The organism is Catenulispora yoronensis (assembly GCF_039531695.1).
GTDB classification, from domain to species: Bacteria; Actinomycetota; Actinomycetes; order Streptomycetales; family Catenulisporaceae; genus Catenulispora; species Catenulispora yoronensis.
The window spans coordinates 57272-112041 of record NZ_BAAAQN010000042.1 but is presented as its reverse complement, the minus strand read 5'-3'; the positions used below and the strand labels follow the sequence as shown (position 1 = coordinate 112041).

Genomic DNA, 54770 nt, shown 5'->3' with positions numbered 1-54770 from the left:
TTTTGGTTTGTTCTCCTCGGTCACGTCGGCAGGGCTTTGCCTACAGTACCGCCGACCAGGTGTCAAGTTCATGCAAGCCCAACCGCAGCGCTAGAACAACAAGGTTCCGGCATGGACTTGATACCTGGGCGGCGGTGCTGTACCCGTAGGGCTGCCGACGTGAGCGAGGGGAACAAACCCCCACCCCACAAACCGCCAGCGCAGAGACTAACCAGACCCACCTATGGAGCAGCGCCAGTTCTCCGAGGGATCAGAGGCCCTCGCCGGAGGCGCCTGCCTTACCCAGCTCTTGACTTTGACTGGCTTTTGACTGGCTTTTGACTGGCTTTTAACCGAATTCAAACCACTCGCCCCACCCCACCCCCACCCAACTCCCCACCCCACCCAACTCCCCACCCACCCCACCAAATCAACTATCAAACCGCACAAACAACCCCCGCTGATCCGCCCCCGCCAACAACGCCAGCAGCGACAAAGACCGCAGCAGCTGCCCACACCGATAAGCGTCCCACCCACCATCCGCCGCCCCGTCGGCCGCCGCCCAGCGCTCGGCCAGTGCATCCACGTCGTGGTCGCTGAGGTGCGCCAGGCGGGAGCCCAGGGCTGGGCGGACTGGTAGCAGCACTGTTCCGCCGTTGTCGTCCGGGCCCTCGTGGGCGGGGGTCAGTACCGCTTCGCGGACCTCGGCGGGGTCGTTGCCGGTGACCAGCAGGTCCAGGTCGATGAGTTGAGCGGGATCCAGGTCGCCGGCGGCGACGGTGTCGAGCGCGGCGAGCATCGCGGTGGGGTCGGCGTGGGTGGCGGCCACCACGGCCAGCTCGTCGGGGCTCGCGGCGAAGAACACGGTCGGCACGGGCGGGCTCCAGAAGGTCACCGGTCACCGGGCGGCGCTCGGGGGAGTTGAACGGGGTGGTGCTGGTCACAATATCGGCGGTGCGGGCTCCTGGCCCGCGCATTCACCACCCCAACGGGTGATGTCGATCCGGGCGGTTCGTTAGGGTCGTGCCATGCAGCAACCCCCGCGCGCCACCGGAATCGGCTCCCTGCCCGGCACCGACATCGGCGCGGCCCACCGCCTGGTCTTCGACGAGCTCCCGGATCTGCCCTTCCTGCCCGAGCTGCCGGCCCGCGGCGTCGGGGCCGATCTGACCGGCCGCGGCACCGCGCTGCTGGTCGAGCTGTACGCGGAGGTGCAGCCCAGCGGGTGGCGCCTGGCCGACCGGCCGGGCCGGGACGCCCGCCGCGCCGCCGCGTTCCTGCGCCAGGACCTGGACGTCCTGGAGGAGAACGCCCAGGACTTCACCGGCACCCTGAAGGTCCAGGCCGTCGGCCCCTGGAGCCTGGCCGCCACCCTGGAGCTGCGCCACGGCGACCGCATGCTCTCCGACCTCGGCGCGGTGCGCGAGCTGTCCGAGTCGCTGACCGAGGGCCTGCGGCTGCACCTGGCCGACGTCCGCAAGCGGGCCCCGCGCGCCGAGGCGATCCTGCTCCAGCTCGACGAGCCGGCCCTGCCCGGCGCGCTGCGGGGCACCGTCCCCACCGCCAGCGGCTTCGGACGCCTGCGGGCCGTGGAGGAGCCGGTGGCCCGCGACGTGCTGGGCAAGCTGATCCAGGCCGTGCACGACGCCGGCGCGACCGCCGCCGTCCACTGCTGCGCCCCCGACGTCCCGGTCGAGCTGCTGCGCACAGCCGGCGCCGACCACATCTCCTTCGACGCCTCGCGCCTGGAGGTCGACTCCCGCCGCGACGAGCAGCTCGGCGAGGCGATCGAGGCCGGCGTCGGCCTGCTGCTGGGCGTGGTCCCGACCCTGGAGCCGCCGCGCGTCCCGGGCGTCAACCAGCTCCTGGACAAGGTCCTGTCCCTGACCCGGATCGGCTTCTCCCCGCGGCAGCTGGCCGAGGCGGTGACGATCACCCCGACCTGCGGCCTGGCCGGCGCCACCCCGCCCTGGGCCCGCCAGGCCCTGATCCTCGCCCACCGGACCGCCGACGCGCTGGCCGACAAAGCCGCCTGAACTGCGGGAGTGTCAGTGGCCGGCGGTAGATTCAGTGGTGTCAGCAAGGCCACGACAGTGAGGTGACGCGTTGTCCGCGACGGATGAGACCATCGCCCCGACCCCGGCCCAGCGCCACGCAGCCCTGGCCGAGGAGATCGAGGACGCCCGCTACCGGTACTACGTCCTCGACGCGCCGACGCTCAGCGACGCCGAGTTCGACGTCAAGCTCCGGCAGCTGGAGGCCATCGAGCAGGAGCACCCGGAGCTGCGGACCCCGGACTCCCCGACCCAGAAGGTGGCCGGCAACTACGAGACCGAGTTCACCTCGGTGCCGCACCTGGAGCGGATGCTCTCGCTGGACAACGCCTTCACCGCCGAGGAGCTCAAGCTCTGGGCCGACCGCGTGGAGAAGGAGCTCGGCGGCCTGCCGGACCTGCTGTGCGAGCTGAAGGTCGACGGCCTGGCGATCAACCTGCTCTACCAGAACGGCAAGCTGGTCCGGGCCCTGACCCGCGGCGACGGCCGCACCGGCGAGGACATCACCCCGAACGCCCGCACCATCGCCTCGATCCCCCAGACCCTGACCGGCACCGCCGAGTTCCCGGTACCGGAGCTGGTCGAGGTGCGCGGCGAGGTCTACTTCGCGGTCAAGGCCTTCGACGAGTGGAACGAGAAGATCCTCGCCGAGACCGGCCGCTCCTACGCCAACCCCCGCAACGCCGCCGCCGGCTCGCTGCGCCAGAAGGACCCGCGCGTCACCGCGCAGCGCCCCCTGTCGATGGTGGTGCACGGCATCGGCGCCCGCAAAGGCTTCACCCCGAAGTCCCAGTCGCACTCCTACCAGGCCCTGCGCTCCTGGGGCCTGCCCACCTCCGACCGGGTCAAGGTCGTCACCACCCTGAAGGACGTCCAGAAGTTCATCGACCACTACGGCAAGCACCGGCACGACGTCGAGCACGAGATCGACGGCGTCGTGGTGAAGGTCGACGACCTGGCCATCCAGGGCCGCCTGGGCAGCACCTCCCGGGCCCCCCGCTGGGCCATCGCCTTCAAGTACCCGCCGGAGGAGGTGACCACCAAGCTGCTGGACATCCAGGTCCAGATCGGCCGCACCGGCCGGGCCACGCCCTACGCGATCATGGAGCCGGTCACCGTCGCCGGCTCCACGGTCCGCAACGCCACCCTCCACAACCAGGAGATCGTGGTGAAGAAGGGCCTGCTGATCGGCGACACGGTGATCCTGCGCAAGGCCGGCGACGTCATCCCGGAGATCGTCGGCGCGGTCCAGGACCTGCGCGACGGCACCGAGCGCCCGTTCGTGATGCCGGAGAAGTGCCCGGACTGCGCCACCGATCTGGCCCCGCAGAAAGAGGGCGACATCGACCTGCGCTGCCCGAACTCGCAGTTCTGCCCGGGCCAGATCCGCGAGCGCATCGACTTCATGGGCAGCCGCAACGCGCTGGACATCGAAGCCCTGGGCTTCGAGTCGGCGGTGGCCCTGACCCAGCCGGCCGCCGGCACCGCTCCGGTGCACGACGAGGGCGACCTGCTGGGCCTGCGGATCGAGGACCTCGCCGAGCTGAGGATGCCGCACACCAAGCGCGGCGCCGACGCCAAGCCCGGCGAGACCGAGCTGGTCCCGTACTTCTACACCAAGGGCACGCCCAAGAAGCCCAGCGTCCCGACCGCCACCACCGAGCTGCTGATGCAGCAGCTGGAGCTGATCAAGACCGACCGGCCGCTGTGGCGCTACCTGGTCTCGCTGTCGATCCGGCACGTCGGCCCGACCGCGGCCCGGGTCCTGGCCCGCGAGTTCCCGTCCTTCGAGGCGCTGGCCGGCGCCACCGAGGACGAGCTCAAGGCGGCCGAGGGCATCGGCCCGACGATCGCCGCGGCCATCGTCGAGTGGTTCGCCGTGGACTGGCACCGGGAGATCATCCGCAAGTGGCAGGACGCCGGCGTGGTGCCTGTTGTGGAGTCCGCCCCCGAGGGTCCGAGGCCTCTTGAGGGATTGAGTGTGGTCGTAACGGGCACATTGGCCGGATTCACCCGGGACGGCGCGGCCGAGGAGCTGACCGGTCGCGGGGCCAAGGTCAGCGGCTCGGTGTCCAAGAAGACCTCGTTCGTGGTGGTCGGTGACAACCCCGGAACCAAATACGACAAGGCCTTGACGCTGGGGGTCAAGGTCCTGGATGAAGCCGGTTTCAAGGTCCTGCTGGAATCCGGTCCGGACGCGGCGGCGGCTACAGTGGTGGAAGCAGGAGCCTGACACCGCCGTCGGGTAAGGCGTCAAGTCCCAGGCGAAACCTTTACGGTCCGTCTCTGGTCGGCGACGTTCCGATACGGCAGTATTGCAGCGTCAGAGGAGCTTGTGCGCGCGTGCACCGACGAGACCGGTACGGGAGGGTCCGCTCCATGCACCGACCGTTCGAGCCGGAGTACGGCCCGAAGGCCGATCCCGGGCGCCTGTACGCATTCGTCGCCGTCGTCAGCGCGGCCGGGATCACGATCCTGGCCGCGCTGCTGGTGTTGAACTGGAAGAGTTCGGGCCCGACCGCCGAGTCGATGCCGGCCCTGCTGATGACCATGTGCCTGGTCTTCCTGGGCGAGCTGCGGCCCCTGATGCGCCTGCAGCACACCAACCGCGAGGCCGCCACCACCACCGTGTTCACCATCGCCCTGCTGATGCTGGCCGGCTGGCCGCTGGCGGCGATGGTGCAGGCCGCGGCCTCGGTGGTGGGCGGCGCCGCCGGGCGCAAGACCTGGTGGCGGACGCTCTACAACGTCTCGCAGTTCACCCTCTCGCTCGGCGCGGCCTGCCTGGTGCTCCAGCTGTTCGACATCGTCCCGACCCCCAACCGGCCCTGGGCGCCGAGCGTCACCTACCTGGCCGCGATCCTGCTGGCCGGCGTGGCCTACTTCGCGGTGAACCTGTTCCTGGTCTGGCAGGCGGTGGCGATCTGGACCGGCGTCTCGCTGCGCGCCATCGCGCTGCGGGAGTGGAAGGTCGAGCTGCAGGTGGTCGGCGCCTCGGTGGTGCTGGCCCCGCTGATCACCGTGGTGATGCGGCACGAGCCCTACCTGATCGTGCTGTTCATCCCGATCCTGCTGGTCTTCTATCGCAGCGCCCTGGCCTTCGACGAGAGCGAGTGGCAGTCGCTGCACGACCCGCTGACCGCGCTGCCCAACCGCAAGGCGCTGCGCCGCCAGGCCGAACTGCTGCTCGGCTCGCCCGGCGATCCGGACCAGGGCGGCCTGTCCTCGCTGTACGCCACCGGCCGCTCCCCGGCGGCGATGTCCTTCCCGGCCGGCCGCATCGGCCTGTTCCTGCTGGACCTGGACCGGTTCAAAGAGGTCAACGACACCCTGGGCCACGCCGCCGGCGACGAGCTGATCCGCGAGGTGGCGCACCGGCTGTCCTCGGCGGTGCGGGCCGAGGACATGGTGGCCCGGCTCGGCGGCGACGAGTTCGCGGTGCTGCTGCCCGGCCTGCCGGACGTGGAGGCGGCCCAGCAGCTGGCCCAGCGCCTGCTGGACGCGGTCGCGGTCCCGTTCCGGCTGCACGGCTTCACCCTGGACGTGGAGGCCTCGCTCGGCATCGCGCTGCACCCCGACGACGCCCGCCAGTACGACGTGCTGCTCCGGCACGCCGACGTGGCGATGTACGAGGCCAAGCGCAGCAAGGCCGGCTACGTCCGCTACGACCCGGCCCGGGACCGCAACAGCCCGGACCGGCTGGCGCTGCTGTCCGATCTGCGCCGGGCGCTGGAGACCGGCCGGATCGAGGTGCACTACCAGGCGCAGGCCTCGTTCCGGGACGAGCGGGTGGTCGGGGTGGAGGCGCTGGCCCGCTGGCGGCACCACACCCGCGGCGCGATCTCGCCGGAGACGTTCGTGAAGCTGGCCGAGTCCAGCGGCCTGATGCCCCGGCTGACCGACTACATCCTCGACGTGGCGCTGCGCCAGGCGGCGCAGTGGTGGCGGTCCGGCTACGGCGTCCCGATCGCGGTGAACGTCTCCCTGCGCGACATCGAGAACCCCGGCTTCACCGAACTGGTGGCGCGCAAGCTGGCGCAGCACCGGGTGCGGCCCGAGGCGCTGCGGCTGGAGATCGCCGAGCGGGTCCTGGTCGGCGACGCCCAGACCGCGCGCACCACGCTGCTGGGCCTGTCCAAGATGGGCGTGCGGCTGTCCCTGGACGACTTCGGGACCGGCTACGCCTCGCTGCTGACCCTGCGCCGGCTGCCCTTCGACGAGATCAAGATCGACCGGTCCTTCGTCAGCGGTCTGGGCTACGACACCGACGACGCGGCCATCGTGCGCTCGACCATAGACCTGGCGCACTCGCTGGGCCTGCGGGTGGTGGCCGAGGGGGTCGAGGACCCGGCCACCTGGTCGGCCCTGGAGGGCTACGGCTGCGACGAGGCACAGGGCTGGCTCGTCTCGAAGGCGTTGCCGGCCGGCGAGATCTGCGCGCTGCTCGCCGAGCGGGTGCCGACGTCCGCTCCGTCGGCCCCGCAGGTGCCGTCGGCGAAGGGACCGGCGGGGGCGAAGGCCGCGCCGTCGGCCTCGGCGAACCCGTCCTCGGTGCTGAAGGGATCGTCGGTGCCGAAGGGGACGGCGGCCTCGAAGCCGCCGTCCGCGAACCCGGCGCGGAACAGCCCGCCGGAGCAGTTGTCGGCGTGACCCGCACGACCGCGATGCCGGGTGCGCCGCTCGCAGTCGGCGTCCGGCGAATAGCGTGAGCGGGTGGACATCCTTCGCTACACGGCCTTCACCACTGATCCCGCCGGCGGCAACCCAGCCGGCGTCGTCCTGGACGCCCGGGGCGTGGACGACGCCGCGATGCTCGCGGCCGCCGCCGAAGTCGGCTACTCCGAGACCGCATTCCTGTTTCCGCAGGAGGGCCGGCACATGGCGCTGCGCTTCTTCAGCCCGCTGGCCGAGGTGTCGTTCTGCGGCCACGCCACCATCGCCACCGCCGTTGCCTACGCCGAGCGGCACGGCGTCGGCGACCTGACGTTCGAGACCCCCGCCGGCACCGTGCGGGTGCACACGCGGTCCGACGCCGACTCCGGTCAGGTCACCGCGACGCTGGTCAGCGTTCCGCCACGCCTGGAGCCGCTCGACGAGAACACCCTCGCCGCGCTCCTGGCCGCGCTCCGCTGGCAGCCCGAGGACCTGGATCCCGCCCTGCCGCCACGGGTGGCGTACGGCGGCGCATGGCACCCGATCATCGCCGCCGCCGACCGGTCGCGGCTGGCCCGCCTCGACTACGCCATGGACGAGCTCGGCCCGCTGATGGCCGAGCGCGACTGGACGACGGTCGATCTCGTGTGGCGCGAGTCGCCGACCGTCTTCCACGCCCGCAACCCGTTCCCGCCCGGCGGGGTCTACGAGGACCCGGCCACCGGCGCGGCGGCGGCAGCCTTCGGCGGCTACCTGCGAGAGCTGGGCCTGGTCGCCCCGCCGACCACAGTCACCGTCTATCAGGGCTTCGACCTGGGACGACCCAGCACCCTGACGGTCGGGATCCCGGAGGGCGCCGAGGGGATCTCGGTCACCGGCACGGCGGTCGCCCTGGGGTAATGCCGTAGGCGAATCCTGGGCCGCGGCGAGCTACCCTGAGTGCCAAGCCTGATTCGCTGCATCGGGGCGGGCGGGGACTCAGGGAATCCGGGCGCTGCTGGGGGGACCACGTGAGCATCGGATCGACCGGGGCTGGCCACGCGCGCCCCGAACTGCTGGTCGGCGGCCGCTACCGCTTGCTGCGCCGCCTCGGCTCCGGCGGCTACGGCCGCGTGTGGCTGGCCCACGACACCGCGCTCGCGGTCGACGTCGCGGTCAAGGAGGTGCTGCTGCCGCCCTCGCTGACCGCCGACGAACAGGCCACCCGCCTGGCGCGCGCCGAACGCGAGGCCCGCAACGCCGCCCGGCTGCGCGGCCACCCGAACGTCGTGGCCGTGTACGACGTGGTGATCGAGGACGGCGTGCCGTGGACCGTGATGCAGCTGGTCCACGGCCGCTCGCTCCAGGAGCAGGTGGAGTCCGGCGGACCGCTCACCCTCGACCAGGCCACCCGCGTCGCCGAGGCCCTGCTGCGCGCCCTCGACGCCGCGCACCGCGTGGGACTGCTGCACCGCGACGTGAAGCCGGCCAACGTGATGCTCGCCGACGACGGCTCGGTGCTGCTGACCGACTTCGGCATCGCCGTCTCCACCGGCGACCCGGGCCTGACCGCGGCCGGCGCGGTGGTCGGCTCGGCGGAGTACCTGGCCCCGGAACGCGTGCGCGGCCAGGAAGCGGGCCCGCCCTCGGACCTGTTCTCCCTCGGCGTGACACTCTACGAGGCGGTCGAGGGCCTTTCGCCCTTCCGCCGCGCCGAGACCGCCGCCAGCTTCGGCGCGGTGCTGCTCGACCAGGCGCCGATGATGAGCCACGCGCCGGGGGCGCTCGGCGACGTCGTCCGAGGCCTGATGCTCAAGGAGCCGGAGCAGCGGCTGACCGCCGAGGCCGCGCTGGCGCTGCTCGGGAGCGGGCAGACGACGGGGTCGCTGTCGAAGTTCACGGAGCCGCCGGTGCCTGCGTCGCCCCAGTACCAGCAGCAGCCGTTCCCCGCCGCCGCACCTACCGCCGCACCTACCGCCGCACCCGCCGCCGCACCCGCCGCCGCACCCGCCGCCCAGCCCGGCGGCCCCGGCCACCACCCCTGGCCCGCCGCCCCGCCGACCGTGGCCGCCGCGTACCCGAACGCCCCCTATCCGAACACTCCCTATCCGAACGCCCCCTATCCCAACACTCCCTATCCGAACACCCCCGGCTACCACCAACTCTTCCAACCCTCGGGTCCCGACCCGGCCCGCGCCCTCGTCCCTCTCCTCCTCATCGCCTACCTCGCCGTGGTCGCCTTCCTCCCCGCCGTCACCATCCCGGCCGACCTCTCCGCCACCGGCGCCGAGGCCACCACCCGCACCTGGCAGCTTTTCCGCTGGTTCCCCAACGAACCCGGCGGCCTGAAGGCCGCGACCGCCATCCAGCTCCTCGCCATCGCCGCCGTCCTCGCCCTCCTCCCGGCCCTCACCCCGCGCCCCGGCGCCGGCCCACGCGTCCTGGCCTACCTCGCGGTCGCGCTCGCCGGCGGCCTCGAACTCTTCACCGACCTGCACTACGGCGGCCCCTGGACCGCCCACCTCCCGATCGGACCCGGCTACTGGTGCTTCTGGCTCGGCCTCGGCGCGCTCGCGGTCGCGGTGCTGGCGCGCGACACGGTGACGCGGCGGCGACGGAAAGTCGGCTGACGTCCCGCTACTAGGATGGCTACGGTTGAACTAGACCCCAGTCCACACCGTAGGGATCCGTGCTTATGCCCGCTATCACCCGTGAAGAGGTCGCGCATCTGGCGCGGCTGTCACGGCTCGACCTGTCCGACGACGAGCTCGCTCACTACGCCGGGCAGCTCGACGACATCCTCGGTTCGGTGGCCCGTGTCAGCGAGGCCGTGCAGCAGCTCGGCCAGGGCCAGGACATCCCGCCGACCTCGCACGCGCTGCCGCTGGTCAACGTCACCCGGCCGGACGTGGAGCGTCCGTGCCTGGACCCGGCCGACGTGCTGAGCCAGGCCCCGGCGGCGCAGGACCAGCGGTTCCGCGTGCCGCGGATCCTGGGGGAGGACTGACATGGCTCTCGACGGTGACCTGACCAGGAACACCGCGGCCGATCTGGCCGCCGCCATCAAGACCGGCGACGTCTCGGCGACCGAGGTGGCGCAGGCCCACCTGGAGCGCATCGCCAAGGTCGACGAGAAGGTCAACGCCTTCCTGCACGTCGACACCGAGGGCGCGCTGGCCAAGGCGGCCGAGGTGGACGCCAAGCGGGCCCGCGGCGAGCAGCTCGGCCCGCTGGCCGGCGTGCCGCTGGCGCTGAAGGACGTCTTCACCATGAAGGGCGTCCCCACCACCTGCGGCTCCAAGATCCTGGAGGGCTGGCGGCCCCCGTACGACGCCACCGTGACCGGCCGGCTGCGCGCGGCCGACGTCGTCATCCTCGGCAAGACCAACATGGACGAGTTCGCGATGGGCTCCTCCACCGAGAACTCCGCCTACGGCCCGACCCGCAACCCCTGGGACCTGACCCGGATCCCCGGCGGCTCCGGCGGCGGCTCCTCGGCCAGCCTGGCCGCCTTCGAGGCGCCGCTGGCCATCGGCACCGACACCGGCGGCTCGATCCGCCAGCCGGCGGCCGTCACCGGCACCGTCGGCGTGAAGCCCACCTACGGCGGCGTCTCCCGCTACGGCCTGGTGGCCTTCTCCTCCTCCCTGGACCAGGGCGGACCGTGCGCCCGCACCGTGCTCGACGCCGCGCTGCTGCACGCCGCGATCGCCGGCCACGACCCGCTGGACTCCACCTCGATCGACCAGCCGGTCCCGGACGTCGTCGGCGCCGCGCGCCGGGCGGACGTCAAGGGCATGAAGATCGGCGTGGTGAAGCAGTTCGACGGCGACGGCTACCAGGACGGCGTCCGGACCCGCTTCCACGAGTCCGTGGACCTGCTGCGCGAACTCGGCGCCACGGTCGTGGAGGTGGACTGCCCCTCGTTCGACTACGCGCTGGCGGCCTACTACCTGATCGCGCCGTCGGAGTGCTCCTCGAACCTGGCCCGCTTCGACGCCATGCGCTACGGGCTGCGGGTCGGCGACGACGGCGTCAACGGCGTCGAGGAAGTCATGGCCCTGACCCGCGAGGCCGGCTTCGGCCCCGAGGTGAAGCGCCGGATCATGCTCGGCACCTACGCCCTGTCCTCCGGCTACTACGACGCCTACTACGGCTCGGCCCAGCAGGTCCGCACCCTGATCATCCGCGACTTCGACCGGGCCTTCGCCGACGTCGACGTCCTGGTCTCGCCGACCACGCCGACCACCGCCTTCAAGATCGGCGAGCGCGCCGACGACCCGATGGCGATGTACCTGGCCGACCTGTGCACCATCCCGACCAACCTGGCGGGCAACGCCGGCATGTCGGTCCCGGTCGGCCTGGCCCCCGAGGACGGCCTGCCGGTCGGCCTGCAGATCATCGCCCCGGCCATGGCCGACGACCGGCTGTACCGGGTCGGCGGCGCGGTCGAGGCCGCGCTGGCCGCCCGATGGGGCCACCGGCTGCTCTCGGAGGTGCCGTCGCTGTGAGCCCGAAGAAGACCAAGAGCCGCGGCAAGCTCGGCACCCTGTTCGCGGTCGGCAGCTCGGTGACCCTGGCCCCGGTGCTGGCCCGCCGCTTCAAGGAGGCCCGCGCCAAGGGCGACAAGCTGGCGATCGCCGACGCCGCGGTGTCGGCGGCGGCGCTGGCCGTCGGAGTGTTGCAGGTACTGCGGGCGCGCAAGCGCGGTGGAAAGGCCGAGTCCTGAGATGAGCACGAGCACTGTGAACCTGCCCTCCTACGAGGAGGCGCTGGCCGCCTACGACCCGGTCATGGGCCTGGAGGTGCACGTCGAGCTGGGCACCGCCACCAAGATGTTCTGCGGCTGCCCCACCGGCTTCGGCGCCGACCCCAACACCCAGACCTGCCCGACCTGCCTGGGCCTGCCCGGCTCGCTGCCGGTGGTCAACGCCACCGCGATCGAGTCGGCGATCCGGATCGGGCTGGCGCTGAACTGCGAGATCGCGCCGTGGTGCCGGTTCGCCCGGAAGAACTACTTCTACCCGGACATGCCGAAGAACTTCCAGACCTCGCAGTACGACGAGCCGATCGCCTTCAACGGCTACCTGGACGTCGAGGCGGCCGGCCGGACCTGGCGCATCGAGATCGAGCGCGCGCACATGGAGGAGGACACCGGCAAGTCCACCCACGTCGGCGGCGCCACCGGGCGCATCCACGGCGCGGACTACTCGCTGGTCGACTACAATCGGGCCGGCATCCCGCTGATCGAGATCGTCACCAAGCCGATCACCGGCGCCGGCGAGCACGCCCCGGAGGTCGCCAAGGCCTACGTCGCCGAACTGCGCGAGCTGATCAAGGCGCTCGGCGTCTCCGAGGCCCGCATGGAGCTCGGCCAGATGCGCTGCGACGCCAACCTGTCGCTGCGCCCGCTGGGCACCGAGAAGTTCGGCACCCGCTCGGAGACCAAGAACGTCAACTCCCTGCGATCGGTGGAGCGCGCGGTCGTCTTCGAGATCCGCCGCCACGCCGCCGTGCTGAACGCCGGCGACAAGGTGATCCAGGAGACCCGGCACTTCCACGAGAACGACGGCACCACCTCCGCCGGCCGGGTCAAGGAGGAGGCGGAGGACTACCGCTACTTCCCGGAGCCCGACCTTGTCCCCGTGGCCCCGGACCGCGCCTGGGTCCAGGAGCTGCGCGGCACGCTGCCGGAGCTGCCCGGCACCCGCCGCAAGCGCCTGCAGGCCGAGTGGGAGGTCTCCGACCACGACATGCAGTCCATCCTCAACGCCGGCGCGGTCGACCTGATCGTCGAGACGGTGGCCCTGGGCGCCGCCGCCGACCAGGCCCGCAAGTGGTGGATGGGCGAGCTGGCGCGGCGCGCCAACGAGGACGAGGTCGAGCTCGGCGCGCTGCCCATCACCCCGGCGCAGGTCGCCGAGGTGGTGACGCTGACCGCCGCGGGCAAGCTGAACGACAAGCTGGCCCGCCAGGTGATCGAGGGCGTGCTGGCCGGCGAGGGCTCCCCGGAGGAGGTCGTGGCCAAGCGCGGCCTGGCCGTCGTCAGCGACGACGGGGCGCTGCTGGCCGCGATCGACGACGCCGTCGCCGCCTTCCCGGACGCCGCCGAGAAGGTGCGCGGCGGGAACCTGGGCCCGGCGGGACAGCTGATCGGTGCGGTGATGAAGGCCACGCGCGGACAGGCCGACGCCGCGCGGGTGCGCGAGCTGCTGCTGGAGCGGCTGTCCGGCTGAGCCAGGGCACTGCGACACGCCGGGCCGCCTTCCTTCTGGGGAAGGCGGCCCGGCTCGTGACTACTGCAACATCTCCGCCTGCAACGTCAGCACCTGGTCGATCGCCACATCGGTGACCTTCACCGGAGCCGTGGCCGTGACGACCACCAGCAGGTCCCCGTTCCGGAACACCGCCCGCCGCCCCATCTGCCCCGGCAGCCCGTCGACGGTGTCGAACCGGCGCACGGCGATCTCCTCGGTGGTGTCGCCGAGCACCGGCACGGTGAACGTCGGCACCACGTCCTCGGCCTTGCCGAACTTCCGCGGCGCGCCCATCGCGAGCTCCTTCTCCACCGCGTAGGCCGCCTGGTGATCAGGGAACTGCAACAGCTCCACCACCGTGTGCTGCCCGTCGGCAGCCGTCCAGCCACGGCGCGCGATGCGCTGCAACCCGGCGTCGTAGAGCTGGCCCACGATCGCCGCGTTGAGGATGTCGTCGGTGAACTCGGACGACTTCTCCCAACCCTCCTCCACGGCCACCGCTCCCTTCGGCGCGGCAATCAGATACCGCCGCAGGTCGCCGAAGTGCGTCTGCTGCGCGTTCTTCTCATCGCCGGGCGCGAGCTTCCCGGCCGGCGGCGCGGGCTTGGCGATGACCGGGAACACGTAGCGCCCGTCGTTCGGCGTCGCGAGAAACGGCACGTCGGTCCGCCGCGGAATCGTGACGGCGTAAGCGGTCCCGGCCCCGACCGCGCCAGCCACGACCAGCGCCGACGCGTAGCGGAGGAGTAGGCGGGGCCAGCGTTTCGGCTTCGGCTTCGGTGTCGACTCGGCTTGGAGCTGGGTGAAGAACGCTGAGGGGTCGAGGTAGAGCTGGCCCGGTGCGGATGTCGGTTCGGATGCCGGTGCGGCGACGGTTGCTTCGGCGGCGGCGACAGGCTCCGTAGCGGCGACGCTCGGATCGGCAGCGGCATCGGCTGCTGTGGCGTCAGCCTTAGCATCGGTGTCGCCGTTGGCATCGGTATCGGCAGCGGCATCGGCAGCCACGGCATCGGCAGCTGCTGCATCGTCGTCGGCATCGGTATTGGCAGCCGCGGCATCGGCCTCTCCGGCCGACTCGCCCACCGCCTCAGCGACGATCTCGTCGGCCGGCGGCTCCGGTGCCTCTGCCGGCTCCGCCGCCTCCACCTCCACGTGCGGCTTCCGCGGCTCCCCGAACGCCGCCAGCACGTCGTCCTGTGCGCTCACGTCCCCAGTCCGTTCTTCAGCACGTCCAATTGCCGCCCGAACAGGTCGGTCACGGCGTTCGTGTCCAGCGGCACCACGCCCTCAGCCGTCGCGATGGTGAACGCGTCGCCGACGGTCCCCAGACAGGTCATCGCGTCCAGCCGGGCCCCAGCGTGGGTCGGAGGCAGCACGCACAGCGCGTCCGGGTGGCCGGGCACGGCCGGTCCGACGCGGTAGCCCTTCGACGCCTTTACGATCCGCAGGAAGTCGTCAGTCGACTTCGCCGACAAGGCCGGGTCGAGTTGCAGCACCGTGAGCGACAGGTCCAGTGTCCCGGCCTCGTTGGCGTAGGAGCGGACGGCTCCGCCGCTCATGTGCCCGGCGGTCACCGCGCCCTCCACACCCGTCAGATCCGAGGCCGGCAGCGTGCCAAACAGCAGCGACACCGTCGGATCGGCCTGATCCGCGCGGACCGCCGAGTCGTTGCCGAGCTCGCCCACGTCCGGACCGGGCCGGTAGCCGTCGGGGACCGGCAGCAGGAAGGCGAGCAGGCTACCGTAGTGCGTCCCGTCCGAGCGCACACCCGCGGTCACACTCGGGCTCGGCGCCGGGCTCGACACCGACGCCGACGGAGAAACGGCCCAGTGCCCGGCATCGACGCCCGGCTTCCCGGTCACCGCCAGAATCCCGAACCCGACCCCCGCCCCGACCGCCAGCGCCGACGCCAACCACGCGCTCAGGAACAGCGCACGACGCCAAGGAGCACGCGCCGTCGGCACAGCCGCATCCGCGAAGCCGGGCCCGACGACGGCTGTCCCATCAGTACTCTCATTCACCAGCGGCCGCTCAACCTGCTCCGGCTTCGGCTCGCCAGTCGCCTCAAGATCCGGCAACGAATCCGGCTCGGCTTCCAAGCCCGGCTCAGCTTCCGCTTCCGCCCGCGACTCCGGCTCAGCTTCCGCTTCCGCCCGCGACTCGGGCTCCGCCTCCGCCCGCGACTCCGGCTCCGCTTCTGCCCGCGACTCGGGCTCCGCTTCCGCCTCCGGCTCCAGCTCGGCTTCCAACTCCAGCCCCGGCTCCAGCTCCCCCTCCGGCATCTCCGCACTCACAACCGGTCCGCCTGTCCCTTGGCGAGCGCCATCAGATCGTCGAGCCGCGGCACATCCTGCGTCTGGTCCACGAAGATCTGCACCACGACGTTCCCGTGCCGCAGCACTCCGTACCCGGAGTAGAAGCCGGCCTCGTTCTTCGAGACGTCGCGTCCCACGAAGCCGGTCGCGGTTCCGGCCACGACCGGTGTCGTCGCGTCCTGCTGCAGCGATGTGGCGTCGACGAACTCCAGGGCGCCGTCGGTGTTGCGGAACTGCACCAGGTCGATCTCGACCGTGGCTCCGTCCGGCAGCTTCCAGCCGGCCTGCGCGGCCCGCCGGAACCCCTGCCGGTTGAGCGCCGTCAGCTCGGCGTCCGGCTGCTCGAAGAAGTCGGCGAGGTCGCCGATGGTGAGCCAGCCGCGGGCGGGCAGGACGGGGTCGTCCTGCGCGTCCGCCGGGCGCTCCAGCAGCAGGTCCCGCAGATCGCCCTCCAGCTTCGCGCCGTCGTCCGTCGCCGGGTCCGTCGACGCCGCCGGCACCGGCACGGCCGCGGCCAGCGTGTGCGGCACCGGCGGCAGCGGGGTCGCCGGCCGCGCGTGCTGGACGGCGAAGCCGACCGCCGCGCCGCCCGCCAGCCCGAGGACGACCGCCGAGGAGAACAGCAGTCCGGTCCGTCGTTTCACGTTCCTCAGCTCCCCGTGTCCAGGCGGGCGATCTGCTTGCGCAGCCGGTCGATCAGCACGTTGTGGTCCACCGGCGGCTGCCCGAAGACGTTCACCTCGAAGAACACGTCGCCCCGGAACCCGACCACCTGCAGCCGTGCCGCGGCGAGCGTGGGGTCCACGGGGATGTCGTAGGCCTTGAAGTCCGGGTAGCCGGACACCGGGAACGCCTTCCAGCCGGTCACGGGCCGCAGGGAGGTCAGCCACGTCTTCGCGCCGGCGGCCGTGCTGAAGCGGAACAGCCGCACCAGCACGTGGTACTTGCCGTCCGCGGTCTGGTACCCGCGGGTCGCGCCGCCCTGGAAGTGCAGCGCGTCCAGTCTCTTGCCGGCGGTGGCGGCGGAGGCCCCGTACATGCGCACGACGTCGTCCTTGGTCAGCAGTTCCCCGTCGGGGCTGTCGATGGCCAAGGCGTCGGCGGGTGTGGAAAGCAGGAAGTACCGCAGGTCGCCGGTGTGCACGCCGTTCGCGACCTTCCCGGTCACCGTCGAGGTCGGCGTCGGGGTGGGAGACGGCGTCGGCGACGAGGAACTGCTCGAACTGCTCGACGTCGGACTCGGATCGGACGGCGTCGGATCCAGCGACGGCGACGTCGGCGACGGTGAAGGCGACGTTGCCGAGCTCGACGCGTCGGTCGCGGACGGCGTCGCGCCCGCCCCCGCCACCGCGTCAGAACTCTGCGACGATCCGTCCCGCCCCAACGCCACCACCGCTCCGGCGGTCCCGCCGGCGATCAGCACCCAGCCCGCAGTGAACGCCGCCACGGCGGCACGCCGGCGGCCGGCGCCGGGAATCCCCACTCCTGGCACTCTTACGCACCCCTGATTATGCAAATCTTGACGAGAGAGAGCGATCTTCCCACCCGGCGACGACCCCGAAGAGGGAATTCCGGTCACGGTTGGGCCACGATCGGCCGCGCCGGGTTTGAGCACCTCCTCCACCGATCGGCGGCCGTCCCGCCCCGCCGCCGGCCCCTCCCGATTGCGGACCGCCCCGGGCCGCGCGAAGGTGGGAAAGCGCCCCACCCGGTGCGTCCCTGCCCTGCTCAGGACTTCGGAAGGCGGTAGCCGCGATGAAGGCTCTCCAGTACCCGGCGGTCGGTGCCGCCCCGGTGGTCGTCGACGTCCCGGATCCCGAACCCGGCCCCGGCCAGGTGCTGCTGGAGGTCACCGCGGCCGGCGTGTGCCACTCCGACATCGCGGTCATGGGCATGCCCGCCTCCGCGCTGCGCTTCCCGCTGCCGCTGACCCTCGGCCACGAGGGCGCCGGCAAGGTGGCCGCCCTCGGCGACGGCGCCACCGGCTTCGCCGTCGGCGAAAGCGTCGCCGTCTACGGCCCGTGGGGCTGCGGCATGTGCCACATGTGCGCGCAGGGCAAGGAGAACTACTGCCTGCGCGCCGCCGACCTCAAGATCTTCCCGCCCGGCCTCGGCGCGCCCGGTGCCATCGCGCAGTACCTGCTGGTCGACTCCACCCGCCACCTGGTGCCGCTCGGCGGTCTGGACCCGGTCCGCAACGTCCCGCTCACCGATGCCGGGCTGACGCCCTACCACGCCATCAAGACCTCGCTGCCGAAACTGACCGGCGGCAGCACCGCCGTCGTGATCGGCACCGGCGGCCTGGGCCACGTCGCCATCCAGCTGCTGCGCGCCCTGAGCCCGGCCCGCGTCATCGCCCTCGACGTGTCGCCGGAGAAGCTCGAACTGGCCAAGGAGGTCGGCGCCGACGAGGCCCTGATGTCCGACGAGAAGGCGGCCTCCGCGGTGAAGGACCTGACCGGCGGCCGTGGCGCCGAGGCGGTCTTCGACTTCGTCGGCGCCCCGCCCACCGTTGCCATCGCCTCGGCCTGCGCCGGCGTGGAGTCCGACGTCACCGTGGTCGGCATCGGCGGCGGCAGCGCCCAGGTCGGGTTCGGCGTGACGCCCTACGACGCGGCGTTCCGCGCACCCTATTGGGGGACCCGCGCCGAACTGATCGAAGTGCTGGACCTGGCCCGCGACGGCTCGGTGTCGGTGCACGTCGAGACCTACAGCCTGGACGAGGCGCCGAAGGCGTACGAGCGCCTGCACGCCGGCCAGATCCGCGGGCGCGCCGTCATTCTGCCCAACGGCTGACACCGCCCGTGCCGCATACTGCTGGGGTGAGCGGCTCGATCATGAACCCCGGCGGAGATCCCTTCAACGCGCCCGCCGTGGCCGCCGCCTCCGAAGCGGAGGCGGCGGTCCGCGACGCCAACCCGCAGTACGTGCTCCCACTCGTGGTCCGCATCGAACGCGCCGCGCCTCCGCAACGCACCGACGCGTTGGAGACCGCGGCCCGCGCCGTCCTCACCTTCCTGGCCGATCCCCGCTCCACCGACCCCGACGGCGAGTGGACCCCCCTCGTCGAAGCCTGGACCGACGGCCGGATCCGCAAGGTCGTGCGCCGGGCCCGCGGCGCGGAGTGGACGCGTGCCGAGGCGCTGCCTGGCATCACGGTCACCGGCTTCGGCGCTGATGATGATGCCGCCGATGCCGCCGATGCCGCCGATGCCGCCGACGACGCTATCGCCGAAGTCCGCGTCTTCCCGCCGATCCCGCTCGACGGCTGGCCCAAGGACCTCGCCCGCCTCCAGGTCTCCGGAACCGACCTCTCCGACACCGAGCCGCCGGCCCCCGTCGCCCCCGGCTCGCAGCCCGTCCTGTGGCTGAACCCGGACCTGGAGATGACCGCCGGCAAGGCCATGGCCCAAGTCGGCCACGCCGCCCAGATCGCGTGGTGGCAACTCACCGACACCCAGCGCAAGGCCTGGGCCGACGACGGCTTCCGCCTCGCCGTCCGCGTCGCGTCCCGGCAGGACTGGCCGGCGCTCGCCGACTCAGGACGCCCGCTGGTCCGCGACGCCGGGTTCACCGAGATCGCTCCGGGCTCCTGCACCGTGGTCGCCGATCTGCCGGTCCTAGGCTGACCGCACGGCCCAGCCACTGCTCGGCCCAGCACCGCCAAGCCCAGCGCTGCTCAGCTCAGCGTTGCTCAGCCCAGCGCTGCGCCGCTCGCCCCCGCACCGTCACCGCGTCCCCGCCACGCCCGGCTGAAATCCGCCTAAGAGAGATCCCCTAAGGGTCTCTCGGATCCGCCCACCCGCAGCCCCGGCGCGTCCGCCCCGCCCGGCCCCGGCGTCCCGGACCTTCATCAGGGGTTTACCGTACAGCTCGCCCTGGGAAGGGCACCAAGCGTCCTGACCAACCTCTCAGGGAGCTGAAAAACATGCGGACACCCCGCTTCACAAGCAGATCCGGCCGGCTCGCCGTCGCCGCCGCCCTGCTGTTCGGCCTCACGGTCACCGTCGCGGGCGCCGCCGGCGCGTCCGGCGGTGCCGAGCCGGTCCGGCCGGGCCCGGCCACCGTCGTCGCCGAAGGCTCCGCCGGTCCCGCGCTCGCCGGTCACGCGGCCACCACCACCGCGACCGACCCCTGCGGCTATGTGCCTGCCGTCCCGGCCGACAACTTCAAGGGCATCCCGCAGTTCGACGCGAAGAAGGCCGCCGAGCCGTACACCGTGACCTTCCACACCCCCGAAGGCGACATCACGGTCAAGGCCCTCACCGCCGCCGCGCCCTGCACCACGTATTCGTTCCGGTACCTGATCGAGCGCGGCTACTACGACAAGACTCACTGCCACCGCCTCACCACCCAGCGTCTCTGGGTCCTGCAATGCGGTGACCCGACCGGGACCGGCAGCGGCGGCCCGGGCTACTCGTTCAACGACGAGAACCTGACCGGCGCGACGTACCCGGCCGGCACCGTGGCGATGGCCAACGCCGGCCCGAACACCAACGGCAGCCAGTTCTTCTTCACCTGGAAGGACACCAAGCTCCGCCCCGACTACACGCCCTTCGGCGTGGTCGTCGGCGGCATGGACGTCCTCCAGAAGATCGCCGCCGACGGCGAGGACGACCAGAACTCGGCGGGCGACGGCTACCCGAACGACTGGGTCCAGTTCCACAACGTCCGGATTCACACGCACTGGTAAGGCCGCAGGGCTTTTCGGTATTGGAATAGTTCGGATGCCGTCGGTTCCGGCAGCGCCATTCGGCGCACCGGGACCGGCGGTTTTGCTTTTGCCTTCAACCTTCTCGGATTGCAGGCGGCGCGTTCTCCGAAATGCGAGACAGTTCCTCGGGGCATTGACGACACCTCATTCCGCTGCCACTCTCAATGCTATGAACCCGGGTCAGCTCCTTGTGGCTCGCCGTCACGTCGATCTGCGACGGACCGCGAGCGCCATCTGTCGCTGCGGTTTTTAGTCTCAGCCCTCGCCGGCTCCGGCGCCTTCGCTGCTTGTCCATGGTGACTGCGCGCCACTCTTTCACCGCTCGCCTTTGAGCTCTTTTCACTTTTTGCTGAGCGTCGCCCAGGCGCGGCATTTGGTTTTACAACAATTCTCGGGAGCTTTCGCATGCCCTCCATCCTGGCTGTCTCCGGCAGTCCGTCCTCGACCTCGCGGACCGCGTCCGCCGCCGATCACGCGCTCACCCTGCTGCGGGCGCAGGGCCACACCGCTTCGCATCTGGCGGTGCGCGACCTGCCTTCCGACGATCTGCTCTCCGGGTTCCGCGACACCCCCGCGCTGTGGAGCGCGACCGACGCCGTCGCGCAGGCGGACGGCATCGTCATAGCCACCCCCGTTTACAAGGCCTCTTACACCGGACTGCTCAAGGCGTTCCTTGACCTTCTTCCCGAGAACGCGTTGGCCGGAAAGGTCGTGCTGCCGCTGGTGACCGGCGGGACGATCGGGCATCTGCTGACCATCGACTACGCGCTGCGCCCGGTGCTGACCGCGCTCGGCGCCGACCACGTCGTCCAGGGCCGGTTCCTTCTCGACTCCGACATCATCCGCGGGGAGGGCGGCCGGACGCGGCTGACGCCGGAGGCCGACCGCCGGCTGTCCGACTCGGTCGCGGCGTTCACCGCGGCGCTGGACCGCCGCACCGCCACCGCCACCGCCGCCGCTCCGGTGCTGAAGCTGGTCACGGCCGGTGCGCCGACCTCCGCCTCCGCCGCTACCGCCGCTACCGCCGTTGCTGCTTCCGCTTCTGTCGCCGCCGCTGCCTCTGCCGCTGCCTCCGCTTCCGCTTCCGCCTCCACCCGGTTCTCCGCCCCGGTCTCCACCCCGACCCCCGCGACCGCGGGAGCGGCGAGATGACCATCACCCACACCAGACGCGGTTTCCTCGGTCTCGTCGGCGCCGCGGCCCTGACCGCCGGCTGCGGCACGTCCGGGAAGGGCGGCGGCAAGACCACCAAGCTGCGCTACCAGGGCAGCGCGGGCTCCGTCACCCTCCCCGAACTGGCCGCCGACCTCGGCTACCTCGGCCCGGTCACCCTGCAATGGGTCGGCAACACCACCAGCGGCCCGCAGGACATCCAGTCCGCGGCCACCGGACAGACCGAGTTCGGCGGCGCGTTCAACGGCGCGGTGGCCAAACTGCGGGCCGCGGGCTCCCCGATCACCGCGGTCATCAGCTACTACGGCGTCGATAAGGACTCTTATAACGGCTACTACACCCTCGCCGACAGCTCGATCGCCTCGGCCCCCGACCTGTTCGGCAAAAAGGTCGGGATGAACACGCTCGGCGCGCACCTCGAAGCCGTGCTGGACATCTATCTGAACCGCAACGGCGTCACCGGCGACGCGGTGAAGAAGGTCGAGCCGTTGGTGATCTCGCCGATCAACGCCGAGCAGACGCTGCGCGCCCACCAGATCGACGTCGCCACCCTCGGCGGCATCCTGCGGGACAAGGCCCTGGCCGCAGGCGGTATCAAACCTCTGTTCACCGACTACGACCTGCTCGGCAGTTTCAGCGCCGGGACCTACGTGTTCCGCAACGACTTCATCGCCAAGAACCCGGACACCGTGCAGGCCTTCACCACCGGCGTGGCCAAGGCCATCGAGTGGACCCGCAGCACGCCGCGGGACCAGGTCATCGAGCGGTTCACGAAGATCATCAAGGATCGCGGGCGCAACGAGGACATCGCCACCCTGCGTTACTTCAAGTCCTTCGGCATCGCCGGCACCGGCGGCGTCATCGCGGACAAGGAGTTCACCACCTGGATCGACTGGCTGGAGCAGCAGGGCCAGATCCCGGCCGGCAAGATCACCGCCGCCTCCGTCTACACCAACAAGTTCAACCCGTTCGCGAAGGGAGGGTCCTGACATGTCCGTCCTCGATCGCCCGGCGTTCGAAGCCGCGCCGGAGGCTGTGCCGAAGATCCGGCTGGAGCACCTGGGCAAGACGTTCGCGGTCCGCGGCGGGGAAAGCTTCGCCGCCTTGGACGACATCGGCCTGGACGTCGCCGACGGCGAGTTCCTCGTGGTCGTCGGTCCCAGCGGCTGCGGGAAGTCCACGCTGCTGGACCTCATCAGTGGCCTGACGAAGCCGACCAGCGGCCAGGTGTTGCTGGACGGGGTGCCGGTCACCGGGCCGGCCCTGGACCGCAGCGTCGTGTTCCAGCAGTACGCGCTGTTGCCGTGGCGCACCGCGCAGCGCAACGTCGAGTTCGCCCTGGAGGCCCGGCCCCGGCTGGACCGCCTGGGCCGCCGGGCCCGGGCCGAGCGGGCCCGCGAGCACCTGGCACTGGTCGGCCTGACCGGGTTCGAGGACCGCTTTCCGCACGAGCTGTCCGGCGGGATGCGCCAGCGCGTGGCCATCGCCCGCGCGCTGGCCTCCGACCCCAAGGTGCTGCTGATGGACGAGCCGTTCGCCGCCCTGGACGCGCAGACCCGGGACGGCCTGCAGGAGGAGCTGCTGCGGATCTGGCAGCGCACCGGCACCACGGTCGTGTTCATCACGCACGGCATCGACGAGGCGGTCTTTCTGGGGCAGCGGGTCGCGGTCATGACCTCCCGGCCGGGACGGATCAAGGAGCTGGTCGACGTGCGGCTCGGCGACCGGACCGCGGACGAGGACGTGCGGTCCAGCCCGGAGTTCGCCGCCTACCGGCACGAAGTGTGGAGCCTGCTGCGCGACGAGGTCACGACGGCGGCCCGACTCAGGGAGGTCGTTTCCGTTGGCTGAGATACCGATTCTCCACACGCACGAGCCGGCCGGGGCCAAGAGCGGCCGCGGCGCCGGGGTCTCCGGAGCGACCGGGGTCTCCGGGGTCTCGGGAGTCTCCCGGGTCTCCGGAGTGTCCGCAGTCTCCGGAGTCGCCGGCGGAGTGCGGGCCGGCGTCCCGCGCGTCCTGGCCGCCGCCGCGAGCGCGCTGGCCACGCTCGGCAAGCGCACCGTCGCCATCGCCGCGTTCCTGGTGCTCTGGGAGGTCGCCCCGCGGATCGGCCTGGTTGACCGCACCTTCCTGGTGCCGTTCTCCGAGGCCGTCAAAGCCCTGATAGAGCTGGCGAAGAACGGCCAGCTGTGGGACAACACCCAGGCCAGCCTGGTCCGCTCGCTGGCCGGGTTCGGCATCGCGATCGCCGCCGGGGTGCCGCTGGGCCTGCTGATCGGCTGGTACCGGCCGGTCGCCGAGATCTTCGGGCCGCTGCTGGAGCTGTTCCGCAACACCGCCGCGCTGGCGCTGCTGCCGGTCTTCATCCTGCTGCTGGGCATCGGCGAGACCTCGAAGATCGCGATCGTGGTCTACGCGTGCACCTGGCCGATCCTGCTCAACACGGTCAGCGCGGTGCGCAGCGTGGATCCGGTACTGGTGAAGTCGGCCCGTTCGATGGCGCTGTCCGCGCCCCGGCTGTTCGCGAAGGTGATCCTGCCGGCCAGCGTGCCGACCATCTTCACCGGCATCCGGCTGGCCGGGTCGGGCTCGATCCTGGTGCTGATCGCCGCCGAGATGGTCGGCGCCAAGGCCGGACTCGGCTACCTGGTCAACACCTCGCAGCAGAACTTTGCGATCCCCGACATGTACGCCGCGATCATCGCCATCTCCGTCATCGGACTGGCCTTCAACCAGCTGCTCGTCGCGCTCGAACGCCGCCTCACCCGCTGGCGGCCGGCCGCGGGCGGGTGACCACGCCGGATCCCGACCGACTTCTCCTTACCTCCCAAGGGAATCCTCTTCATGAGCACCGAGCCCCGCCAGCTGCACCTGAACGCCTTCCTCATGACCCCGGGCCACCACGACGCCGCGTGGCGGCACCCCGACAGCCAGCCGCACCGCGCCACCGACGTCACCTACTTCCAGCAGCTGGCGCAGACCGCCGAGCGCGGCAAGCTGGACTCCATCTTCTTCGCCGACGGCCTGGCGGTCTGGGGCCGCCTGCGCAGCAACGTCTCCGGCGGTCTGGAGCCGCTGACGCTGCTGGCCGCGATCGCCGCCGTCACCAGCCGCGTCGGCCTGATCGCCACCGCGTCCACCACCTTCAACGAGCCCTTCCACCTGGCCCGCAAGTTCGCTTCTCTGGACCACATCTCCAACGGCCGGGCCGGCTGGAACATCGTCACCTCGGGCAGCGTCACCGAGGCCAACAACTTCAACCTGGAGGAGCACCTCGACCACGCGGTCCGCTACCAGCGGGCGACCGAGTTCCTGGAGGTCGCCACCGGCCTGTGGGACAGCTGGGCCGACGACGCGGTGCTGCTGGACAAGGAGTCCGGGGTCTACGCCGACCCCGACCGGGTCCGGGAGATCCAGCACGCCGGACCGTTCTTCCAGGTGCGCGGCCCGCTCAACGTGCAGCGCTCGCCGCAGGGCTGGCCGCTGCTGGTGCAGGCCGGATCCTCCGAGGACGGCCGGGAGTTCGCCGCCCGCCACGCCGAGGCCGTGTTCACCGCGCAGCAGACGCTGGAGGACGCCGTCGCGTTCGCCAAGGACGTCCGGGCCCGGGCCGCCGCCCACGGCCGCGACGGACTGCCGCTGATCCTGCCCGGCATCTGCCCGATCATCGGCGCGACCGAGGCCGAGGCCCGGGCCCTGGAGGACGAGCTGACCGAGCTCCAGGTCATCGACTACGGGCTGGCGCAGCTGTCGAACATGCTCAACGTCGACCTGTCCGGCTACCCGCTGGACCAGCCGCCGCCGGAGCACCTGCTGCCGACCGAGCAGGAGGTCAATGGGAACAAGAGCCGCTTCACCCTGGTCTCCGACCTGGCCCGGCGCGAGGGCCTGACCATCCGCCAGATCATCGCCCGGCTCGGCGGCGGGCGCGGCCACCGCGTCGTGGCCGGCGCCCCCGAGCAGATCGCCGACGCCATCGAGAGCTGGTTCCGGGCCGGCGCCGCCGACGGCTTCAACATCATGCCCCCGATCCTGCCGACCGGCCTGGACGCCTTCGTGGACCACGTCGTGCCCGAACTCCAGCGCCGCGGCCTGTTCCGCACCGAATACACCGGCACGACGCTGCGGGACCACTACGGACTGCCGCGCCCCGACGCCCGCTCCACCGAGTCGGAGTCCTTGCTCGCCTCCAGCTCCCTGTGACCCCGCCACCCCGCCGGAAAGGAACCACCGACCATGACCACCACCACCGACTTCGACGTCCGGAAGCTCGGAGGCCGGATCGGCGCCGAGATCGTCGGCGTCGACCTGTCCGCCGAGCTCCCCGCGCCGCTGCTCGACGAGATCAAGGCCGCGCTGCTGGAGCACAAGGCTCTGGTGTTCCGCGCCCAGGAGCTCGACGACGAGGGCCAGCTCCGCTTCGCGTCCCAGTTCGGCCCGCTGACCACCGCGCACCCGACCGTCCCCGGCATCGCCGAGCAGCCGCAGATCCTGCCGGTGGACAGCGAGCGCGGCGCGGCCAACGTCTGGCACACCGACGTCACCTTCGTGCAGTCCCCGCCGAAGGCTTCCACCCTGCGCGGCATCGTCATCCCGCCCTACGGTGGCAACACCCTGATCGCCAACACCGCGGCCGCCTACCGGGACCTGCCCAGGCCGCTGCGCGACCTGGCCGACGGCCTGTGGGCGGTGCACACCAACGACTACGACTACGCCGGCCCCCGGGTCGACGACGAGAAGTACCAGCAGTACCGCGAGGTGTTCGTCTCGACGAAGTACCGCACGGCGCACCCGGTGGTCCGCGTGCACCCGGAGACCGGGGAGCTCGGGCTGTTCATCGGGGCGTTCGCGCAGACGATCGAGGGCCTCAGCACGACCGAGTCGAAGGACGTCCTGCGTCTGCTCCAGGCCTATGTGACCCGGCCCGAGAACGTGTTGCGGGTGCAGTGGAACCCGGGCGACGTCGTCCTGTTCGACAACCGCATCACGCAGCACTACGCGCCTGACGACTACGACAAGCTGCCGCGCCGTCTGAACCGGGTCACAGTGGCGGGTGACATTCCGGTCGGCATCGACGGCGCCACCAGCCGTATCCTGGAAGGAGACGAGGCGGCGCACTACACGCCGGCGGCGGTGTCCTGAGCAGCCGGGCGGGCGCGCCCTGGTGTCAGCGGGGCGCGCCCGTGTCTGTCCGGAATCGGTTTTGTGCTTTGCGCTTTGTGCCCTTTGGGTGTCACATGTCAGCCCGCTTTCACCGCCGCCATGAACTCGGGGCAGTCGACGAGCCGCTCCTCGGGGCAGTCCGCGCCGTGGCGCAGAGCCGCGCGCATCCGGACCAGCCGGGCGATCATCCCGTCGAGCTCGTCGGCCTTGACGGCCATCCGCCGACGCAGCTCGGTGTCGCCCGGGCCGGCCGTGAGGAACCGGGCGATCTCGGAGATGCCGAAACCGGCCTGCCGAGCGCAGGCGATCAGCGCGAGCCGGTCCAGCACGGCGGGGGAGTAGGTGCGACGCAGGCCATTGCGACCCGTCGACTCGATGAGGCCGCGCTGCTCGTAGAACCGCAGGGCGGACGGCGCCAGCCCGGAGCGCGCCGCCACCTCCCCGATGTCCAGCGGCGTCTCGGTGTCGACCGCGGCGACTGTGCTGATCGTGCTGGCTGTGCTGACCGTGCTGACTGCGTCGAACCTACCGGCCGTACCGACCATGACGGCTCCCTCGTCCCCGGTTCCCGCTTGACCTCAAGCGCGCTTCAAGTCGCAGTGTAGAGGCCATGCGAATCCACCACCTCAACTGCGGTTCGATGCGTGAGATCGAAGCCGACGGCGCGAGCCGCCCCGCGGTGTGCCATTGCCTGCTGCTGGAAACCGACAGCGACGGCCTGATCCTCATCGACACCGGCCTGGGCACACCGGACGTCACCACCCCCGAACGCACCCTCAGCCCGGAGTTCCTCGGCCGCGCACAGCCGGTCTTCGACCTCGCCGAGACCGCCCTCCACCAGATCCGCCGCCTCGGCCACGAAGCCTCCGACGTCCGCCACATCGTGCTGACCCACCTGGACCTGGACCACGCCGGCGGCCTGCCCGACTTCCCCGACGCCCGCGTCCACCTCATGGACGCCGAACACCGCACCGCCCTCGCCTCAACAGGCCGGCACCCCGAAGACCGCATCCGCTACCGCCCCGCACAATGGGCCCACCACCCCAACTGGGTGACCTACACCCCCCAGCGCGGCGAATCCTGGTACGGCTTCGACACCGTCCGCCCCCTCGAAAACATCGACGCCGAAGTCTTCCTCGTCCCCCTCGCCGGCCACACCCCCGGCCACACCGCAGTAGCCGTCCACGACACCGACCACTGGCTCCTCCACTGCGGCGACGCCTACTACTTCCACACCGAAGTCGACCCCGACAACCCCCACGGCCACCCAGCCCTGACCCTGCTGGAAGAAGCAACAGAAGTCGACCGACCACTGCGCATCGCCAACCACGCCCGCCTGCGCGAACTGGTGCGGCTTCACGGAGCCGAGGTCGAGGTCTTCTCGTCGCACGACCCTTGGGAGTACGCACGGTACGCGGGCGCCTGACGCGAGCGAGCAAGCACCGCGCGCGGGACCGAGCGCAAACAAAAAGACCAGGTCGGATAAGGTCCGGCCTGGTCTTTCATCTGTAGCCCCGACGGGATTCGAACCCGCGCTACTGCCTTGAGAGGGCAGCGTGCTAGGCCGCTACACAACGGGGCCCTAGCGGCCGCCTTGGCGCTCTGACCGCCTGGCGACCTGGAAAGCATAGCGCACTTCGGATGGCGCTCATCCCGCATTAACCGGGGCGCGGCGTGCGCGTGAGCGGGGTCACGCGCGGGTGCGGCGGCGCCGGCCGGACCTCTCGGACCTGCCGCCGGACCTGCCTCGCAACCTGCCCCGACCAGCCGCTCCCCGCCCCCCGGTCACCGCCACCCCCGCTGCTCCCTCTACTACCGCTCCCTCCACTACCGCCGCCTCAACAACCCCCACCCCCCCCACTACCGCAGCTTCAGATTCACCCAAGGGCTCCCCGGATCGCTCATCAGCGTCCGGTGCAGCCCCAGCGACTCGTTGTACGTCTGCTCGGGGTTGCCCTGACGGCCCATCTTCACCACTCGGCCGAGTACGTACGCCGCCGATAGTTCGGACCACTCCGAGTACGCGCGGGCGCACAGGCTGCCTGCGTAGCGCACGATCTGTTCGGCCGCTGTCCGGTCGCAGTAGCCGCTGGCCAGGCCCCAGCGGGCCATGTTCACGCAGCGGCCCCAGTCCCAGCCGCCTTGGGTGGCCACGGTGGCGCCTGGGGGGAGGATGCCGTCGCGGCGCATCCACATCTCGCAGCGGGTCACCCACTGTGCGATGTCGGTCAGCTCCTGCCATAGCTCTTGCGGTGTGTCGCGGTCGCGGCACCAGGATGTGATGGCTTCGGTCAGCTGCGCGGTGTCGGTGGTGAGGTCGCCGGTCGGGTGGGTGCCGGCGTTGCGGCTGGTGCGGATGCCGAGGACGAGGTCCACCGGGCGGGGGTTCTCGGTGTCCAGCAGGGCGTCCACCTGGTTCTGCCACTGCACCGGGCCCTCGACGCCCCACCACTCCTGGAGCGTCTCCCGCTCGCTGTGGTAGTCCAGATACGGCTTGCCCATCGTGTTCCACGGCACGGCGTTGTAGAGCGCCAGGTGGGCCCCGCAGGCCAGTGACCGGGCCAGTTCGCCCTGGTACGGCTCGTTGAACACCGTCCGCACTCGCTGGCGCAGGTCGGCCCAGCGCCCCATCGCCGCCTGCGGGTTCCGGCGCAGCCATCTCGCTGCCTTGCCGACGTTGATCTCCCGCTCCAGCGGCGTTCCCGGGTTGATCACCAGCTGCATGGTCTTGCGCTGCCTGGCCAGGTCCTGCACCCACCCCGGGAACATGTACTGGTGGTAGAACACCCCCTCCGGCCGCTCGTCCGGCACCAGCGCCCGGGTGTGGACCGGCAGGACCAGCCGCAGACCGAGCCGCGTGGTCGAGTACTCCATGCTCACCGTCAGCGGCGACTTCGACGTCCCCCGGATCGCATTGTTCAGCTGCCCGTACGGGGTCAGCTGATTCAGCTTCACGACACTCTTGCGTACGCTGAACTTCGAGTCCTGATCCTCCCGGCGCGGTACGAACACGTCCAACCGCGCCAGCACAGCCAGATAGGCGTCCAAGTCATCGGCACGCTGCGCATCCAGCAGCGCCCCGTCCTCCACCGACGGCGCGGCCCAGTTGTCGCTCGTCACGTTGTGTTCCCCCATGTGATCTGCGTCCGGTTTCACGGATGGCAGGATGCTACATCGCGGTCGCCCGCATCCCTGACCGCGCGATCCGCCCCGCCGCGGCCCGGTCCGGCGCCTGGAGCTTGGCGAGGATCGCCGACACGTGATGGTCGACCGTCTTCGCCGAGATGAACAGCCGCTCCGCGATCTGCGCGTTGGTGTGTCCGTCGGCGATGAGGCCGAGGACGTCGTGCTGTCTGCGAGTCAGGCCCAGGGGATGCGCCCGAGTGGTGGCGCGGGGGCCGGTCGGGAAGGCGCGGACGCCCAGGCGGCGCAGTGTGCGGCGCAGCAGCTGCTCCGTGGCGGTGGCGCCGAGGTCGGTGAAGATGCGGTAGGCCTGCTGCAACAACTGCTCGTCCCCGGAGTCGATCAGTGCCAGGCCGGCGTCATACGGGCAGCCCAACTCGGTCCAGACCGCCGCTGCCTTCTCCGCCTTGCCGTCGAGCATGTGCCGGTAGGGCTCGGCGACCGCGCCCGGGACCGAGCGTCGCGACCCGGTACGCCGCAGCCAGACGGCGACCGCTCCGCGCTCTGTAGCGCTACAGGCCGTGCCGGGGCCGATCGCCGATTCCGCCGCCTGGCGGGCCTGTGCGGAACGGCCCGCGAGCCAGTGGGCCTCGGTGCGGGCCAGGCGGGACCTGACCAGGTACTGCGGTTCCCCCTGGGCGTCGGCGGTCGCGGCGGCCTCGTCCAGGTACGGCCAGAAGCCCTCGGCGCCGCGCCGCGCCAGGATCACGCCGAGCCGGACCAGGGCGCAATGGCGGTTCAGCGGCAACGGCCCGGCCTCGCCGAGGACCTGCTCGGCCAACGCCACGGCCTCGTCCCAGCGGCCGGTGCGTTCGTAGACGTGTGCCAGGCCGCTGCGCAGCGAGGTGTTGTAGCGCGTGATGTCGTGCTCGTCGCAATACGCGATTCCCTCGGCCAGGAAACGCTCGGCGTCGGCGAACTGGAGCCCGTTCTCGTTGATGCTGCCCAAAGTGGCGTAGGCCCGCGCCGTCTGGTCGTGGTGCCGGCCGGCCAGGGCGATATCCAGGGCCTGGCGCATCACATCCGCCCACTCCAGTCCCAGCCCGGCTCTGGCGGCCGCCTCGGTGTTTAGCGCCACGCTCATCGCGGCGGTCGAGTCGAAGCGGGCGGCCAGTTCCCGGGCCCGTCGGGCCAGGTCGATCGCGTTCTCGTTGTCCGCGTACAGAAGGCGCTGTTGCGCCAACGTCGCGTAGGCTCCGGCGAGTTCGACGGTCGGCCCGAGCGGTTCGAGGACGACGAGCGCGGCCCGCATCCACGTGGTGGCTTCCTGAGTGCGGCACAGATTCCACGTGATCCGCGACAGGCGGGCCAGCGCCTCGCCCTCCCCGAAGCGGTCGCCGAGCTCGCGCCGCAGCATCAGGGCTTGCTGTGCGGCGGCCTCGGCTTCCGCGCAGCGGTCGATCAGCACCTGCTCGTCGGCGAGCTTCTCGTACAGGTTCGCGCGTTCGGCCGGGCCGGTGCGGTCGGCGAACCGCAGCGCGCGGGCGAACTGCGCGGCCGCTTCGTAGTGCGCACCGAGCCGACTGGCGCGGCGGGCCGCCGCCGGGGCGTGGCACAGCACCGCGTCGGCATCGCCCGCGGCCTCGGCGTGATACGCCAGCCGGGCCTCGTCGTCGCAGCCCTGTGCGTACAACGCCTCCAGAGCCCTCCGGTGTGTCAGGAGGCAGCGATGGGCGGGTACCGCCTCGGCGATCGCGAGCCGTGCGATCTCATGGCGGAAGCGCAGCCACATCCCGTCGGCGACCAGCAGGCCGGACGCCAGCAACCCGTCGAGCCCGGTGGCGTCGCTCAGCGTCGCCAGCAGCGGCAGCTCGACTTTGGCGCCGAGGAGGGCGGCGGTCTCCAGGGCGCTGCGAGCCTGCGCGTCCAGGCGGGCCGCCCGCGCGAGGACCACGTCTCGCGTCGAAGCCGGCACGCCCCGGGTCTGCGCCTGCAACAGCTCCGTCACGTAGAACGGGTTGCCCGCGGTCAGCCGGAACACGTCGTCCGGGGCGAAGCCGCTGCCCTCGGCGAGGATCCGGACCGCGTCCGCCGACAGGGGTGCCAGGCGGATCCGGCGCGTCGACGGCTGCGCGGCCAGGTCGCCGAGCGCGACCCGGAGCGCGTTGCCGCCGGCCTCGTCGTCGCGGTAGGTGACGATCACCGCCGCTGCCACGTCCCGCAGGCGGCGGCCCAGGAACCGCAGCAGGTCCAGGGTGGCCTCGTCGGCCCAGTGCACGTCCTCGACCACCACCACGTCGGGAACCGGGCCCGATCCCAGCTCCTGCACCAGCGCACGGAAGAGTTCCTCGCGCTCGCCGCCGGCCGCGCAACGCTCCGCCAGCGCGCCGCCGAGCTGCTCGGCGACGTCGAACAACGGTCCCAACGGCTGCGGGATGAACAACCCGTCGCAGGTGCTCCACGACCATCGCGCGGCGGTCAGCTCCCGCCGCGCCGCCGTCAGCAGCGCCGATTTCCCCACCCCGGCCTCGCCCGAGAGCAGGATCAGGCGCCCGGCACCGTGGGCCGCCTCCTGCGCGTACCGGACCAGTTCGGCCAACTGGGAGTCCCGCTCCACCAGCCGCACGCCCGTACTTCCGTCTTCCTCACCCACGCGTTTCCCCCTTTCGTGTGGACCACTCAAGTTACCAAGATCCCTGATTCACCGATCCGATGCGTTGAGGCGGGAAGTCCCTGAGGCCGCCGGCCGGGTTTATGGGGAGCGCCCGGGCCGAATATGGGGAGCCCTTCCCGATCTGGTCCGACCCCGACCAGCCATAACGTGATCAACGGCCGGTCGGGGGGATGGCTGGGCAAGGCCCCGCTGGTCGATCGCGCTCAAGGACCCAATAGAGAGGAACGACCGACATGAACCTGTCTCGCCGCAAGCTCGGCCTGGTGGCGTCCATCGCGACCATGGCCGGCGCCATGGTGGCCGGCGGTGGAGCGGTGGCTCAGGCCTCCTCGGCCTCCGCCGGTCACATCACGCCGTTCGCGGGCGTCTTCAACCCCATCCGGAACGTCGGCAACGGCCTGTGCCTTCAGCCGCTGAGCCCGGTGCCGAACTCGGCGGTCGTGCAGGAGCCCTGCGACGGCGGCGTTATGCAGGGCTGGCAGTACATCCACGACGACAGCCACGGCGGCTACGTGTTCGTCAACCAGGCGAGCGGTGCGTGCCTGAACGCCTTCATCAAGGCCGAGAACGGCGCCCCGATCGGGCTGGACACCTGCCGCGTGGTCAGCAACGAGCGGTTCGACACCAACACGCTGCCCAACGTGACGGCGGTGGAGTCGAGGATCGGCTGGAAGGACAACGGCTTCTGCCTGGACGTGCCGGGCGCCTCGTCGCAGCCCGGCCTGCAGATGCAGTTGTGGGGCTGCAACGGGACCCTCGCGCAGCGCTGGGTCATCGGCTTCCCGCTGAACGCGTAACGAGTACAAGCAGCACGACGAGCACCACCAGCACAACCAGCACAACGAATGAGAACAGCTGGTTCGAACAAAATGAGGGCTCGTACGTATACGTACGAGCCCTCATTCATCGTAGCCCCGACGGGATTCGAACCCGCGCTACTGCCTTGAGAGGGCAGCGTGCTAGGCCGCTACACAACGGGGCCACTAGCGGTGCCGCCAGGCGCCTTGGCGCGATCGGCAGCGGATTCATCTTAGGCGATCGACGGGGTTCGCCCAAATCGCGGGCGTGGCGGGTCGGTCCGGGTGCCGGTCAGCGGGCTTGCCGACCGGCCGCGCTGCTGGAACTGCCCGCCGCCCCTCACTCCGCCCCCGCCGCCGCGTCCGTCCGCACCAGGCGCACGAACGCCCGGATCCCCGTCAGCAGCTCGCGCTGGTCGGTCAGCCCGTCCACGGCCTGCTCGAAGTGCCGCGCCGTGGCCGCGACCCGCTGCTCAGCCTGCTCGACGCGCGTCCGCAGATCGGTCCGATCCGCCTCCGCGGCCTCCCGCGCGACCCGGACCTCGGTCTTCAGCCGCGTCTCGGTGCCCCGCACGCTGTCGCGCAGCGAGTCCAGGTCCCGCAGCGTCTGCTCCTCCGTGTGGCCCGCGTGCAGCCGCAGCGCCTCGACCTCGGCCGTCAGCGTCTCCAGGCGCACGGTGAGCTCCTGCACGTCGTCCCGCGGGAACTTGGTCTCCTTCAGCAGGCTCGCGATCCGGTCCTTGACGTAGCCCAGGTACGCCCCGACCGGCCGGAGCACCGCGCTGAGCAGGTAGAACGCCGCGAAGTAGTAGCCCAGCACGTGGCCCGACGCGTAGGTCAGCGCCGCCACCGCCGCCGCCGTGACCACGTGGCCGCCCAGCGCCAGCACCAACAGCCGCCGCTCCCACCGGCGCACCTCGGCCTCCCGGCCCTCCGGCACCCGGATCTCCCGCTCCCGCGAGACCCCGATCTCGTGCCGCACCTGCCGCGCCCGGAAGTACAGGTTCCACGGCAGCGTGGTGAGGATCAGCAGCCAGTAGAGGCTCACGGCGCCGAGGCCGACGTTCAGCAGCGTTCGGCCCGGGACGTGGACGAAGGAGGCGACCAGGGCTATCAGGCCGGCGAACACGGCCAGGCCCAGGAATTGCTCCCAATACTTCTTCATGCCTCAAGACTGCTGGTCGAGGGCGGCGGGCGGGAGAGTATAAGTACTTAACTACTCGTGAGTAGGGTACGGAGCCGGTGCTCAGCGCGAGCGGCGGCGGTCTGGTGCGAGCGGCGGCGACAGCAAAAAGAGCGAACCCCCGAAGGGATCCGCTCTCACAAGCTGGGGTACCAGGACTCGAACCTAGAATAACTGAACCAGAATCAGTCGTGTTGCCAATTACACCATACCCCAACGACCACCCGGTGGATCACGTACCGCGCGGCGTTGCGTGAGTAACTATACGGGAGGCCCGCCCTCCGGCCAAAACGACTTTCGACCAGGCCTCCGCGAGGCGCGGGCCGGGCCTCCCGCGACCAGCTCCGCAACCGGCTTCGAAACCGGCTTCACAGCCAAGTCCGAGTCGGCTTCACAGCCGACTCCGCAACCCCTTCGCGCTCGACTCCGAGCTCCCTCAGCCCCCTCAGCCGCCGATCGCCGCGCCCAGACGCCGCAGCGTCCGCTCCCGGCCCAGCAGCTCGATCGACTCGAACAGCGGCGGCGAGACGCGTCGGCCGGTGATCGCCACGCGGACCGGCGTGAACGCGTTCTTCGGCTTCAGCCCCAGCCCCTCGATCAGCGCCTCGCGCAGTGCCGCGTCGATGGCCGCCGTCGTCCACTCCGGCAGCGCCTCCAGCGCCTTCGCGGCCGCCTCCAGCACCGGACGGGCGTCCTCGCCGAGCGCCTTGGCGGCGTCGGCCGGGTCCACCGCGAACAGGTGCTCCGGCACGAACAGGAAGCCGATCATGTCCACCGACTCGCGGAGCACCACCATCCGCTCCTGGATCAGCGGCACGGCCGCCGCCAGGGTCGCGGCCTGCTCCGGCAGCGGCGGGTCGGCGACCAGGCCCTGCTCGGCCAGGAACGGCACGATGCGGCGGGCCAGGTCCTCCGGCGCCAGGGCGCGGACGTGGTCGCCGTTGATCGCCTGGCACTTCTTCAGGTCGAAGCGCGCCGCGTTGACGTTGATCCGGCTGCCGTCGAAGGCCGCGTACATCTCCTCGGGGGAGAAGAACTCCTTGTCGCCGCCCGGGGACCAGCCCAGCAGCGCCAGGTAGTTCAGCAGCCCCTCGGGCAGGTAGCCCTCCTTCACGTAGAAGGAGAACGACGCCTCCGGGTCGCGCTTGGACAGCTTCTTGTTGCCCTCGCCCATGACGTACGGCAGGTGCCCGAACACCGGCACCGTCTCCGACAGGCCCAGCTCGATCAGCGCCGCGTGCAGCGGCAGCTGGCGCGGGGTCGAGGACAGCAGGTCCTCGCCGCGCAGCACGTGGGTGATCTTCATCAGCGCGTCGTCGACCGGGTTGACCAGGGTGTACAGCGGCGAGCCGTCGGCCCGGACCAGCACGTAGTCCGGCACGTTCGCGGTGTCGAACGAGATCTCGCCCCGGACCAGGTCGTCCCAGGTCAGAGTGCCCTCGGGCATCCGGAACCGGAGCACGCTGGAGCGGCCGGCGGCCTCGTGCGCGGCGATCTGCTCGGCGGTCAGGTTCCGGCAGGTCCCGGCGTAGCCCGGCGCGCGCTTCTCGGCCTTGGCCTTCTCGTTGACCGCGTCCAGCTCCTCCTGCGTGCAGTAGCAGCGGTAGGCGTAGCCGCCGTCGTGGAGCCGCTTGGCGGTCTCCGCGTAGACGTCCATCCGCTCCGACTGCCGGTACGGCCCGTAGGAGCCGCCGACCTCGGGCCCCTCGTCCCACTCGAAGCCCATCCAGCGCATGGTCGCCAGGAGCGCGTTGTACGACTCCTCGGTGTTGCGCGCGGTGTCGGTGTCCTCGATGCGGAAGACGAAAGTGCCGCCGTAGTGGCGCGCGAAGGCGTAGTTGAACAGCGCCGAGCGGACCATGCCGACGTGCGGGTCGCCGGTCGGCGACGGGGGGAAGCGGACGCGGACCGGCTTGTCCACGTTGGGGACGGCGCGCGCGTGCGCGGTGTTCGCCGTCGGGTTCGGCGCGCCGTCAAGCGCGGTCGTCGATGTGTCAGTCACGAGCCACCACCCGGTTCGTCAAGTTGCCAATGCCTTCGATGCCGACCGTCACCTGCTGCCCCACCACGATCGGCCCGACCCCGGCCGGGGTCCCGGTGAGGATCACGTCGCCGGGCAGCAGGGTCATCGCCTCGGAGACGTAGGAGACCAGGTCGGCGACCGACCGGGTCATCTGCGCGGTGCGGCCGGCCTGCTTCAGCTCGCCGTCCACCGTGCAGGTGATCGCCAGGTCGCCGGGGTCCAGGTCGGTCTCGATCCACGGCCCGAGCGGGCAGAACGTGTCGAACCCCTTGGCCCGGCCCCACTGGTTCTCGGCGCGCTGCAGGTCGCGCGCGGTGACGTCGTTGCCGCAGGTGTAGCCCAGCACCACCTCCGGGACCCGGGCGGCCGGCACCTGCCGGCACATCCGCCCGATCACCACCGCCAGCTCCGCCTCGTGCTGCACGTCGAACGACACGCCGAGCGGGTACTGGATGGCGTCGGCGGGGCCGATCACGGAGGTGGACGGCTTCAGGAACACCACGGCCGGATCGTCCTTGCCCGGGGCCGCGTTGCCCAGCTCGGCGGCGTGCTCGGCGTAGTTGCGCCCGATGCCGATCACCTTCGACGGCAGCACCGGGGCCAGCAGCCGCACCCGCGGCAGCGGCCACCGGCGTTGGGTGACCTGGACCGGTCCGAACGGGTGGCCCAGGATCTCGGCCACTTCGAGCGACTCGGGCTGGTCGCCCTGGCCCTCGACGATGCCGAACTTCACCTCTTCGTCGATGGAGAATCTAGCGATGCGCATTCTGCGATTTTAGTGGTCGAGCGCGGACCTGGATTCCCGATATCGGCCACGCGCGGTGATCGGCGCCCGGGACGCCGGCCTCATAGGCTTGTCCTATGTCCCGCCTTCCGGACCTGGACGCGCTGCAACTCCTGGTCGCCGTCGCCGACACCGGCTCGCTCGGCAAGGCGGCCGCGCGCAGCGGCATCAGCCAGCCCTCGGCGTCGGCGCGGATGGCGACCCTGGAGCGCCGCCTGGGCCTGAAGCTGCTGGAACGCACGCCCTCCGGCTCCCGCCTCACCGGCGACGGCGCCGTGGTCACCGACTGGGCCCGGCGGGTCCTGGAGCAGGCCGAGGCCCTGGTGGAGGGGGCCGAGGCGCTGCGCGTCCACGCCGACGAGCGGCTCAGCGTGGCGGCCAGCCTCACCATCGCCGAGCACCTGGTGCCCAAGTGGCTCATCGAGCTGCGGCAGCTGCGCCCGGCCACCCGCGTCGGGCTCACCGTGGCCAACTCGCACCAGGTGGTGGCCGCGCTGCGGGCCGCCGAGGCCGAGCTCGGCTTCGTGGAGGGGCCGTGGGTCCCGCGCGACCTGCACTCGGTGGCGGTCGGCCGGGACCGGCTGGCCGTGGTGGTGGCGCCCGCGCACCCCTGGGCGCGGCTGCGCCGGCCGCTGACGGCGGCCCAGCTCGCCGCCGAGCCGCTGCTGCTCCGCGAGACCGGTTCGGGCACGCGCGACGTCCTGGAGGCGGCGCTCGCCGCCCACGACGGCCTCACCGTCCCGCTCATCGAGCTCGGCGCCACCGCGCCGCTGCGCTCGGCCGCCCTGGCCGGCAGCGGCCCGGCGGTGCTGAGCGTGCTGGCGGTCGCCGAGGACATCGCCGCCGGCCGCCTGGTCGAGGTCCCGGTCGCCGAGGAGGTGGCACTGCGGCGGACGCTGCGGGCCGTCTGGCTGCGCGGGCGGGAACTCGGCGACGCCGCCGGCTGGTTGGTGCGGGTGGCGCAGGGGCGGGTGTGACTCGGATCGTCCCAGCGACTCGGATCGTCCTAGCGCCTTGTCCTTGTCCCAGCGCCTTGGCCGCAGCCGCGACCCGACCACTGTCACGACTCGGAGTTACGACTCAGACCCCTCATGCCCGCCGGCCTGGTGCTCGGCGATCTGCCGCCGCACCTCCTCCATGTCCAGGGCCCGCGCCTGCGCGATCAGGTCCACCAGCGGTGTCTCGGGCAGCGCGCCCGGCTGGCCGTAGACCATGACCCCGTCGCGGAAGATCATCAGGGTCGGGATCGAGCGGATGTCGAACGCCCCGGCGAGCTCCGGCTCGGCCTCGGTGTCGACCTTCCCGAAGGTGATGTCCGGGTTCGCCTCGGAGACCCGGTCGTAGACCGGCGCGAACTGGCGGCACGGGCCGCACCAGGCCGCCCAGAAGTCGACGAGCGTGATCCCGTCAGCGGTCACGGTCTTCTCGAACGTGTCCTTGGTCAAGTCCACAGTGCTCATGCGGAAAACTCTACGCGGGGAGTGTCCAGAGTGCCCGTTTCCGCCGGTGGCGGTATCGCCGGTCAGTCCAGGGCCCGCGGGCCCGGCGGGAACCGCACTTCGTTGCGCTCGATCTTGTCGGCCAGCGCCGCCAGCACGTCCACCCCGCAGGCCTCGGCGAATTGCAGCAGGTAGGCCAGCACGTCCGCCACTTCGTCGCGCACCCGGAACGCCTTCTCAGGGTCCGTCATCACCTCGGCCGACTGCTCCGGCGTGAGCCACTGGAAGATCTCGGCGAGCTCGGAGGCCTCGACCATCAGCGCCATCGCGAGGTTCTTCGGGGTGTGATACGGCTCCCACTCCCGGGCCGCCGCGAATTCCATGAGGCGCTTCTGCAGGGCCGCGACGTCGAGATCAGTCATGCCGACCTCTCTATCATGCGCCGCGGTCGGGTCGGCCGAGGGCCTTCACCGCCCCGCGCGCACCCCCGGCGGCTTCCCCGTGCTCTCCCGCACCGTCAGCCGCGGCGTCGCCGCCTTGATGTCGGCCACGCTCCCCGGCTCCTCCACGATCCGCAGCAGCGCCTCGGCGACCTGCACGCCCAGCGCGTGCGTGTCCCGGGACAGCGCCGTGATCGCCGGGTGCACCACGCGGGTCAGCACCGAGTCGTCGAACGACACGATCGACAGCTCCCCGGGCACCGGCACCCCCATCTCGGTGGCCACCCCGAGCCCGGCCACCGCCATCAGATCGCTGTCGTAGACGATCGCGGTCGGCGCGTCCGGCTGGGACAGCAGCCGGCGGGTCACCGCCGCGCCCTCGCCGTCGCTGAAGTCGGTCGGCACCGAGTGGGTGTCGGCCAGGCCCAGCTGGCCGGCCGCGTCCTTCAGGGCCCTGATACGGCGCTGGGTGTGCTGGAACGTCGGCGTCCCGGCCACGTGCGCGATCCGGGTGTGCCCGAGCGCGGCCAGGTAGCGCACGGTCTCCAGCATCGCCTCGCGGTCGTCGGCCCACACCGTCGGCAGGTCGCCGTGCTTGCCGTGGCCGCCCAGCACGATGGCCGGCACGCCGAGCGCCGCCACCGCCGCGATCCGCGGGTCCTTGGTCTGCGGGTCCACGATCAGCAGGCCGTCCACCCGCTGCTCGCCGGCCCACCGCCGGTACACCGTGAGCTCGGCCTCGGTGTCGTCGACCACTTGCAGCAGCAGCGCGACCGAGCGGGCCGACAGCACCGACTGCATGCCGTAGATGAGCTGCGCGTAGAACGGCTCGGCGCCCAGGGTCCGGGTGGGCCGGGCCAGCACCAGGCCCACCGCGCCGGCCGGGGCGCCGCCGAGGGCGCGGGCCGCGCTGTGCGGGTGCCAGTTCATCCGTTCGGCGGCCTGGAGGATCCGGGCCCGCGTGGCCTCGCTGACCCCGGGTCGCCCGTTGAGCGCGAAGGAGACCGCGCTCGGCGACACCCCGACCTCGCGCGCGATGTCGGCGATGGTGAGCCGGCCCTTGGCCTTCTCGTGGCCCAGTGCGGCACCTGGCTTGTTGACACCGCTGCCAGAGGTGGGCATTAATGACTCCCAGCTGCTTTAGCGCTTTAGTGGCTCGTTCGGGTGGGACATCAGGAGGGGCCGTGGCCGTCCAGACCAAGTCCGCGGAGGCGACGGAGCTTTTCGTCGGCACCGAGGCGGAACCGCGTCAAGTCCTCCGGCTCGTGCTCCGACGGGCCGTCACGGATGGTGCCGTGACTGTATCGCTTCTCGGTGAGCTGGTGCGAGGAAACGCCGCGGTCCGGGCCGGGGACGGGGAGACGCTGGTCGAGCTGCCGATGGCCTTCGACGAGGCTGTCGTGCCTGGTCAGAGTGTCCTCGCCGGGCTCCGGCTGCTCGGCGGCGACGACGAGACGCCGGCCGAGCAGCCGGTGTCAATAGCGGCCGTCGAACCGGGCTAGAAGATGTACCTGGTCTCGCATTTCCATTACGACCCGGTTTGGTGGAACACCCAGGCGGGCTACACGCAGGCCTGGGAGTTGCAGGGCGACGACGGGACCACCCGCCCCGTCTGGGAGAACAACGCCTTCCACCTCGTCAGAGCTCACCTAAGGACGTCTCCTATATAGACACCAAGACCGCGCCCGGCCGTTGGTGGGCGATGGTGAAGCTGATGTGGTTCGGCCGCGCGCAGTACACGGCGGCGGTGCCGGTGGTGGTGCGATGACGCACTCGCACGCTCTACTTGGGTTCCATCAACGCGGCGGCGTGGGCGAACTGCTCCGATATGTCAGAGGTCTTCGAACGGACCACCACTCCCGGCAACTCCACGACCCGGCCCGAGATCCGCCGCGCGCTCGTCGCCCATGCCCCCGGCTTCGAGCACCCGGGCGACCCGTCGCAGCCGGACAACACCCATAGGCACTAGCGCCGGATCAGGGAACGTACACCCTGTCGAGGTAGTCGATGAGCTTCCGTTCGCTATGCCGGAGCTGCTCCTGCCGCTCGGCCGGTAACGCCAGTAGAACGTCTACAAGGGCCTCATCGCGCGGAACGTAGACCATCGTGCCGGTGTAGACGCGGCACCCGGAGCACCAGGCAAGCCCGACGCAACGTTCGAAGAACGCGGAGTCCTCCGGATGATGCCGGTAGGTGTACCGGCGGACCGCCTGCCCGCAAGCACCACATACTTGCCGATCGCCGTCGCGGCGGATCTCGAATGAGCCGACCTTGCGCCAGGCCCCCGAGCCGGCCTCTGTTCTTCAAGCTGCCATGCACAGCATGCTCTCACGGCCTTGGTTTCCCCAGGGCGAACGTCGCCTGCTCCAGGCACTAGCTCGCGGCCGCCCGCTCCACCTCCAGCAACGACGCCGCATGCCGCTGCGCCTCATAAGCCCGCTTCCCGCCCCGCACTCCGAACAGCCGCTTCGTCCACACCAGGTAGATCACCAGCAGCAGGTTCAGCGCGAAGGTCCCGAGCTTCAGCAGCGTCACATGATGGGAGAGTTCGTAGATCTCCAGCGGCAGGAACATGCCGGTCGCCACGAACGCGAAGTACTCACCCCACCGCTGAAGCAGCCACAGGCCCAAGCCCTCGATGACCTCGATCACGGCGTAGGCGACCAGTGCCATCACGATCCAGGTCAGCGTCGTCGGTTTGGCGTCGACCGCCTTCTGGAGCGCTTCCAGCGTCTTCGAGTGCTGCAAGTCGAAGCCGGCCTTGCCGAATACCTGCTTCACCACCGGCGCCGCCTGGTCGAACGCCTGCCGCAGCTCGTCCTGCCGTCCCGCGAACCGGTGCACCACATACGCGGCCGCCAGCAGCAGCGCGCCGCGTACCCATCGCTCCACTGCGAAGAACCGCAGCAGCACCGCGTCGCGCATCTCAGCACCGCGCTTCACCAGCGGTGCGTCCTCGGCCGGGCCGGTGGGCGGCGTGGTGCCGTCCGCGACCGGAACGAAATCCGCGCAGCGCAGGCACCGCCAGGTGGTGCCGCCGGCCGTGCGCGCCGTCAGCCGTTCCCGCAGCGCCGCCTCGTCCGGCGCGTACAGCACGTGCCCGCCGAGCGCGCAGCCCAGCAGGCTCCAGTCGAAGCGGTGCCGCTGTTTGTCCATGTTCGTAACGATATAGCGAAGGCCTCAGCCCACGTAGTACCGCCCCAGATACGCCACCAGCAGCCGCTTGCACTCCTCGATCAGCGCCGGGTCCCCGCTCGGGTCGCTGCGGAACGCCATCTGGAGCACGGCGTCCGCCGCCTCCATCGTCACTCGCAGCGCCAGCTCGATCTGGGCCTCCTCGGCGTCCGACGACGCCAGGAAGGGCGTCAGCAGTCGCATCCGCCGCGCCACCGCGGTGTTGTTCTCGACCGACTCGTCCAGCAGATACAGGTCGCGCGGATCGGCCTCGGACCACTTGCTGCCCGCGCCGAAGTCCAGCACGCCGAAGCCGGGCTGGGTGCGCCGCATGTCGACGAACTCGTCGATGGCGATGGTGACGACGTCCTCCACCGAGCCCGGCGGCGTCTGCCCGAACCGGTACGCCAGCCGGTCCAGATACGTCTGGAGGTTCCGGGTGGCCAGCGCGTGGACCAGCGCGCTCTTGTCGGCGAAGAACTGGTACACCGTTCCGATCGGCACCTCGGCGCGCTTGGCGACGGCGGTGGTGGTGAGCCCGGCGAACCCGACCTCGTCGAGCAGTTCGGCGCAGACGTTCAGGATCCGCTCGTAGCGTTCGGCGCTGCGCCGCTGCATCGGCCGGCGCCGCAGACCGGGGGCGCCGCCCGCGCCCGCCGCGCTCTCGGTGTTCTCCGCGCGCTCCGTCGTCGTCTCCATTCCGCTATTCTCCTCCGCCCGCTAACCTGAGGATGACTCATGTTACGCCCGTTCCGGAGGTGGCCCCGCAGTGACCGACCACGCCCCGCTCCCGTCCTTCCCCAGCGCTTTCCACTGGGGAACCTCCACCTCCGCCTACCAGGTCGAGGGCGCCGCCGCCGAGGACGGCAAGGGCGTCTCGATCTGGGACACCTTCGTCCGGCAGCCCGGCGCGGTCCGCGAGGGCCAGACCGGTGACGTGGCCTGCGACCACTACCACCGCTATCCGGAGGACATCGGCCTGATGGCCGGCCTCGGGGTGAACGCCTACCGCTTCTCGATCGCCTGGACCCGGATCCAGCCCGACGGCTCCGGTCCGGCGAACCCGGCCGGCCTGGCCTTCTACGACCGGCTCGTCGACGCCTTGCTGGAGCAGGGGATCACGCCGTTCCCCACCCTCTTCCACTGGGATCTGCCGCAGGCCCTGGAGGACCGCGACGGCTGGCTGGCCCGTGACACCGCGTACCGCTTCGCCGAGTACGCCGGGCTGGTCGCCGAGCGGCTCGCCGACCGCGTCGAGCACTGGATCACCCTCAACGAGCCGTTCATCCACCTGGCCTACGGCTACGCCTTCGGCGTCCACGCCCCGGGCCGCGCGCTGATGACCGACGCCATCCCGGTCGCGCACCACCAGCTGCTCGGGCACGGCCTCGCCGTCAGTGCTCTGCGATCGGCGGGCGCGGCCCGGGTGCTGATCGCGAACAACTGCACCCCGGTCTGGCCGGCCAGTACGGCGCCGGAGGACCAGGCCGCCGCCGACACCTACGACGCGCTGCACAACCGGCTGTTCCTGGACCCGATCCTGCTTGGGACCTACCCCGACCTGTCGGCCTACGGCACCGGCCCGGACCTCCGCGGCGCGGTGCGCGACGGCGATCTGGACGTCATCGCGGCCCCGCTGGACGGCCTCGGCATCAACTACTACAACCCCACCCGCGTCGCCGCGCCCGGACCCGAGCACGGGCTGCCGTTCCAGGACGTGCCGATCGAAGGTGTGCCGCGCAGCGCGTTCGACTGGCCGGTGGTGCCGGACGGCCTGCGGGAGCTGCTGGTCGGGCTGGCCGACCGCTACGGCCTGGCGCTGCCGCCGGTGTACATCACCGAGAACGGCACCTCGGTGGCGGACAAGGTGGTGGCCGGCCGGGTCGCCGACGCCGAGCGCATCGCGTTCCTGGACGGCCACATCAGGGCCCTGGCCGAGGCGATGGAAGCGGGCGTCGACGTGCGCGGCTATCTGACCTGGACCCTGATGGACAACTTCGAGTGGGCCGAGGGCTTCACGCAGCGGTTCGGCCTGGTGCACGTGGACGAGCAGACGCAGGTCCGGACGCCGAAGGACTCGTACTACTGGCTGCGCGACCGGCTCGCCGAGCTGCGGGCGGGCGGTCGCGCCAGGCCGTGACCGCCGGTGGGTGACTGCCGGCGGGTGGCTGCCGGTCGCTGGGCCGACCGCCGGCGGTCACCAGCTCTGCAACGTCCAGGTGTTGCCGTCGGGGTCGGCGAACCGCGCGTAGAACACGTCGGGCCGGCCCTCCGCGGACATCTTCTCCACCGCGTCGACGTCGACGCCGCGCCCGACCAGCGCGTCGCGCGCGGCCTCGATGTCGTCGACCACCAGGTGCAGCATCTTGATCGATCCCGGCGGCGTGTCGATCACTCCTTTGCCGAACGCGATCGAGCACGATGATCCGGGCGGCGTCAGCTGGATCACGCGGAAGTCCTCGCCGAACGAGACGTCATGATCGACGCGGAAGCCCACCTGGCGTTCGTAGAAGTCCTTGGCGCGATCCACATCCGTCACCGGCACCGGGACCAGCTCGAGTTTGAAGTCCATGGCGCTCAGCCTGACACGGGCCGCCGACAAGCGCCCACTTGTGGGAACCCGGGTGCGCCCGGCGGTGTAACGAGGGCGGAGGTGCTTCTATGCGCAGATACTTGGCTGTTGTGTCCCTGGTCGCGCTCGTCGGCTGTTCGGCGTGCGGGACGTCGTCCCGGTCCGCGGGTTCGTCGCCGACGCGCTCGGCGTCCGGCGCCGCGTCGCCGGGCGCCGCCCCGACCGCCGCCGCCCCGACCGCCGCCGCCCCGACCGCCGCCCCGTCCCCCGACCCCATGGCGGGGATCTGTCCGGCCGGCGCGGTCCACGCCGAGCCGCCGCCGGCCTGGACCGCCTCGGCCCATCCGCCGGTCGGCAACCGCTGGGTCGAGGGCGTGAACGGCCTGGCCGTCGGCGTGCTGTTCAAAGACCCGCTGCAAGCCGGGCAGGACAACAAGATCCTGTGGATCATGAAGGTGCCGCGCGACGGCGCCCCGCTCGAAGCCGTCGCCACGCCGCAGAACGGCGGGGCCTCGGTGGACCTTCCCGAGACCCCGCCGGACGCCGAGCCGGGCGAGATCTACCCCTCGATCAACTCCGTCCCCACGCCCGGTTGCTGGATCGTGCAACTGGGCTGGGGCAACGCTCACGACGTGGTCGCGGTGCCCTTCACCTGACCGGCGAACACGTCGCGGAACGCGGTGAGCACGGTCTTCGCCGACGAGGTGTCGTAGACCGCGAACACGACGCGCGGAAAACGCCCCGCGAAGTCGCCGCCGCCGGTCAGATGCGTCCGAAAGGCGGTGGCGACGGTCGTCGGGTTGTTCCGGAAGACCCCGCAGCCCCAGGCGCCGAGTACGAGCGTCCCGACGCCGTGGTGCGCCGCGACGGCCAGGACCCGCGCCGACCGCTCGGCGAGCAGCGCGGGCACCTCGCGCAGAGCCCCGGGCTCGTGCCGGGACAGCGCGCCGGCGTTGGGCGCCGGGGAGGTCAGGAAGGAGACGAAGTACGGGTCGTCCAGCAGCTTCGTCCTGCTGTCCCGGTACACCGGGACGTCGGGGGAGTAGATGACACGATGGCTGTAGCGGGTGTCGCCGCTCTGCCGGTGCGCGGCGTAGTAGTCGGGCGCCTCAAGCAGCGTTGTGTAGAGCGCGGAGCTACGGCAGATGTCCTCTTCCTGCGCGCGGGCGCCGCCGAGGTAGCCGCCGCCGGGATTGCGGGCGGAGGCGAAGTTGAGGATGGCGACGTTCTCTTCGCCCTCGTCGAGCACCAGACGCTGACCGGCCGCGGTGCTGGTCTCGTCGGTGACTTCGAACTCTGTCTCGTGGAGCTGCTGCCCCTCGCCGCCGCCAGCCTGCTTCGCCGCGTCGAGCAGCGCTTCGGTCTGGTCGGGCGAGTACGAGCGCGTGCCCTGACAGGCCTCTGCGACGTCGTCCGCCAGGTCGACGCGATGGCCCTTCTGGTTGGTGTAGAAGCCGGCGGCGATGATCGCCTCGTTCGCCCGGCTGATGCCTTCGTAAATCCCCATGGAGCTCTCTATTTGACGAAAGTGAAAAGCTTGTCAGTGTTCTGCGTGGGCGCCGGATCGCGCTCCTGCCGGTGCCCCGCGACGTAGACCGACTCCGGCAGCGCCGCGTCCGACTCCCACAGCAGGGAGAAGCCCGCCTGGGCGAACCAGTCGTGGATCGACGGCACCAGGTTCGGCTCGTGCCGGTGGCGGGTCCAGATCACGGTGCCGCCCCGCGCTGTCAGCCCCGCCGCGCGCGCGACGGTGTTCGCGACGTCGGCATCGGAGATGTTGCCGAAGATGCCGCACAACAGCAGCAGATCGGCCGGGCCGAAGTCGGCGAAGGTGGCCGGATCGGCGGCGTCGCCGGTCACGATGTCGATGGACTCGGTCAGTCCGAGGTTCGCGGCCGTCCCGCGGGCGACGTCGGCGATTGCCGGATCGACCTCCACCAGGCGCGCGACGACGTCGGTCCGGCGCGGGTGGGCGGCGACGACGGGGAGTATGTCCCGCCCTTGGCCGGCGCACAGATACAGGATCCTGATCGCGCCCGGCGGGGCCTCGTTCAGGGCCCGGACGATGCCGTCGTTGACCACCAGCAAGCGGCTGGCCAGCGCCGACGACGGATCGTCGTACGCTGCGAACCACTGCGTCCAGTCTCTTAATTCCGCCATGATCCCGTCCCCCTGACCTACGATCGCGCTATGGTCGATCAATACCCTCCCATGGCGCCCTACGCCACCGGATTTCTCGATACCGGGGACGGAAACCGCATCTACTACGAGAAGCTCGGGAACCCCGACGGCAAGCCCGCGGTGAACCTGCACGGCGGTCCGGGCTCGGGCTCGCTCGTCGGCCCGACTCGCGGGTGGGACCCCGAGACGTGGCACGTGATCCGCTTCGACCAGCGCGGATGCGGGCGCAGCACCCCGCACGCCAGCGACCCGGCGACGGACATGTCGCTGAACACCACACCGCACCTGATCGCCGACATCGAGCTGCTGCGGGAGCACCTCGGCATCGAGAGGTGGCTGGTGAAGGGCGGCTCATGGGGCGCGACGCTCTCCCTGGCCTACGCCGAGCAGCACCCCGAGCGGGTGTCCGAGATGATCATCCCCGCGGTCACGATGACGCGGCCCGAGGAGACCGACTGGCTCTATCGGGGCGTCGGCCGGTTCTTCCCCGAGGCGTTGGACCGGTTCCAGAAGCACGTTCCGGAGGACGAGCGCGACGACCTGTTGGCCGCTTATGCCCGGCTGCTGGCGAGCCCCGACCGCGCGGTGCAGGAGGCGGCTGCGGCGGAATGGGTGCGCTGGGAGGACACGGTGGTGTCGCTGGAGCCGCAGAACACCAGCGGCGACCACTACAGCTCGCGGATCGACGACGCCCGGCTGGCCTTCGTGCGGATCTGCGCGCACTACTTCAGCAACAACGCGTGGCTGGAGGACGGCCAGATCCTGCGCGACATCCACAAACTGCACGGGATTCCGGCAGCGCTCGTCCACGGTCGCCACGACCTCGGCAGCCCGCTGTACACGGCCTGGCAGATCGCCCAAGCCTGGCCGGACGCGACGCTCTATGTCATCGAGGACTCCGGGCACACCGGCAGCCAGGAGATGAGCCGGATCCTGAATCAGGTGACGGCGGAGTTCGCGGCCCGGTAGCGGCGGCGCTTCGGAAACGGCAGCGCTCTGGAAGCGGCGGCGCTTCGGATGGCTGCCCCGGTAGCGGCGTCGCTGCGCACGGCCGGTCCGGCGCGCGCCGGGCCCGGGCACCGCCCCGCACCGGACGTCGTGTCCTCTGGGCAGCGGGCCCGGGCTCGCCTACGCTGATCTTGTGCCGAACAACCCCCTCATCCCTCGCTCCGAAGCCGAACGCCGCGACACGACCGATCCGTTGGCCGCGCTCCGCTCGGAGTTCGTGATCCCCGACGACTCGCTGATCTACCTCGACGGCAACTCGCTGGGCCGCCTGTCCAAGGCCTCGCTTGCGCGGGTCGAGGAGGTGGTCGCCGGGGAGTGGGGGAACCGGCTGATCCGGTCCTGGAACGAGCGGTGGCAGACGCTGCCGCAGGTCGTCGGCGACTTCCTCGGCGAGCAGTTCCTCGGCGCGGCGCCGGGGCAGGTCGTGGTCTCCGACTCGACATCGGTGAACCTCTACAAGCTGGCCTCGGCGGCGCTCGACGCGCGGCCGGGCCGGAACGTCATCATCAGCGACCTCCATAACTTCCCGACCGACCGTTATGTTCTGGAAGGTCTGGCCGCAGCGCGGGGTCTGGAGCTGAAGCTCGTCGAGTTCGACGAACTGCTCGGCCCGACGGCGGATCAGCTCCGGGCGGTCGTGGACGAGCGGACGGCGCTGGTGTCGCCGTCGCAGGTGGACTACCGCTCGGCGGCGCTTGCCGATCTGGGCGCGGTCAACCAGGTGGTGCACGAAGCCGGGGCCCTGGTGCTCTGGGACCTGTGCCACTCGGTCGGCGCGGTCCCGATCGAGCTGGACGCGACGGGGACCGACCTGGCGGTCGGGTGCACCTACAAGTACCTCAACGGCGGACCGGGCTCCCCGGCCTTCCTGTACGTCAGCCAGTCCCTCATTGAAGGGCTGCGGCAGCCGATCTGGGGCTGGTACGGGCAGCGCGACCAGTTCGCGATGGGCCAGGGCTACGACCCGGTGCCGAGCGCCACGCGGTTCCTGGTGGGCACGCCCCAGGTGGTCGGGGTGTCGCTGGTCGACGCGGGCGCGCACGTGCTGGCGGCGGCGGGCATCAAACCGTTGCGGGACAAGGGCGTGGCGCTGACCGAGTTCGCGATCGAGCTGTTCGACGCCTGGCTGGCGCCGCTCGGGTTCACGCTCGGGAGCCCGCGGGACGCCGCCGTGCGCGGCAACCACGTGTCGGTGCGGCACCAGGAGGCGTACCGGATCTGCCGGGCGCTGATCGAGCGGTACGACGTGATCCCGGACTTCCGGATCCCGGACCGGGTGCGGCTGGGCATGGCGCCGGCCACCACGCGGTTCGTGGACGTGTGGGACGCGTTCGACGCGATGCGCCGGATCGTGGAGGCGCGGGAGTACGAGGCGGTCGACCCGACCCGGACCGATGTGACGTGATGTGCCTTGCCGTGACGTGACGTGACGTGAAGTGCTGTGCTTCGGTGTCGCGTGATGTTATGTCGCGCGGCGTTGCGGCACGGCGAAAGGCCGGCGTCCTCCTTGAGGGACGCCGGCCTTTCACTTTCAAGCCCTGATCAGGGCCTTCCTCACAATCCCAATGATTTCGCGATGATGGTCTTCATCACCTCGCTGGTCCCGCCGTAGATCCGCGACACCCGCGTATCGGCGTACAAACGCGCGATGGGGAACTCGGTGATATAGCCATATCCGCCATGCAATTGCAGGCACTTGTCGATGACCCGCCCCGCGACTTCCGTGCAGAACAGCTTCACCTTGGCGGCGTCGGCGACCGTGAGCTCGCCCGCGTCGTGCAGCTCCAGCGCGCGATCGACCATGCACTGCGCCGCCTCGACCTCGGTGGCGCACTCGGCGAGAACGAACTTCGTGTTCTGGAACGAGGCCACCGAAGTCCCGAACACGGTGCGCTCGCGCACGTAGTCCAGGGCGAACCGCAGCGCCGCCTCCGCGGACGCGTAACCCCCGACTGCGATGGCCAGCCGCTCCTGCGGCAGGTTGTGTGTCAGGTAACTGAATCCCTGCCCCGCCTCGCCGAGCAGGTCCTCCACCGGAACCAGCACGTCGTTGAAGGCCAGCTCCGCGGTGTCGGAGGTCTTGAGCCCGATCTTGTCGAGCTTGCGGCCGACCGAGTAGCCCGGGGACTTGGTGTCCACGCACAGGATCGACAGGCCGCCCCGCCGGTCCTCCGGGGTGGCGGGCGCCGTACGCGCGACCACCAGGACCAGGTCGGCCAGGACGCCGCCGGTGATGAACGTCTTCGCGCCGTTGAGGACGTAGTGCCGGCCGTCGTCGGTCAGCTTGGCGGTGGTCTGGATGCCCGCCAGATCGGACCCGGTCCCCGGCTCCGTCATGGCGATCGCCGTCATCAGCTCGCCGCTGATGAACTTGGGCAGCCACCGCGCCTTCTGCTCGTCGGTGGCGTAGGCCAGCAGATAGGGCAGGATCAGCCCGACGTGGACGGTGGTGGTGCCGAACGTCACCCCGGCGCGCGTGGTCTCCTCGATCACCACGGCCTGGTACTTGAAGGTGCTCAGCCCCGCGCCGCCGTACTCCTCCGGCACCTCGATGCCGAAGACCCCGAGTTCGGCCAGGCGGTTGTAGAACTCATGCGGCGGATGCCCGGCCTTCTCCCACTCGGGGTAGACCGGTGCCACTTCCTTGGCGATGAAGTCGCGGAGGATGGCGCGGAAGGCTTCGTGGTCCTCGGTGTAGACGGTGCGGCGCATGGCCACAAGTTACCTGCGGGTATCGCGAGCCGCCATGGGGCGCCGTCAAAAAGCGTCCCCGGGAGGCTCCGGCGACTGTTGGGTCTCGCCGTCCGGGACCGGCTTCGCGCCGCCCTGGAACGCGGCCAAGTCGTCGCCGTGCATCACGCGGCAGGGGAAGATGTCCGAGGCCGCGCGGCGCACCAGGCCGTCGAGGGGGAGCGGGCCGTCGGAGGCCAGCAGAACCAGGTTGCCGAACTTGCGGCCGCGCAGGATGCCCGGGTCGGTCAGCACCGCCACGTGGGCGAAGTGGTGGCGGGCGTTGGCGACCTGGCCGCGGGTGAACGCCAGGCCGCCGCCGGCGGCGCCGTCGGCGAGGTTCGCGATGTGCACGCCCTGCGGGCGCAGGGCCCGTTTCGACAGGCCGTAGTACTCGCTGGAGGTCAGGTGCTTCGGGATGCGCGCGCCCGCGTAGACGTCCGTGATGGTCAGGTCGAAGGCGCCTTCCGGGACCCGGCCCAGCACGTCGCGGGCGTCCCCGGTGCGCAGCCGCACGCGGGCGTTGCGCGGCAGCGGCAGCTCGGCGCGGACGAAGTCCAGCAGCTTGCCGTCGATCTCCACCACCTGCTGGCCGGAGCCCGGCCGGGTGACGGCGATGTAGCGCGGCAGCGTTAGGCCGCCGCCGCCCAGATGCAGCACCCGCAGCGGGGCCCGCTCCGCGGCCGCCAGGTCGACCATGAACGCGATCTGGCGCACGTACTCGTACTCCAGGTGCGTCGGGTCGTCGAGGTCGACATGGGAGTGCGGAGTGCCGCCGAGCATCAGCTGGAAGGCGTTGCGGCGGTCCAGGTCCCGCAACAATTCCGGCTGCTCCGCCTCGCCGTCGAACAGGTCCCATGTCTCGTCGTGCGATGTGTTTTCGCGGGGCATGTCTCACATCTTTGCTCTGATCGGGCGAACTCGCTAAACGGTCCGGTGCGCCTGGCCGATGGGCGGTCGATAGGTCGAAAGTGTAAGCACATGCCTGAGAGAACCGGTATTCCCCGTTCCCGACGATCATTCTTGGCCGGTGCCCTCGCCTCCGGCGCGGCCGCCGCGCCGCTGCTGACCGGAACCGACACCGCCGCCGCCGTCACCGCGCTGGCCGGCAAGCCCTCGGCGGCCCCGCTGCCGTGGAGCCGCGACGAAGTGCGCGACGAGGCGCGCTGGCAGACCTGTGTGGGTCTGGCGCGACAGCTGTTACTGGTGGGAACGAAGAACGAGGACCTGAAACTCACCTATCTGCGAACCCTGATCGACGACGGCCTGCCGAAGACCACGGCGCCCAAGCGGGTGCTGGTGATCGGCGCCGGCATCTCCGGGCTGGTCTCGGCCTGGCTGCTGAAGTCGGCCGGCCACGACGTCACCGTGCTGGAGGCCAACGGCAGCCGGATCGGCGGCCGGATCAAGACCTTCCGGGTCGGACCGGAGACCTCCGAGCAGCCGTTCAGCGACCCGGCGCAGTACGCCGAGGCCGGCGCCATGCGGATCCCCAGCCAGCACCCGCTGACCCTGGCCCTGGTCGACAAGCTGAACGTGCGGCGGCGGCCGTTCTACAACGTCGACGTCGTGGCCGGCACCGGGAACCCGGACGGGACGCCGCCGCCGGTCAGCTACCAGGCGTTCACCGGCGAGACCTGGACCAACGGCACCGGGACCGGCGGCTACAAGCCCCCGACTCAGGCCTCGAACGCCTGGATCCTGGCCAACGGCCTGCGGGCCCGCAAGTCCGAGTACGGCGACCACCCGGCCGCGATGAACCGCGGCTTCGGGATGTCCGAGTCCATGCTGAACAAGACCACCCACGCCTCCATGGACTCGATCCTGGGCCCGATCTACGACTACTACTCGACCCGCGACCAGGACGGCACGCGCAAGCTGAAGCCCTTCGACCAGTGGGTCGAGGGCTGGGCCCGGCTGCTCTACGACTTCGACGGCTTCTCGATGGGCCGCTTCCTCACCGAGTACGCCGACCTCACCGACGGCTCGCTGGAGGCGATCGGCACCATCGAGAACCTCACCTCGCGGCTGCCGCTGGGCTTCCTGCACAGCTTCCTGGACGCCTCGGACATCAACCCGAACGTCACCTACTGGGAGCTGGAGGGCGGCACCGCGACGCTGCCGTACACGCTGCTGCCGCAGGTCTCCGACCTGGTGGTGATGAACCGCCGGGTCATCGAGCTCGAATACTTCGACCCGAAGCGGGCCGGGCAGGCCGTGCACACCGACGCCAAGAACCAGGTGTGGGTCCGCACCGTGCAGGAGACCGGCGGCGACCACGAGCCGGGCACCGAGGTGCCGGGCAGCTTCCAGGAGTACACCGCGGACGTGGCGATCGTGACGATCCCGTTCTCGGCGCTGCGGCACGTGCAAGTCAGCCCACTGATGTCCTACAAGAAGCGCCGCGCGGTGATCGAGCTGCACTACGACGCCGCGACCAAGGTCCTGCTGGAGTTCAACCGCCGCTGGTGGGAGTTCACCGAGGAGGACTGGAAGCGCGAACTCGACGCCGTCCAGCCCGGACTCTACGACAAGTACCAGTCCGAGGCCGGCGGGGTCCCGGCGGTCCACGCGGTCGGCGGCGGCTCGGTGACCGACGTGCCCAACCGCTTCATCTACCACCCCTCGCACCAGATCGGCGACAGCAAGGGCGGCGTCGTCCTGGCGTCCTACTCCTGGGCCGACGACGCGGTCCGCTGGGACTCCCTCGACGACGACGAGCGCTACCCCTATGCGCTGCGCGGCATGCAGCAGGTCTACGGCAAGCGCGTCGAAGCCTTCTACACCGGCCGCGGCAAGACCCAGAGCTGGGTCCGCAACCGCTACGCCCTCGGCGAGGCGGCGGTCCTCACCCCGAACCAGCTGATCCAGCTCCACCCGGCGATCTGCACCCCGGAGGGCCCCCTCCACTTCGCCGGCGAGCACACCTCGCTGAAGCACGCCTGGATCGAGGGCGCCCTGGAGTCCGCGGTCCGGACCGCCCTGGAGGTCAACGCCGCGTAGCCACACGTTCGAGGGACTTTTCGGTACGAACCGCCTGCCGTGGCAATCACTGAGGCAGGTGGGGACGGCGCCGGGGCCGCACGGGCTGGTGCGGCACCCGGCGTCGAGAACCGAGGAGAAGGCCAGGACGTGAGCGAGGGCGAGGGCGAGGGCGAGGACGAGGGCGAAGACGGTACGGGCGGGGCGGGCAGGGCGGGCGCTCGGGGGCGCCTGACAGGGGGTTGAGAGGGCGGGGCGGCGGAGTCGGCGGAGAACAGCCGCCGATCCGGGGCGGCGGCTTGCGGCGAGGACTCCGGCCTGCTCGGTGGTGGTGATGGGCGTCCTCTTGGTGACCTTTTTTGCTGGCCTTTTTGTCGGTCTTTTCTGTCGGTGTCAGGACCCGCGCGGGAGAACGGAGGCGGCTGAGCCGTGGTCGGTATCGGACTCGGCGTCGGGGTCGCGATGTGCGTCCACGTCGGCCTGCTCGGCGTGGGGGTGGACGTGGGACTCGTCTGCGCTGTCGAACAACAGCCTCCTGCGATGGCGCCGATGGCGCCGATCGCGCCGCCGGCACTGATGGAGCCGGAATTCCCGGCGGTGACGCCACCGTTGGCCGAGCTGCTGTGCACGTGTCCGCCGGCCGGCGCCGCCGTGGGCCGAGCCGGGCTCAGAGTGCCCGTCGCGTTCGCGGGACGGCCGAGCCGGGCGTCGCAGCCGGTCCGGTTCCGGATGGCCGTCGTGAATCCGGCCACTGATCCGCCCGATCCCACGCCGCCCTCGGATCCGCTGCCGGTCGAACCCGGACTGCCGCTCCAGCCCGGACGCCATCAGCATCTGCCGCTGCCGAGCAGCCCGGCACCGGCTCCTCAGCCGCCCAAGCCTTCGCCGCAGCCGCCCCAGCCGCAGCCGCCCCAGCCGCAGCCGCCCCAGCCGCAGCCGCCCCAGCCGTCGCCACCGTCGATTCCGGCACCGCCGCCCGCGCCTGTGCCCGTGCCGCCGAAGCCGGCCCCGAACCCGACACCGTGCGACTGCCCGCCGCCGAAACCGGCCCCGCCGGCGCCCTCGGTGCCCAAGGTGGCGCCCAAGCCGGCGCCCGCGGCCCCGGCCCCCGCTCCGCGGATCGCGCCACCAGCGGCGGCGCCGCCGCAAAAGCCTGAGATCCCTCCGGCCGAGGCGGCCCCGCCGCCGGACCGGCCCGACGACAGCGCCGATTGGGGCCTGATCTCACTCGTCGCCCTGATGGTCCCCGCGGCCATCGCGGCGGCCGTCGCCGCCGGCGGAGCCGCCGGTGCGGGCGGCGGACCATCCGGACCGGCTGCAGGAGGCAAACCATGATGTGGTTCTGGGCGCTCGTCTCGCTCGCGGTGGGCGT

General features: G+C 71.1%; 53 protein-coding genes, 3 tRNA genes and 1 pseudogene (1 of these 57 cut by a window edge). 31 read left to right on the top strand and 26 right to left on the bottom strand.

All coding sequences use genetic code 11. From position 1 onward, the window contains the following. Nucleotides 1–409: 409 nt before the first annotated feature. Nucleotides 410–853: a hypothetical protein gene (locus ABD481_RS29540; RefSeq protein ID WP_344669060.1), complete on the bottom strand. Its 444-nt coding sequence runs from the start codon at nucleotides 851–853 to the stop codon at nucleotides 410–412. A gap of 154 nt (nucleotides 854–1007) precedes the next feature. Between ABD481_RS29540 and ABD481_RS29535 the strand changes: the two genes are divergently transcribed. The 9 genes from ABD481_RS29535 to gatB all read left to right on the top strand — a co-directional run bounded on the left by ABD481_RS29535 (nucleotide 1008) and on the right by gatB (nucleotide 12901). Then, nucleotides 1008–2015 carry a methionine synthase gene (locus ABD481_RS29535; RefSeq protein ID WP_344669059.1) on the top strand — a complete coding sequence of 336 codons (1008 nt, stop codon included), beginning with the start codon at nucleotides 1008–1010 and terminating at the stop codon, nucleotides 2013–2015. A gap of 70 nt (nucleotides 2016–2085) precedes the next feature. Continuing rightward, nucleotides 2086–4266, top strand: coding sequence for an NAD-dependent DNA ligase LigA (gene ligA, locus ABD481_RS29530; protein WP_344669058.1), 2181 nt, complete (start codon nucleotides 2086–2088; stop codon nucleotides 4264–4266). 146 nt (nucleotides 4267–4412) lie between these two features. After that, nucleotides 4413–6683, top strand: a complete 2271-nt coding sequence (locus tag ABD481_RS29525; protein ID WP_344669057.1) for a putative bifunctional diguanylate cyclase/phosphodiesterase — start codon at nucleotides 4413–4415, stop codon at nucleotides 6681–6683. A gap of 63 nt (nucleotides 6684–6746) precedes the next feature. Then, complete coding sequence (locus tag ABD481_RS29520) at nucleotides 6747–7586, top strand: PhzF family phenazine biosynthesis protein (protein ID WP_344669056.1); 840 nt, start codon at nucleotides 6747–6749, stop codon at nucleotides 7584–7586. Nucleotides 7587–7696: 110 nt separating this feature from the next. Then, nucleotides 7697–9295: a serine/threonine-protein kinase gene (locus ABD481_RS29515; RefSeq protein WP_344669055.1), complete on the top strand. Its 1599-nt coding sequence runs from the start codon at nucleotides 7697–7699 to the stop codon at nucleotides 9293–9295. 65 nt (nucleotides 9296–9360) lie between these two features. Further along, complete coding sequence (gene gatC / locus ABD481_RS29510) at nucleotides 9361–9672, top strand: Asp-tRNA(Asn)/Glu-tRNA(Gln) amidotransferase subunit GatC (RefSeq protein ID WP_344669054.1); 312 nt, start codon at nucleotides 9361–9363, stop codon at nucleotides 9670–9672. A gap of 1 nt (nucleotide 9673) precedes the next feature. Further along, nucleotides 9674–11176: an Asp-tRNA(Asn)/Glu-tRNA(Gln) amidotransferase subunit GatA gene (gene gatA, locus ABD481_RS29505; RefSeq protein ID WP_344669053.1), complete on the top strand. Its 1503-nt coding sequence runs from the start codon at nucleotides 9674–9676 to the stop codon at nucleotides 11174–11176. Then, nucleotides 11173–11394 carry a hypothetical protein gene (locus ABD481_RS29500; protein WP_344669052.1) on the top strand — a complete coding sequence of 74 codons (222 nt, stop codon included), beginning with the start codon at nucleotides 11173–11175 and terminating at the stop codon, nucleotides 11392–11394. Before gatA ends, ABD481_RS29500 begins: the two co-directional genes overlap by 4 nt. A gap of 1 nt (nucleotide 11395) precedes the next feature. Then, nucleotides 11396–12901, top strand: coding sequence for an Asp-tRNA(Asn)/Glu-tRNA(Gln) amidotransferase subunit GatB (gene gatB, locus ABD481_RS29495; RefSeq protein WP_344669051.1), 1506 nt, complete (start codon nucleotides 11396–11398; stop codon nucleotides 12899–12901). Between the two features lie 60 nt (nucleotides 12902–12961). On the opposite strand, the gene ABD481_RS29490 is transcribed toward gatB, so the two are convergent. From ABD481_RS29490 to ABD481_RS29475, 4 genes are read right to left on the bottom strand one after another with little or no spacing between them, the layout of a single operon-like run. Further along, nucleotides 12962–14128 (bottom strand): hypothetical protein, encoded by a 1167-nt coding sequence (locus ABD481_RS29490; protein WP_344669050.1) that lies wholly within the window; start codon nucleotides 14126–14128, stop codon nucleotides 12962–12964. After that, the gene (locus ABD481_RS29485; RefSeq protein WP_344669049.1) at nucleotides 14125–15216 is read right to left on the bottom strand and encodes a hypothetical protein; all 1092 of its coding nucleotides are present in this window, start codon (nucleotides 15214–15216) and stop codon (nucleotides 14125–14127) included. Before ABD481_RS29485 ends, ABD481_RS29490 begins: the two co-directional genes overlap by 4 nt. Then, nucleotides 15213–15881, bottom strand: a complete 669-nt coding sequence (locus ABD481_RS29480) for a hypothetical protein (RefSeq protein ID WP_344669048.1) — start codon at nucleotides 15879–15881, stop codon at nucleotides 15213–15215. The genes ABD481_RS29485 and ABD481_RS29480 overlap by 4 nt, the downstream gene beginning before the upstream one ends. Before the next feature lie 5 nt (nucleotides 15882–15886). Next, the gene (locus ABD481_RS29475) at nucleotides 15887–16381 is read right to left on the bottom strand and encodes a hypothetical protein (protein WP_344669047.1); all 495 of its coding nucleotides are present in this window, start codon (nucleotides 16379–16381) and stop codon (nucleotides 15887–15889) included. On the opposite strand from ABD481_RS29475, the gene ABD481_RS29470 reads away from it, so the two are divergent. The 11 genes from ABD481_RS29470 to ABD481_RS29425 all read left to right on the top strand — a co-directional run bounded on the left by ABD481_RS29470 (nucleotide 16374) and on the right by ABD481_RS29425 (nucleotide 26267). Then, complete coding sequence (locus tag ABD481_RS29470) at nucleotides 16374–16745, top strand: hypothetical protein (protein WP_344669046.1); 372 nt, start codon at nucleotides 16374–16376, stop codon at nucleotides 16743–16745. The genes ABD481_RS29475 and ABD481_RS29470 overlap by 8 nt on opposite strands. A 247-nt stretch (nucleotides 16746–16992) precedes the next feature. Then, the gene (locus tag ABD481_RS29465) at nucleotides 16993–18033 is read left to right on the top strand and encodes an NAD(P)-dependent alcohol dehydrogenase (RefSeq protein ID WP_344669045.1); all 1041 of its coding nucleotides are present in this window, start codon (nucleotides 16993–16995) and stop codon (nucleotides 18031–18033) included. A 41-nt stretch (nucleotides 18034–18074) separates the two neighbouring features. Further along, a complete protein-coding gene (locus ABD481_RS29460) occupies nucleotides 18075–18866 on the top strand; it encodes an aminoacyl-tRNA hydrolase (RefSeq protein ID WP_344669066.1) in 792 nt (263 codons plus the stop codon). A gap of 299 nt (nucleotides 18867–19165) precedes the next feature. Continuing rightward, complete coding sequence (locus ABD481_RS29455; RefSeq protein WP_344669044.1) at nucleotides 19166–19930, top strand: peptidylprolyl isomerase; 765 nt, start codon at nucleotides 19166–19168, stop codon at nucleotides 19928–19930. 34 nt (nucleotides 19931–19964) lie between these two features. Continuing rightward, nucleotides 19965–20204, top strand: coding sequence for a putative leader peptide (locus ABD481_RS47470; protein ID WP_425559315.1), 240 nt, complete (start codon nucleotides 19965–19967; stop codon nucleotides 20202–20204). A gap of 152 nt (nucleotides 20205–20356) precedes the next feature. Then, nucleotides 20357–21103 carry an NADPH-dependent FMN reductase gene (gene ssuE / locus ABD481_RS29450; RefSeq protein WP_344669043.1) on the top strand — a complete coding sequence of 249 codons (747 nt, stop codon included), beginning with the start codon at nucleotides 20357–20359 and terminating at the stop codon, nucleotides 21101–21103. Beyond that, a complete protein-coding gene (locus ABD481_RS29445) occupies nucleotides 21100–22113 on the top strand; it encodes an ABC transporter substrate-binding protein (RefSeq protein WP_344669042.1) in 1014 nt (337 codons plus the stop codon). Before ssuE ends, ABD481_RS29445 begins: the two co-directional genes overlap by 4 nt. Nucleotide 22114: 1 nt before the next feature. Beyond that, the gene (locus ABD481_RS29440) at nucleotides 22115–22975 is read left to right on the top strand and encodes an ABC transporter ATP-binding protein (RefSeq protein ID WP_344669041.1); all 861 of its coding nucleotides are present in this window, start codon (nucleotides 22115–22117) and stop codon (nucleotides 22973–22975) included. A 166-nt stretch (nucleotides 22976–23141) separates the two neighbouring features. Beyond that, entirely contained in the window at nucleotides 23142–23918 is a 777-nt protein-coding gene (locus ABD481_RS29435) for an ABC transporter permease (protein WP_344669065.1), read from the top strand. A gap of 51 nt (nucleotides 23919–23969) precedes the next feature. Further along, a complete protein-coding gene (locus tag ABD481_RS29430; protein WP_344669040.1) occupies nucleotides 23970–25328 on the top strand; it encodes an LLM class flavin-dependent oxidoreductase in 1359 nt (452 codons plus the stop codon). 33 nt (nucleotides 25329–25361) lie between these two features. After that, nucleotides 25362–26267 (top strand): TauD/TfdA dioxygenase family protein, encoded by a 906-nt coding sequence (locus ABD481_RS29425; protein WP_344669039.1) that lies wholly within the window; start codon nucleotides 25362–25364, stop codon nucleotides 26265–26267. 98 nt (nucleotides 26268–26365) lie between these two features. On the opposite strand, the gene ABD481_RS29420 is transcribed toward ABD481_RS29425, so the two are convergent. Next, the gene (locus tag ABD481_RS29420; RefSeq protein ID WP_344669038.1) at nucleotides 26366–26833 is read right to left on the bottom strand and encodes a MerR family transcriptional regulator; all 468 of its coding nucleotides are present in this window, start codon (nucleotides 26831–26833) and stop codon (nucleotides 26366–26368) included. A gap of 95 nt (nucleotides 26834–26928) precedes the next feature. Between ABD481_RS29420 and ABD481_RS29415 the strand changes: the two genes are divergently transcribed. Next, a complete protein-coding gene (locus tag ABD481_RS29415; RefSeq protein WP_344669037.1) occupies nucleotides 26929–27714 on the top strand; it encodes an MBL fold metallo-hydrolase in 786 nt (261 codons plus the stop codon). Between the two features lie 83 nt (nucleotides 27715–27797). Here the strand turns inward: ABD481_RS29415 and ABD481_RS29410 are convergent. The 3 genes from ABD481_RS29410 to ABD481_RS29400 all read right to left on the bottom strand — a co-directional run bounded on the left by ABD481_RS29410 (nucleotide 27798) and on the right by ABD481_RS29400 (nucleotide 32064). Beyond that, a tRNA-Glu gene (locus ABD481_RS29410) sits at nucleotides 27798–27870 on the bottom strand. A gap of 278 nt (nucleotides 27871–28148) precedes the next feature. Then, nucleotides 28149–29408, bottom strand: a complete 1260-nt coding sequence (locus tag ABD481_RS29405; protein WP_344669036.1) for a DUF1266 domain-containing protein — start codon at nucleotides 29406–29408, stop codon at nucleotides 28149–28151. Between the two features lie 49 nt (nucleotides 29409–29457). Continuing rightward, nucleotides 29458–32064: an AAA family ATPase gene (locus ABD481_RS29400; RefSeq protein WP_344669035.1), complete on the bottom strand. Its 2607-nt coding sequence runs from the start codon at nucleotides 32062–32064 to the stop codon at nucleotides 29458–29460. Between the two features lie 254 nt (nucleotides 32065–32318). On the opposite strand from ABD481_RS29400, the gene ABD481_RS29395 reads away from it, so the two are divergent. Beyond that, nucleotides 32319–32882, top strand: a complete 564-nt coding sequence (locus ABD481_RS29395; RefSeq protein WP_344669034.1) for an RICIN domain-containing protein — start codon at nucleotides 32319–32321, stop codon at nucleotides 32880–32882. Nucleotides 32883–32994: 112 nt separating this feature from the next. Here the strand turns inward: ABD481_RS29395 and ABD481_RS29390 are convergent. The 5 genes from ABD481_RS29390 to ABD481_RS29370 all read right to left on the bottom strand — a co-directional run bounded on the left by ABD481_RS29390 (nucleotide 32995) and on the right by ABD481_RS29370 (nucleotide 36854). Beyond that, nucleotides 32995–33067 (bottom strand) — tRNA-Glu (locus ABD481_RS29390). A 155-nt stretch (nucleotides 33068–33222) separates the two neighbouring features. Further along, nucleotides 33223–34047, bottom strand: a complete 825-nt coding sequence (locus ABD481_RS29385) for a hypothetical protein (protein ID WP_344669033.1) — start codon at nucleotides 34045–34047, stop codon at nucleotides 33223–33225. Between the two features lie 162 nt (nucleotides 34048–34209). Then, nucleotides 34210–34281 (bottom strand) — tRNA-Gln (locus ABD481_RS29380). A 229-nt stretch (nucleotides 34282–34510) separates the two neighbouring features. Continuing rightward, on the bottom strand, nucleotides 34511–35986 hold the full coding sequence (gene gltX, locus ABD481_RS29375) for a glutamate--tRNA ligase (RefSeq protein WP_344669064.1): 1476 nt from the start codon (nucleotides 35984–35986) through the stop codon (nucleotides 34511–34513). Between the two features lie 73 nt (nucleotides 35987–36059). Further along, entirely contained in the window at nucleotides 36060–36854 is a 795-nt protein-coding gene (locus ABD481_RS29370; RefSeq protein ID WP_344669032.1) for a fumarylacetoacetate hydrolase family protein, read from the bottom strand. A 95-nt stretch (nucleotides 36855–36949) separates the two neighbouring features. On the opposite strand from ABD481_RS29370, the gene ABD481_RS29365 reads away from it, so the two are divergent. Continuing rightward, complete coding sequence (locus tag ABD481_RS29365) at nucleotides 36950–37849, top strand: LysR family transcriptional regulator (protein WP_344669031.1); 900 nt, start codon at nucleotides 36950–36952, stop codon at nucleotides 37847–37849. A 96-nt stretch (nucleotides 37850–37945) separates the two neighbouring features. Here ABD481_RS29365 and trxA read toward each other — a convergent pair whose 3' ends face one another. The 3 genes from trxA to ABD481_RS29350 form a co-directional block, all read right to left on the bottom strand. Continuing rightward, nucleotides 37946–38332: a thioredoxin gene (gene trxA, locus ABD481_RS29360; protein WP_344669030.1), complete on the bottom strand. Its 387-nt coding sequence runs from the start codon at nucleotides 38330–38332 to the stop codon at nucleotides 37946–37948. A gap of 62 nt (nucleotides 38333–38394) precedes the next feature. Continuing rightward, complete coding sequence (locus ABD481_RS29355) at nucleotides 38395–38733, bottom strand: nucleotide pyrophosphohydrolase (protein ID WP_344669029.1); 339 nt, start codon at nucleotides 38731–38733, stop codon at nucleotides 38395–38397. A 45-nt stretch (nucleotides 38734–38778) separates the two neighbouring features. Further along, on the bottom strand, nucleotides 38779–39873 hold the full coding sequence (locus ABD481_RS29350) for a LacI family DNA-binding transcriptional regulator (protein ID WP_344669028.1): 1095 nt from the start codon (nucleotides 39871–39873) through the stop codon (nucleotides 38779–38781). Nucleotides 39874–40046: 173 nt separating this feature from the next. Between ABD481_RS29350 and ABD481_RS29345 the strand changes: the two genes are divergently transcribed. Together ABD481_RS29345 and ABD481_RS29340 are read left to right on the top strand one after the other, a co-directional pair. Then, nucleotides 40047–40253 (top strand): hypothetical protein, encoded by a 207-nt coding sequence (locus tag ABD481_RS29345; RefSeq protein WP_344669027.1) that lies wholly within the window; start codon nucleotides 40047–40049, stop codon nucleotides 40251–40253. A 386-nt stretch (nucleotides 40254–40639) separates the two neighbouring features. After that, nucleotides 40640–40720 (top strand): annotated as a pseudogene (locus tag ABD481_RS29340) (malonyl CoA-ACP transacylase); the annotation flags it as partial. 404 nt (nucleotides 40721–41124) lie between these two features. Here ABD481_RS29340 and ABD481_RS29335 read toward each other — a convergent pair. After that, nucleotides 41125–41907 carry a DUF2127 domain-containing protein gene (locus ABD481_RS29335; protein ID WP_344669026.1) on the bottom strand — a complete coding sequence of 261 codons (783 nt, stop codon included), beginning with the start codon at nucleotides 41905–41907 and terminating at the stop codon, nucleotides 41125–41127. Between the two features lie 24 nt (nucleotides 41908–41931). Then, entirely contained in the window at nucleotides 41932–42624 is a 693-nt protein-coding gene (locus ABD481_RS29330; RefSeq protein WP_344669025.1) for a TetR/AcrR family transcriptional regulator, read from the bottom strand. A gap of 70 nt (nucleotides 42625–42694) precedes the next feature. Between ABD481_RS29330 and ABD481_RS29325 the strand changes: the two genes are divergently transcribed. Continuing rightward, the gene (locus ABD481_RS29325; RefSeq protein ID WP_344669024.1) at nucleotides 42695–44065 is read left to right on the top strand and encodes a GH1 family beta-glucosidase; all 1371 of its coding nucleotides are present in this window, start codon (nucleotides 42695–42697) and stop codon (nucleotides 44063–44065) included. Between the two features lie 57 nt (nucleotides 44066–44122). Here ABD481_RS29325 and ABD481_RS29320 read toward each other — a convergent pair whose 3' ends face one another. Continuing rightward, on the bottom strand, nucleotides 44123–44497 hold the full coding sequence (locus ABD481_RS29320; RefSeq protein WP_344669023.1) for a VOC family protein: 375 nt from the start codon (nucleotides 44495–44497) through the stop codon (nucleotides 44123–44125). A gap of 89 nt (nucleotides 44498–44586) precedes the next feature. Between ABD481_RS29320 and ABD481_RS29315 the strand changes: the two genes are divergently transcribed. After that, complete coding sequence (locus ABD481_RS29315) at nucleotides 44587–45153, top strand: hypothetical protein (RefSeq protein WP_344669022.1); 567 nt, start codon at nucleotides 44587–44589, stop codon at nucleotides 45151–45153. Here ABD481_RS29315 and ABD481_RS29310 read toward each other — a convergent pair. Further along, nucleotides 45123–46004, bottom strand: a complete 882-nt coding sequence (locus ABD481_RS29310) for a TIGR02452 family protein (protein ID WP_344669021.1) — start codon at nucleotides 46002–46004, stop codon at nucleotides 45123–45125. The two genes, ABD481_RS29315 and ABD481_RS29310, sit on opposite strands and share 31 nt — an antisense overlap. A gap of 8 nt (nucleotides 46005–46012) precedes the next feature. Next, nucleotides 46013–46657, bottom strand: a complete 645-nt coding sequence (locus ABD481_RS29305) for a class I SAM-dependent methyltransferase family protein (protein WP_344669020.1) — start codon at nucleotides 46655–46657, stop codon at nucleotides 46013–46015. Nucleotides 46658–46687: 30 nt separating this feature from the next. On the opposite strand from ABD481_RS29305, the gene pip reads away from it, so the two are divergent. Next, entirely contained in the window at nucleotides 46688–47647 is a 960-nt protein-coding gene (gene pip, locus ABD481_RS29300) for a prolyl aminopeptidase (protein ID WP_344669019.1), read from the top strand. A 172-nt stretch (nucleotides 47648–47819) separates the two neighbouring features. Next, nucleotides 47820–49091, top strand: coding sequence for a kynureninase (gene kynU, locus ABD481_RS29295; RefSeq protein ID WP_344669018.1), 1272 nt, complete (start codon nucleotides 47820–47822; stop codon nucleotides 49089–49091). Nucleotides 49092–49240: 149 nt separating this feature from the next. Here kynU and ABD481_RS29290 read toward each other — a convergent pair whose 3' ends face one another. After that, nucleotides 49241–50398, bottom strand: coding sequence for an acyl-CoA dehydrogenase family protein (locus ABD481_RS29290; protein ID WP_344669017.1), 1158 nt, complete (start codon nucleotides 50396–50398; stop codon nucleotides 49241–49243). 45 nt (nucleotides 50399–50443) lie between these two features. After that, a complete protein-coding gene (locus ABD481_RS29285; protein ID WP_344669016.1) occupies nucleotides 50444–51307 on the bottom strand; it encodes a spermidine synthase in 864 nt (287 codons plus the stop codon). A gap of 132 nt (nucleotides 51308–51439) precedes the next feature. Here ABD481_RS29285 and ABD481_RS29280 point away from each other — a divergent pair, with 132 nt between their 5' ends. Then, the gene (locus tag ABD481_RS29280; RefSeq protein WP_344669015.1) at nucleotides 51440–53419 is read left to right on the top strand and encodes a flavin monoamine oxidase family protein; all 1980 of its coding nucleotides are present in this window, start codon (nucleotides 51440–51442) and stop codon (nucleotides 53417–53419) included. Between the two features lie 372 nt (nucleotides 53420–53791). Here ABD481_RS29280 and ABD481_RS29275 read toward each other — a convergent pair whose 3' ends face one another. Both ABD481_RS29275 and ABD481_RS29270 read right to left on the bottom strand, forming a co-directional pair. After that, nucleotides 53792–53926, bottom strand: coding sequence for a hypothetical protein (locus tag ABD481_RS29275; RefSeq protein ID WP_344669014.1), 135 nt, complete (start codon nucleotides 53924–53926; stop codon nucleotides 53792–53794). Nucleotides 53927–54264: 338 nt separating this feature from the next. After that, the gene (locus tag ABD481_RS29270; RefSeq protein WP_344669013.1) at nucleotides 54265–54483 is read right to left on the bottom strand and encodes a hypothetical protein; all 219 of its coding nucleotides are present in this window, start codon (nucleotides 54481–54483) and stop codon (nucleotides 54265–54267) included. Between the two features lie 246 nt (nucleotides 54484–54729). Here ABD481_RS29270 and ABD481_RS29265 point away from each other — a divergent pair, with 246 nt between their 5' ends. Further along, nucleotides 54730–54770 carry the 5' end (the start) of a bestrophin-like domain gene (locus ABD481_RS29265; protein WP_344669012.1) on the top strand. Its footprint extends 724 nt past the window's final position, so the window shows 41 of its 765 coding nt (coding positions 1–41); its start codon is at nucleotides 54730–54732; the stop codon falls past the right edge of the window.

What these genes read in the sequence shown, in the direction of transcription:
- ABD481_RS29355 (WP_344669029.1), bottom strand. Translation starts at nt 38,733, where the DNA reads ATGACTGATCTCGACGTCGCGGCCCTGCAGAAGCGCCTCATGGAATTC.
- ABD481_RS29305 (WP_344669020.1), bottom strand. Translation starts at nt 46,657, where the DNA reads ATGGCGGAATTAAGAGACTGGACGCAGTGGTTCGCAGCGTACGACGAT.
- ABD481_RS29445 (WP_344669042.1), top strand. Translation starts at nt 21,100, where the DNA reads ATGACCATCACCCACACCAGACGCGGTTTCCTCGGTCTCGTCGGCGCC.
- ABD481_RS29430 (WP_344669040.1), top strand. Translation starts at nt 23,970, where the DNA reads ATGAGCACCGAGCCCCGCCAGCTGCACCTGAACGCCTTCCTCATGACC.
- ABD481_RS29425 (WP_344669039.1), top strand. Translation starts at nt 25,362, where the DNA reads ATGACCACCACCACCGACTTCGACGTCCGGAAGCTCGGAGGCCGGATC.
- ABD481_RS29285 (WP_344669016.1), bottom strand. Translation starts at nt 51,307, where the DNA reads ATGCCCCGCGAAAACACATCGCACGACGAGACATGGGACCTGTTCGAC.
- ABD481_RS29320 (WP_344669023.1), bottom strand. Translation starts at nt 44,497, where the DNA reads ATGGACTTCAAACTCGAGCTGGTCCCGGTGCCGGTGACGGATGTGGAT.
- ABD481_RS29385 (WP_344669033.1), bottom strand. Translation starts at nt 34,047, where the DNA reads ATGAAGAAGTATTGGGAGCAATTCCTGGGCCTGGCCGTGTTCGCCGGC.
- ssuE (WP_344669043.1), top strand. Translation starts at nt 20,357, where the DNA reads ATGCCCTCCATCCTGGCTGTCTCCGGCAGTCCGTCCTCGACCTCGCGG.
- trxA (WP_344669030.1), bottom strand. Translation starts at nt 38,332, where the DNA reads ATGAGCACTGTGGACTTGACCAAGGACACGTTCGAGAAGACCGTGACC.
- ABD481_RS29440 (WP_344669041.1), top strand. Translation starts at nt 22,115, where the DNA reads ATGTCCGTCCTCGATCGCCCGGCGTTCGAAGCCGCGCCGGAGGCTGTG.
- pip (WP_344669019.1), top strand. Translation starts at nt 46,688, where the DNA reads ATGGTCGATCAATACCCTCCCATGGCGCCCTACGCCACCGGATTTCTC.
- ABD481_RS29395 (WP_344669034.1), top strand. Translation starts at nt 32,319, where the DNA reads ATGAACCTGTCTCGCCGCAAGCTCGGCCTGGTGGCGTCCATCGCGACC.
- ABD481_RS29365 (WP_344669031.1), top strand. Translation starts at nt 36,950, where the DNA reads ATGTCCCGCCTTCCGGACCTGGACGCGCTGCAACTCCTGGTCGCCGTC.
- ABD481_RS29525 (WP_344669057.1), top strand. Translation starts at nt 4,413, where the DNA reads ATGCACCGACCGTTCGAGCCGGAGTACGGCCCGAAGGCCGATCCCGGG.
- ABD481_RS29420 (WP_344669038.1), bottom strand. Translation starts at nt 26,833, where the DNA reads ATGGTCGGTACGGCCGGTAGGTTCGACGCAGTCAGCACGGTCAGCACA.
- ABD481_RS29335 (WP_344669026.1), bottom strand. Translation starts at nt 41,907, where the DNA reads ATGGACAAACAGCGGCACCGCTTCGACTGGAGCCTGCTGGGCTGCGCG.
- ABD481_RS29350 (WP_344669028.1), bottom strand. Translation starts at nt 39,873, where the DNA reads ATGCCCACCTCTGGCAGCGGTGTCAACAAGCCAGGTGCCGCACTGGGC.
- gatB (WP_344669051.1), top strand. Translation starts at nt 11,396, where the DNA reads ATGAGCACGAGCACTGTGAACCTGCCCTCCTACGAGGAGGCGCTGGCC.
- ABD481_RS29310 (WP_344669021.1), bottom strand. Translation starts at nt 46,004, where the DNA reads ATGGGGATTTACGAAGGCATCAGCCGGGCGAACGAGGCGATCATCGCC.
- ABD481_RS29535 (WP_344669059.1), top strand. Translation starts at nt 1,008, where the DNA reads ATGCAGCAACCCCCGCGCGCCACCGGAATCGGCTCCCTGCCCGGCACC.
- ABD481_RS29290 (WP_344669017.1), bottom strand. Translation starts at nt 50,398, where the DNA reads ATGCGCCGCACCGTCTACACCGAGGACCACGAAGCCTTCCGCGCCATC.
- ABD481_RS47470 (WP_425559315.1), top strand. Translation starts at nt 19,965, where the DNA reads ATGCCGTCGGTTCCGGCAGCGCCATTCGGCGCACCGGGACCGGCGGTT.
- ABD481_RS29370 (WP_344669032.1), bottom strand. Translation starts at nt 36,854, where the DNA reads ATGCGCATCGCTAGATTCTCCATCGACGAAGAGGTGAAGTTCGGCATC.
- ABD481_RS29455 (WP_344669044.1), top strand. Translation starts at nt 19,166, where the DNA reads ATGCGGACACCCCGCTTCACAAGCAGATCCGGCCGGCTCGCCGTCGCC.
- ABD481_RS29315 (WP_344669022.1), top strand. Translation starts at nt 44,587, where the DNA reads ATGCGCAGATACTTGGCTGTTGTGTCCCTGGTCGCGCTCGTCGGCTGT.
- ABD481_RS29465 (WP_344669045.1), top strand. Translation starts at nt 16,993, where the DNA reads ATGAAGGCTCTCCAGTACCCGGCGGTCGGTGCCGCCCCGGTGGTCGTC.
- ABD481_RS29460 (WP_344669066.1), top strand. Translation starts at nt 18,075, where the DNA reads ATGAACCCCGGCGGAGATCCCTTCAACGCGCCCGCCGTGGCCGCCGCC.
- ABD481_RS29415 (WP_344669037.1), top strand. Translation starts at nt 26,929, where the DNA reads ATGCGTGAGATCGAAGCCGACGGCGCGAGCCGCCCCGCGGTGTGCCAT.
- gatA (WP_344669053.1), top strand. Translation starts at nt 9,674, where the DNA reads ATGGCTCTCGACGGTGACCTGACCAGGAACACCGCGGCCGATCTGGCC.
- ABD481_RS29330 (WP_344669025.1), bottom strand. Translation starts at nt 42,624, where the DNA reads ATGGAGACGACGACGGAGCGCGCGGAGAACACCGAGAGCGCGGCGGGC.
- gatC (WP_344669054.1), top strand. Translation starts at nt 9,361, where the DNA reads ATGCCCGCTATCACCCGTGAAGAGGTCGCGCATCTGGCGCGGCTGTCA.